Origin of the sequence: Streptomyces sp. NPDC059788 (assembly GCF_042732265.1) — a bacterium.
Lineage (GTDB): Bacteria > Actinomycetota > Actinomycetes > Streptomycetales > Streptomycetaceae > Streptomyces.
The window spans coordinates 56,593-100,259 of sequence record NZ_JBHWHY010000040.1; the positions used below are offsets into that span (position 1 = coordinate 56,593).

General features: G+C 73.2%; 45 protein-coding genes (1 of these 45 running past the window's edge). 28 read left to right on the top strand and 17 right to left on the bottom strand.

Going from position 1 to position 43,667, the window contains the following annotated elements; genetic code table 11:
- The 10 genes from mshB to ACFV57_RS30530 form a co-directional block, all read left to right on the top strand.
- Nucleotides 1-640, top strand: the 3' portion of a protein-coding gene (gene mshB, locus ACFV57_RS30485) for an N-acetyl-1-D-myo-inositol-2-amino-2-deoxy-alpha-D-glucopyranoside deacetylase (protein ID WP_385238800.1). It extends 299 nt beyond the left edge of the window; the window shows 640 of its 939 coding nt (coding positions 300-939); its start codon lies off the left edge, out of view; the stop codon is at nt 638-640.
- Nucleotides 637-1,161: a DUF6113 family protein gene (locus tag ACFV57_RS30490; RefSeq protein ID WP_385238802.1), complete on the top strand. Its 525-nt coding sequence runs from the start codon at nt 637-639 to the stop codon at nt 1,159-1,161. The genes mshB and ACFV57_RS30490 overlap by 4 nt, the downstream gene beginning before the upstream one ends.
- Nucleotides 1,162-1,436: 275 nt before the next feature.
- Nucleotides 1,437-3,533, top strand: coding sequence for a hypothetical protein (locus tag ACFV57_RS30495; protein WP_385238804.1), 2,097 nt, complete (start codon nt 1,437-1,439; stop codon nt 3,531-3,533).
- Nucleotides 3,534-3,730: 197 nt separating this feature from the next.
- Nucleotides 3,731-4,966 (top strand): serine hydrolase domain-containing protein, encoded by a 1,236-nt coding sequence (locus tag ACFV57_RS30500; RefSeq protein ID WP_385238806.1) that lies wholly within the window; start codon nt 3,731-3,733, stop codon nt 4,964-4,966.
- 116 nt (nt 4,967-5,082) lie between these two features.
- Nucleotides 5,083-6,042 (top strand): ABC transporter ATP-binding protein, encoded by a 960-nt coding sequence (locus ACFV57_RS30505; protein ID WP_385238808.1) that lies wholly within the window; start codon nt 5,083-5,085, stop codon nt 6,040-6,042.
- Nucleotides 6,039-6,776: an ABC transporter permease gene (locus ACFV57_RS30510; protein ID WP_385238810.1), complete on the top strand. Its 738-nt coding sequence runs from the start codon at nt 6,039-6,041 to the stop codon at nt 6,774-6,776. Before ACFV57_RS30505 ends, ACFV57_RS30510 begins: the two co-directional genes overlap by 4 nt.
- Nucleotides 6,773-8,011 (top strand): sensor histidine kinase, encoded by a 1,239-nt coding sequence (locus tag ACFV57_RS30515; protein ID WP_385238812.1) that lies wholly within the window; start codon nt 6,773-6,775, stop codon nt 8,009-8,011. The genes ACFV57_RS30510 and ACFV57_RS30515 overlap by 4 nt, the downstream gene beginning before the upstream one ends.
- Before the next feature lie 126 nt (nt 8,012-8,137).
- The gene (locus tag ACFV57_RS30520) at nt 8,138-8,329 is read left to right on the top strand and encodes a hypothetical protein (RefSeq protein ID WP_385238814.1); all 192 of its coding nucleotides are present in this window, start codon (nt 8,138-8,140) and stop codon (nt 8,327-8,329) included.
- 75 nt (nt 8,330-8,404) lie between these two features.
- Nucleotides 8,405-9,043: a response regulator transcription factor gene (locus tag ACFV57_RS30525; RefSeq protein ID WP_385238816.1), complete on the top strand. Its 639-nt coding sequence runs from the start codon at nt 8,405-8,407 to the stop codon at nt 9,041-9,043.
- Between the two features lie 128 nt (nt 9,044-9,171).
- Nucleotides 9,172-10,338: a PP2C family protein-serine/threonine phosphatase gene (locus ACFV57_RS30530; RefSeq protein ID WP_385238818.1), complete on the top strand. Its 1,167-nt coding sequence runs from the start codon at nt 9,172-9,174 to the stop codon at nt 10,336-10,338.
- Here the strand turns inward: ACFV57_RS30530 and ACFV57_RS30535 are convergent.
- A complete protein-coding gene (locus ACFV57_RS30535; protein ID WP_385238820.1) occupies nt 10,305-11,165 on the bottom strand; it encodes a tetratricopeptide repeat protein in 861 nt (286 codons plus the stop codon). The genes ACFV57_RS30530 and ACFV57_RS30535 overlap by 34 nt on opposite strands.
- A gap of 17 nt (nt 11,166-11,182) precedes the next feature.
- Nucleotides 11,183-12,193 (bottom strand): GNAT family N-acetyltransferase, encoded by a 1,011-nt coding sequence (locus ACFV57_RS30540; protein WP_385238822.1) that lies wholly within the window; start codon nt 12,191-12,193, stop codon nt 11,183-11,185.
- Nucleotides 12,194-12,332: 139 nt separating this feature from the next.
- Here ACFV57_RS30540 and fdxA point away from each other — a divergent pair, with 139 nt between their 5' ends.
- Nucleotides 12,333-12,653, top strand: a complete 321-nt coding sequence (gene fdxA / locus ACFV57_RS30545) for a ferredoxin (RefSeq protein ID WP_385238824.1) — start codon at nt 12,333-12,335, stop codon at nt 12,651-12,653.
- Nucleotides 12,654-12,784: 131 nt separating this feature from the next.
- On the top strand, nt 12,785-13,882 hold the full coding sequence (gene dapC, locus ACFV57_RS30550) for a succinyldiaminopimelate transaminase (RefSeq protein ID WP_385238826.1): 1,098 nt from the start codon (nt 12,785-12,787) through the stop codon (nt 13,880-13,882).
- Nucleotides 13,883-13,958: 76 nt separating this feature from the next.
- Here the strand turns inward: dapC and ACFV57_RS30555 are convergent, their stop codons facing one another.
- Nucleotides 13,959-14,528 (bottom strand): ATP-binding protein, encoded by a 570-nt coding sequence (locus tag ACFV57_RS30555; protein WP_385238828.1) that lies wholly within the window; start codon nt 14,526-14,528, stop codon nt 13,959-13,961.
- Nucleotides 14,529-15,072: 544 nt separating this feature from the next.
- Nucleotides 15,073-16,101: a heavy metal transporter gene (locus ACFV57_RS30560; RefSeq protein ID WP_385238830.1), complete on the bottom strand. Its 1,029-nt coding sequence runs from the start codon at nt 16,099-16,101 to the stop codon at nt 15,073-15,075.
- Nucleotides 16,102-16,142: 41 nt separating this feature from the next.
- On the opposite strand from ACFV57_RS30560, the gene dapE reads away from it, so the two are divergent.
- Nucleotides 16,143-17,234, top strand: a complete 1,092-nt coding sequence (dapE, locus tag ACFV57_RS30565) for a succinyl-diaminopimelate desuccinylase (protein ID WP_385238832.1) — start codon at nt 16,143-16,145, stop codon at nt 17,232-17,234.
- Between the two features lie 113 nt (nt 17,235-17,347).
- The gene (locus ACFV57_RS30570) at nt 17,348-18,100 is read left to right on the top strand and encodes a TIGR00730 family Rossman fold protein (RefSeq protein WP_385238834.1); all 753 of its coding nucleotides are present in this window, start codon (nt 17,348-17,350) and stop codon (nt 18,098-18,100) included.
- A gap of 27 nt (nt 18,101-18,127) precedes the next feature.
- On the opposite strand, the gene folP is transcribed toward ACFV57_RS30570, so the two are convergent.
- The gene (gene folP, locus ACFV57_RS30575) at nt 18,128-18,988 is read right to left on the bottom strand and encodes a dihydropteroate synthase (protein WP_385238836.1); all 861 of its coding nucleotides are present in this window, start codon (nt 18,986-18,988) and stop codon (nt 18,128-18,130) included.
- A gap of 90 nt (nt 18,989-19,078) precedes the next feature.
- Here folP and ACFV57_RS30580 point away from each other — a divergent pair, with 90 nt between their 5' ends.
- Together ACFV57_RS30580 and ACFV57_RS30585 are read left to right on the top strand one after the other, a co-directional pair.
- Nucleotides 19,079-19,558, top strand: coding sequence for a DivIVA domain-containing protein (locus ACFV57_RS30580; RefSeq protein ID WP_385238838.1), 480 nt, complete (start codon nt 19,079-19,081; stop codon nt 19,556-19,558).
- Nucleotides 19,555-20,163 (top strand): DNA-3-methyladenine glycosylase I, encoded by a 609-nt coding sequence (locus tag ACFV57_RS30585; RefSeq protein WP_385238840.1) that lies wholly within the window; start codon nt 19,555-19,557, stop codon nt 20,161-20,163. The genes ACFV57_RS30580 and ACFV57_RS30585 overlap by 4 nt, the downstream gene beginning before the upstream one ends.
- 128 nt (nt 20,164-20,291) lie before the next feature.
- Here the strand turns inward: ACFV57_RS30585 and ACFV57_RS30590 are convergent, their stop codons facing one another.
- A complete protein-coding gene (locus tag ACFV57_RS30590; RefSeq protein ID WP_385238842.1) occupies nt 20,292-21,092 on the bottom strand; it encodes an enoyl-CoA hydratase/isomerase family protein in 801 nt (266 codons plus the stop codon).
- Nucleotides 21,093-21,406: 314 nt separating this feature from the next.
- Between ACFV57_RS30590 and ACFV57_RS30595 the strand changes: the two genes are divergently transcribed.
- The gene (locus ACFV57_RS30595) at nt 21,407-21,574 is read left to right on the top strand and encodes a DUF3117 domain-containing protein (RefSeq protein ID WP_003985072.1); all 168 of its coding nucleotides are present in this window, start codon (nt 21,407-21,409) and stop codon (nt 21,572-21,574) included.
- Between the two features lie 195 nt (nt 21,575-21,769).
- Here the strand turns inward: ACFV57_RS30595 and ACFV57_RS30600 are convergent, their stop codons facing one another.
- On the bottom strand, nt 21,770-22,453 hold the full coding sequence (locus tag ACFV57_RS30600; protein ID WP_385238844.1) for an O-methyltransferase: 684 nt from the start codon (nt 22,451-22,453) through the stop codon (nt 21,770-21,772).
- 276 nt (nt 22,454-22,729) lie between these two features.
- On the opposite strand from ACFV57_RS30600, the gene sigE reads away from it, so the two are divergent.
- The 5 genes from sigE to ACFV57_RS30625 all read left to right on the top strand — a co-directional run bounded on the left by sigE (nt 22,730) and on the right by ACFV57_RS30625 (nt 28,200).
- Nucleotides 22,730-23,419, top strand: coding sequence for an RNA polymerase sigma factor SigE (gene sigE / locus ACFV57_RS30605; protein ID WP_385238846.1), 690 nt, complete (start codon nt 22,730-22,732; stop codon nt 23,417-23,419).
- Nucleotides 23,416-24,435 (top strand): anti-sigma factor family protein, encoded by a 1,020-nt coding sequence (locus ACFV57_RS30610; protein WP_385238848.1) that lies wholly within the window; start codon nt 23,416-23,418, stop codon nt 24,433-24,435. The genes sigE and ACFV57_RS30610 overlap by 4 nt, the downstream gene beginning before the upstream one ends.
- Before the next feature lie 127 nt (nt 24,436-24,562).
- Nucleotides 24,563-26,719 (top strand): trypsin-like peptidase domain-containing protein, encoded by a 2,157-nt coding sequence (locus ACFV57_RS30615; protein WP_385238850.1) that lies wholly within the window; start codon nt 24,563-24,565, stop codon nt 26,717-26,719.
- A 148-nt stretch (nt 26,720-26,867) separates the two neighbouring features.
- The gene (locus ACFV57_RS30620; RefSeq protein WP_385238852.1) at nt 26,868-27,377 is read left to right on the top strand and encodes a sec-independent translocase; all 510 of its coding nucleotides are present in this window, start codon (nt 26,868-26,870) and stop codon (nt 27,375-27,377) included.
- 127 nt (nt 27,378-27,504) lie between these two features.
- The gene (locus tag ACFV57_RS30625; RefSeq protein ID WP_385238854.1) at nt 27,505-28,200 is read left to right on the top strand and encodes a hypothetical protein; all 696 of its coding nucleotides are present in this window, start codon (nt 27,505-27,507) and stop codon (nt 28,198-28,200) included.
- Between the two features lie 101 nt (nt 28,201-28,301).
- On the opposite strand, the gene ACFV57_RS30630 is transcribed toward ACFV57_RS30625, so the two are convergent.
- The 3 genes from ACFV57_RS30630 to ACFV57_RS30640 all read right to left on the bottom strand — a co-directional run bounded on the left by ACFV57_RS30630 (nt 28,302) and on the right by ACFV57_RS30640 (nt 31,501).
- Nucleotides 28,302-29,462, bottom strand: coding sequence for an Mrp/NBP35 family ATP-binding protein (locus tag ACFV57_RS30630; protein ID WP_385238856.1), 1,161 nt, complete (start codon nt 29,460-29,462; stop codon nt 28,302-28,304).
- 109 nt (nt 29,463-29,571) lie between these two features.
- Nucleotides 29,572-30,162 carry a DUF1003 domain-containing protein gene (locus ACFV57_RS30635; RefSeq protein ID WP_385238858.1) on the bottom strand — a complete coding sequence of 197 codons (591 nt, stop codon included), beginning with the start codon at nt 30,160-30,162 and terminating at the stop codon, nt 29,572-29,574.
- Nucleotides 30,152-31,501 (bottom strand): magnesium transporter MgtE N-terminal domain-containing protein, encoded by a 1,350-nt coding sequence (locus ACFV57_RS30640; protein ID WP_385238860.1) that lies wholly within the window; start codon nt 31,499-31,501, stop codon nt 30,152-30,154. The genes ACFV57_RS30635 and ACFV57_RS30640 overlap by 11 nt, the downstream gene beginning before the upstream one ends.
- Before the next feature lie 280 nt (nt 31,502-31,781).
- Here ACFV57_RS30640 and ACFV57_RS30645 point away from each other — a divergent pair, with 280 nt between their 5' ends.
- Nucleotides 31,782-32,576, top strand: a complete 795-nt coding sequence (locus ACFV57_RS30645; protein WP_385238862.1) for a hypothetical protein — start codon at nt 31,782-31,784, stop codon at nt 32,574-32,576.
- A 101-nt stretch (nt 32,577-32,677) separates the two neighbouring features.
- Here the strand turns inward: ACFV57_RS30645 and ACFV57_RS30650 are convergent, their stop codons facing one another.
- From ACFV57_RS30650 to ACFV57_RS30665, 4 genes are all read right to left on the bottom strand, one after another.
- Nucleotides 32,678-33,244, bottom strand: coding sequence for a hypothetical protein (locus tag ACFV57_RS30650; protein WP_385238864.1), 567 nt, complete (start codon nt 33,242-33,244; stop codon nt 32,678-32,680).
- Between the two features lie 38 nt (nt 33,245-33,282).
- Complete coding sequence (locus ACFV57_RS30655; RefSeq protein WP_385238866.1) at nt 33,283-33,747, bottom strand: MarR family winged helix-turn-helix transcriptional regulator; 465 nt, start codon at nt 33,745-33,747, stop codon at nt 33,283-33,285.
- A 96-nt stretch (nt 33,748-33,843) separates the two neighbouring features.
- Nucleotides 33,844-34,557 carry a DJ-1/PfpI family protein gene (locus ACFV57_RS30660; RefSeq protein ID WP_385238868.1) on the bottom strand — a complete coding sequence of 238 codons (714 nt, stop codon included), beginning with the start codon at nt 34,555-34,557 and terminating at the stop codon, nt 33,844-33,846.
- 219 nt (nt 34,558-34,776) lie between these two features.
- The gene (locus ACFV57_RS30665; protein WP_385238870.1) at nt 34,777-35,904 is read right to left on the bottom strand and encodes a magnesium and cobalt transport protein CorA; all 1,128 of its coding nucleotides are present in this window, start codon (nt 35,902-35,904) and stop codon (nt 34,777-34,779) included.
- A 508-nt stretch (nt 35,905-36,412) separates the two neighbouring features.
- Here ACFV57_RS30665 and ACFV57_RS30670 point away from each other — a divergent pair.
- Entirely contained in the window at nt 36,413-37,009 is a 597-nt protein-coding gene (locus ACFV57_RS30670; protein WP_385238872.1) for a suppressor of fused domain protein, read from the top strand.
- A gap of 112 nt (nt 37,010-37,121) precedes the next feature.
- On the opposite strand, the gene ACFV57_RS30675 is transcribed toward ACFV57_RS30670, so the two are convergent.
- Nucleotides 37,122-38,387, bottom strand: coding sequence for an MFS transporter (locus ACFV57_RS30675; RefSeq protein ID WP_385238874.1), 1,266 nt, complete (start codon nt 38,385-38,387; stop codon nt 37,122-37,124).
- A 234-nt stretch (nt 38,388-38,621) separates the two neighbouring features.
- Here ACFV57_RS30675 and ACFV57_RS30680 point away from each other — a divergent pair, with 234 nt between their 5' ends.
- From ACFV57_RS30680 to ACFV57_RS30690, 3 genes are all read left to right on the top strand, one after another.
- Nucleotides 38,622-39,260, top strand: coding sequence for a DUF6758 family protein (locus ACFV57_RS30680; RefSeq protein ID WP_385238876.1), 639 nt, complete (start codon nt 38,622-38,624; stop codon nt 39,258-39,260).
- Between the two features lie 179 nt (nt 39,261-39,439).
- Nucleotides 39,440-40,294, top strand: a complete 855-nt coding sequence (locus tag ACFV57_RS30685; protein ID WP_385238878.1) for a PHP domain-containing protein — start codon at nt 39,440-39,442, stop codon at nt 40,292-40,294.
- Between the two features lie 276 nt (nt 40,295-40,570).
- Nucleotides 40,571-41,176 carry a MarC family protein gene (locus tag ACFV57_RS30690; protein WP_385238880.1) on the top strand — a complete coding sequence of 202 codons (606 nt, stop codon included), beginning with the start codon at nt 40,571-40,573 and terminating at the stop codon, nt 41,174-41,176.
- A 121-nt stretch (nt 41,177-41,297) separates the two neighbouring features.
- On the opposite strand, the gene ACFV57_RS30695 is transcribed toward ACFV57_RS30690, so the two are convergent.
- Entirely contained in the window at nt 41,298-41,450 is a 153-nt protein-coding gene (locus ACFV57_RS30695) for a hypothetical protein (protein ID WP_003985759.1), read from the bottom strand.
- Between the two features lie 212 nt (nt 41,451-41,662).
- Between ACFV57_RS30695 and ACFV57_RS30700 the strand changes: the two genes are divergently transcribed.
- Nucleotides 41,663-42,607, top strand: coding sequence for an NYN domain-containing protein (locus tag ACFV57_RS30700; RefSeq protein WP_385238882.1), 945 nt, complete (start codon nt 41,663-41,665; stop codon nt 42,605-42,607).
- Nucleotides 42,608-42,695: 88 nt separating this feature from the next.
- On the opposite strand, the gene ACFV57_RS30705 is transcribed toward ACFV57_RS30700, so the two are convergent.
- On the bottom strand, nt 42,696-43,553 hold the full coding sequence (locus ACFV57_RS30705; RefSeq protein ID WP_385238884.1) for an alpha/beta fold hydrolase: 858 nt from the start codon (nt 43,551-43,553) through the stop codon (nt 42,696-42,698).
- Between the last annotated feature and the right edge of the window lie 114 nt (nt 43,554-43,667).

Here is a 43,667-nt window from a genome sequence, read left to right on the forward strand (position 1 = left end):
GATGGGTGCCCCGCAGAACGAGCGGCCGGGCGCCTTCTGGCGGGCCGACCCGGACGAGGCCGCCGGACACCTGGTCGCCGTCGTCCGCGAGGTGCGGCCGCAGGTGCTGGTCACCTACGACGACAACGGCGGATACGGCCACCCCGACCACATCCAGGCGCACCGCGTCGCCATGCGCGCCGCCGACCTCGCCGCCGACCCGGACTTCCGCCCGGAGCTGGGCGCCCCGCACCGGATCGCGAAGATCTACTGGAACCGCAACCCCCGCTCGGTGGTCGAGGAGGGCTTCGCGCTGCTGCGCGCGGCGGGCCTGTCCTTCCCCGGCGTCGCCGAGGTGGACGACGTGCCCGGGGTCGTGGACGACACCACGGTGACCGCCTCGGTCGCCGGCGGCGAGCGGTACGGGGCCGCGAAGGCGGCGGCGATGCGGGCGCACGGCACGCAGATCGCCGTCGAGGGCCCCTTCTTCGCGCTCTCCAACGACCTCGGCCAGCCCCTGTTCGCGACGGAGCACTACCAGCTCGTACGGGGCAGGTCCGGCGCCGCGGCCGGAGAGCGGGAGGACGACCTCTTCGCGGGCGTGGCGGACGACGGCAGTGACGAGGAGTGCAACGAGGACCAGAAGGAGAAGGCGGTATGAGCGGAGCGAAGAAGCGGACCAGGGCCACGACGGGCGGCAAGGGGCCGAAGGCGGGCGCGACCGCGGCCGCCACGGGCAGCCGGGGCGCGGCGGCGGCCGGGGCCGGAGCCGGGACGCCGGGCACGGCGCCCGCCACCGGCCTCGCCGCACCGCTGAGCCCCGGCCGGGTGGCCGCGTACGTCCTGCTGTTCCTGCTCGGCGCGGTCGTGGCGACCGCGGGCGGGCTCGTCCAGGCGGCGTGGTTCCCCGGCGGACTGCTGCTGGCGCTGGCCGCGGCCGGCGGCCTCTTCTACGGCGGCGCGCTGGCGCTCGGCCGGACCGGCGGCGTGCTCGCGCCGGGCGCGGGCTGGCTGGTGACCGTGATCCTGCTCAGCGACTCCCGGCCCGAGGGCGACTTCCTCTTCGGCGCCGGACTGGGCACGTACGTCTTCCTCGTGGGCGGCATCGTGCTGGCTGTGATCTGTGCCACCGGTTCGCAGATGCGGGCCAACGGTGCGCAAGCGGCCCGACTTGGCAAGTAAGTACCGGCCGCAGTGATCATTTTCAGTACCGCACGGCGGCCCGGGACGGGGGCGTTGCCCGGCGCCTCGGGTGTCCGCCCACGGCGGACAGTATGGTGGTGCGCGCCGCCGAGCCGCCCAAGGACCTTACTGACGAGCGGCGGAGCCAACCGGGAGAACCTGCTTTGAGTCGTGAATCTGACAGTTCGTCCTCCGGTGCCCAGGGGCGCGGCGGTGCCGCGTACCCGTCCGGGACACCGCCGTACGGAACGCCTCGGACCGAGGCGGACGACGCAGTGGCGGCCGACGCCGCGGCGAAGCCGGAGGAACCGAAGACCGAGACCACGCTGACGACGCGGATCAAGATCAATATTCCGGGGTCCCGCCCCATTCCGCCGGTCGTCGTGCGCAAGCCCGTCGGTGAGGAGTCCGGGATGAGCGCATCCACCGGGTCCGGCCCGTCCGGCCCGTCAGGCCAGTCCGGTTCGCCCGGCCCGTCCGGCCAGGGGCGGTCCGGTCCGGGCAAGACCGGCGCGGGGGCCGCCGGTTCCGCTGCGCGTACGGGCAGCACCCGCAAGCCCGACGCGGCGGGCTCCGACGGTGCCAGGAGCGCGCCGGCCGAGAAGACCAGTGACTGGTTCTCGCCCCGCAAGCCGACGGCGGCCTCCGCCGGCTCCCCGGCCGCGCAGTCCGCCACGCCGACGCCCTCGGCGGACACCCCGGCCCCGGGCACGCCCGCGCCGGGCGCCCCGGTTCCGGGCACGTCGCAGGACCTGCCCGGCGGCGGGCAGTCGCGCCCGGACCTGCCGTACTTCTCCGACGGGCCCGCGCAGGGCGGCTCGCCGTTCGACGCGGCCCCGTCGCCGTTCGACGCGCCCGCCGGTCCGTTCGACGCACCCGCGGGGCAGGGGCAGGGCGGGATGAGCCCGTTCGACGCACCCGGCGGCCCCGGTGCCGGCCGCGGCGCCGACGGCACCGGTCCGAGCGGCCCCACGGCCGGCCCGGCCACCGGCGACGCGTCCTTCGACCTGCCCACCGGCTTCCACACCCCGGGCGTCCCGGGCGCGGACGGCGGTCCCGCCATGACCGACGACACGGCGGTGCTCACCCCGCAGCCGCCCGCCCCGCCCGCCGGACCCGGCAGCGGCATCGGCGTCACCGGCGGCATCGCGGGCGGTGTGCCCGGCGGCGGCAACGGCGGTGTGCCCGGCGGCAAGGGCGGCAGCGGCTTCCCGGGCGGCGCGCCCGCCGGCTCCGGCCGCTCCGGCGGCAGCGGCGGCGACCAGCTCTCCAGCGACACCCTGGTCAGCGGCATTCCGACGGTCCCCGCCGACGCCGCGCCGAAGCCCGCGGCGCCCTTCCCGCCCGGCCCCGGCGCGGGCCAGGACACCCCGGCCCCGCCGCGCGCCAAGATCCCCGAGCCGATCAACCAGAAGAAGAAGGGCCGCAACAAGATCGTCCTGCTGGGCGTCGCGGTCGTCGTGCTCGCGGGCGTCGCGTACGGCGCGGGGCTGCTGCTCGACCACGCGGACGTGCCCAACGGCACCACCGCGCTGGGCGTGGACATCGGCGGCGACACCAAGGAAGAGGCCGTCAAGAAGCTCGACGCGGCCGTACAGAAGTCCCGTACCGAGCCGCTGAAGCTGACCGTGGACGGCAAGGAGCAGACGCTCGTGCCCGCCAAGGCCGGGCTGAACATCGACACCCAGGCCACGGTCCGCAACGCCTCCGGCCGGGACTACAACCCGGTCTCCGTCATCAGCTCGCTGTTCGGCGGCACGCGGACCGCCAAGCCCGCGATGATCACCGACGACGAGAAGCTGGACATCGCGCTCAAGGCGGTGGCCGGACCGGCGGGCGCCGCCAAGGACGGCAGCATCACCTTCGACAACGGCAAGGCCGTCCCGCACTACGGCACGCCCTACAAGGCGGTCGACGTGAAGGCGTCCAAGAGCAAGATCGAGAAGGCGTACCTGGACCGGGCCGCCTCCGGGCAGAACACCCCGGTGGTGCTGGCCGCCGTCGCGCAGCAGCCGAAGGCGGACAAGGCCGAGGTCGACCGGGCGATGAAGGAGATGGCCGAGCCCGCCGTCTCCGGCTGGGTCTACCTGTCGGCGGGCGGTGTCCAGGTGCCGTTCAGCCAGCGGTCCATCGGCGAGCTGCTGACCTTCACCGCCGCTCCCGACGGCAAGCTCCAGCCGGTCATAGACCTGGCCAAGCTGGAGGAGAAGTACGGCCACGCCTTCGACAACGTCACGATCGACGGCGGCGCCGGCAAGGTCAAGATGACCCCGCAGCACGCCGCCGCCGCGCTGCAGCAGGCGCTCAGGAAGCCCGCGCCGCCCGCGCCGCAGAAGCGCGTCGCCAAGGTCGAGGGCGCGGCCACGGGCTGATCCGCCCCGCTCCGTATCCGGCACGTCGAGCCGGTCCCGTACCGTCGTACGGGACCGGCTCGACGTCGTACGGGGCCGTACCCGGCACGGAACGCCCCTGGAAGGCGACGCCTCGGACAACGACCCCCCGAAGGTAGGGAGACGGTCCTTACTTTCGTCGATACCGGGCGGCTCCCGGCGGCCATAGTGTCCCGGTCATGTCATCCGGAACCGACCGCCTGAGCGGTACCACCGAGCCCGCCGCCCCCTCCCGCGTCACCACGGTCCGCAGGTCCGCCTCCCGCGCCACCGCCCTCGCCCTCGCGCTGACGGCCGTCCTGGCCACCGGCCCCGCCGCCGGCGCCGCGTCCCCGGCCCCCCGTCCGGACGGCCACCAGGCGACGCGGGACGCGCTGCGGACCGTGGTCGAGGACGCCGGCCTCCCCGGCGTCGCCGCCGAGACCAGGGACGGCCGCGGCCGCTGGTTCGGCGCCGCCGGCCAGGCGGACACCACCACGCACCGGGAGCGGAGCAGTGCCGACCACTTCCGCGCCGCCAGCGTCACGAAAACCTTCCTCGCCACGGTCCTCCTCCAGCTGGCGGAGGAGGGCAGGCTCGACCTGGACGACACCGTCGACACCTGGCTGCCGGGGGTCGTGCACGGCAACGGCAACGACGGCGGGGCCATCCGCCTGCGCCAGCTGCTGAACCACACCAGCGGCCTCAACAACTACTCCGACGACGCCGAGTTCGCCCGCCGCTCCTCCGGCCCCGGATTCCCCGCCCACCGCTACGACACCTACCGCCCCGCCGAGCTGGTGGCCCTCGCCATGAAGCGGCCCCCGCACCACGCGCCGGGCACCGTCGCCCGGTACAGCAACACCAACTACGTACTCGTCGGAATGATCATCGAGAAGGTGACCGGCCACAGCTACGCCCACGAGGTCCAACGGCGCATCCTGACCCCGCTGAAGCTGCGCGGGACGTCCTTCCCCGGCCTGGACCCCCGGATGCCGCGGCCGCACCCGACCGCGTACTCCCGGCTGCACCGGACGGAGCCCGACGCGCCGGTCGTCGACGCCACCGAACAGAACATGTCCTGGCTCGGCGCGGCGGGCGAGATCATCTCCACCACCGGCGACCTCAACACCTTCTTCCGGGCCCTGTCCCGGGGACAGCTGCTGAACCCGGCGGCCACCCGCGAGATGTTCACCACCGTCCCCGCGGAGGCCGGAGGCTACCGCTACGGGCTCGGCATCGAGTCCGTCACCCTGTCCTGCGGGGTGACCGTGGTCGGCAAGACGGGCCGCGCCAACGGCTCCGTCACCGGGGTCGTCGGCACCAGGGACGGCGGCCATCAGCTGACGTTCAACATCAACGGTGACTGGCTGGGCGACGGCTCCTCGTACGAGGGGGTCGTCGAAGCCGAGTTCTGCGGCCCGCGCAAGCGATAGGAGGAAGCGCCGGAGCCGGGGGAGCCCTTAGGGGCTCCCCCCATGACATCTGTCATCCCGTAGTTGCGACACCCGACACTGCCGCAGGTCAGGGCCCCGCTGTGAAGCTGGGAAACATGACGAGCACAGCCACCACCACAGACCGGGCCGCCGGGCGCCGGGCGGGACCCGGGCCCGTGGTCAGCTTCCGGAAGGTCAGCAAGAGCTACGGCACCGTACGGGCGGTGGCCGACCTGGACCTGGAGCTGTACCCGGGCGAGACCGTCGCTCTCCTCGGCCCCAACGGCGCCGGCAAGTCCTCCGCCCTCGACCTGCTCCTGGGCCTGCGCAACGCCGACGCCGGCTCCGTGTCGCTCTTCGGCACGAGCCCGCAGCAGGCCATCGAGCAGGGCCGGGTCGGCGCCATGCTGCAAAGCGGCGGCCTGATGACCGGCGTGAAGGTCCGCGAGCTGGTCCGGCTCGCCAGTGACCTGCACCCCGGCGGCTACCCGGTCGAGCAGATCATGGCGGCCGCCGGGATCACCGAGATCGCCGACCGGATGGTCGACAAGCTCTCCGGCGGCCAGGAGCAGCGGGTGCGCTTCGCGCTCGCCACGGCCGGCGCCAACGACCTGATCGTGCTGGACGAGCCGACCACCGGCATGGACGTCACCTCGCGGCAGACCTTCTGGGGCACCATGCGGGCCCAGGCCCGGCAGGGCCGTACGGTGCTGTTCGCCACCCACTACCTCGAAGAGGCGGACGAGATCGCGGACCGCGTGATCGTGCTGCACCGCGGCCGGGTGCTGGCCGACGGCACCGCCGCCGAGATCAAGGCGCGGGCCGGCGCCCGCCGTATCGCCTTCGACCTGGAGGGGCCGATCGACCACGAGGCCCTGCGCGGCCTGCCGTTCCTGACCTCGCTGGAGGTCTCCGGACGCACCGTGCGCATCCAGTCGGCGGACGCCGACGCGACCACCCACGCCGTCTACGGGCTGGGCCTGTACCCGTACAACCTGGAAGTGGCCGGACTCGGCCTGGAGCAGGCGTTCATCGCCATCACCGACGCGGCGACCGCCGAGGAGGCGGCACGATGACCACTCTGATCAAGCTGGAGATCGTCCGCGCCCTGCGGAACAAGAAGTTCATGTTCTTCTCGGTGATCTACCCGCCGGTGCTCTACCTGATCATCGCGGGCGGCGCCGACGACAAGCCGGTACTGGGCATGTCCCAGAGCATGCCCCTGTACTTCATGGTCGCCATGGCCGCGTTCGGCGCGATGACCGCCGTACTGATCGGCAACAGCGAGGCGATCGCCAAGGAGCGCGAGAAGGGCTGGGTACGGCAGCTGCGGCTGACCGCGCTGCCCGGCCGCGGCTACGTCGCCGCGAAGATGGGCTCCGCCGCGACGGTCAGCCTGCCGTCCATCCTCCTGGTCATGCTCGTCGCCGCGACGGTCAAGGGCGTACGGCTGGAGGCCTGGCAGTGGATCGCCATCCTCGTCGCGACCTGGCTCGGCAGCTTCGTCTTCGCCGCGCTCGGTGTCGCCATCGGCTACCTGGCCAGCGGTGACGCGGTGCGCCCCATCGCGATGATGATCTACTTCGTGCTGGCGTTCCTCGGCGGGCTGTGGATGCCGCTGACGCTCCTGCCACAGTGGGTGCAGAACATCGCCGAGTGGCTGCCGACCCACGCGTACGCCGCGCTCGGCGTGGCCATCGAAGGCGGCCACGCCCCGGACACCAAGGACCTGGCCATCCTCGTCGGCTACCTGATCGTCTTCGCCGGCGGCGCGGGCTGGCTCTACCGGAAGGACACGCGTACGGCATGAAGGAAGCGGAGACCGAGCCCAGCCCGGTGATGATCGGAACGCCGCCCCGCAACCGGCGGCAGGCGCTGGTCAAGAGCGTCTGGATCATCATCTGGTTCCTGTACCTGACGGGCCCGATCGGGGACCTGGTCGACGGGGACATGTCCCCGTCGCACGAGGTGCTGGGCTGCGCCGGTCTCCTGCTGTTCGTCGGCGTCTACTTCGCCCTGCTCTTCCGGCACATGGTGCACCGGTCCTGGACGGACTGGGCGGTACGGGCCGCCGTGACCTTCATCGCGGCGATCGCCATCCTGCTGTCCAGCGTCCTGGGGCCGAACTGGCTGGTGCTCTTCACGTTCGTGTGCGTCGCGGTGGCCGTCTCCCGGCCCTTCGCCACCGCGCGGTGGGCCATCCCCGCGCTGACCGCCACCCTCGTACTGGTCGGCCTGCGCTACGGCGAAGTACGCATCTACCTCTTCGCCTACGCCCTGCCCTGCCTGCTCAGCGGGTTCGCGATGGTCGGCGTGCAGCATCTGATCCGTACGACGAAGGAGCTGCGCGAGGCGCGCGAGGAGGTCGCGCGGCTCGCCGCCAACGAGGAGCGGCTGCGGCTCGCCCGTGACCTGCACGACCTCCTGGGCCACTCGCTCTCCCTGATCACGCTCAAGAGCGAACTGGCCGGGCGGATGCTGCCCGCCGAACCGGACGGCGCCGCCAAGCAGGTCGCCGACATCGAACGGGTCAGCCGCCAGGCGCTGGTGGACGTCCGCGAGGCCGTCACCGGCTACCGGCGCCCCCGTCTGGTCGTCGAACTGGCCGGGGTACGCGCCGCGCTGCGTACCGCGGCGATCACGGCGGACCTCGACCCGGCCCTGGAACAGGAGCACCGGGGACTCGCGGAGGACGGGGAGGGCGCGCTGGCCTGGGCGCTGCGGGAGGCCGTCACCAACGTCGTACGGCACAGCGCCGCCCGCCGCTGCGAGGTGCTGCTCACCGAGGAGTGGGAGGCGGACGAACGGCGCTTGCTGTGCCTGTCCGTCATCGACGACGGCACCGGGCCACCGCGCGGCGGCGGCCACGACGGGAACGGCCTGAGCGGCCTGCGCGAACGGCTCGCCCTGGCCGACGGCCGTCTGGAGACGGGCGCCGCGCCGCGCGGCCGGGGCTTCGCCCTGCGCGCGTACGTCCCCCTCGGCAGCCTGCCGGTGTCCGGCAGCGCCGCCCGGCCCGCCGAGCACAGCCCGTCCGGGGCGTGAGCCCGGGCGCGCGGCCGCACGCCCCGGCGGCTCCGGCGTACGGGAACACGCGCCCCGGCTCCTCCTATGGAGTGGACCGGCACGGGAACCGGCACCCCGGCACCCCGGGCGGTGCAGGCTGGCGCCATGCCACCCATCGACCCGCGGGCCGTCGTCGGTCCCCTCGCCCCGCCCGGCTGCCCCGCCTGCCGCGACCGGCGCCGCCTGTGGAGGGACACCAGCGACTCGGCCCGCGGGCAGGAGACCTGGCACTGGTGGTGCTCCGGCTGCCGGCAGACCTTCGAACCGACCCCGCAGCACAAGCGCTTCTACATCTGACCCGCGGCCGCACCCGGCTGCCCCGGCCCCGCGCCCGCCGACCTGCGGCTTCCCCCGCCTGGCTAGGGTGGCCGCATGACTGACCCGGACGGCGAGCAGCCCGTGAAGAAAGTGCGTCTCCTCCTCGCCGAGGACCAGTCCATGGTCCGCGAGGCACTGGCCGCGCTCCTGGGGCTGGAGCCGGACATGGAGGTCGTGACCCAGGCGGCGCGCGGCGACGAGGTCGTCGGCGCGGTGCGGGAGCACCCCGTGGACGTGGCGCTGCTCGACATCGAGATGCCGGGCAGCAGCGGGCTGGACGCTGCCGCCGAGCTGCGCGCCGAGTTCCCGGCGCTGAAGGTCGTCATCCTCACCACCTTCGGGCGGCCCGGCTACCTGCGCCGCGCGATGGAGTCCGGCGCCGACGCGTTCCTGGTCAAGGACGCCCCCGCCGCGCAACTGGCGGACGCCGTACGCCGGGTGCTGCGCGGCGAGCAGGTCATCGACCCGGCGCTAGCCGCCGCCGCGCTGTCCGGCGGGGCGAACCCCCTCACCGACCGGGAGTGCGAGGTGCTGCGCGCGGCGGCGGACGGCTCCACCAACGCCGAGATCGCCACCGCCCTGCACCTCTCCCACGGCACGGTCCGCAACTACCTGTCCACCGCCATCCAGAAGACGGGCGCCCGCAACCGCGCCGAAGCCGTCCGCACGGCCGGCGACAAGGGCTGGCTGTAGTCCGTACGCCCGGGGCCGGACCGCTGTGCGGAGCCTCCCGGACCGCTGTAAGGAGTCTCACCCGCGCCCCGCCCCCACCAGGACCTTCGACCCTGGGCGCACCCGTACGGGGACCGCAGGCTGGATGGGTGAAGACTTTCCAGCGATCCCCGGCGCGTGACCGCGGTGTGGCGGTGCTGCTGGTCGTCGTGACCCTGGCCATCACGCTGGTGGACGCGATGACCGGCCCACAGCTGCACTTCGCCCTGTTCATGGGCATCGCGCCGCTCATCGCCGCACTGCGCTGCGCCTACCGGTGGACCGCCGCGGTGGCCGCCGTGTACGTCCTGTGCCAGGTGTTCATCCAGGTCCGGCTCGTCCCGGACTGGTCCGTCGCCAGCAAGGTCGTCGGGGTGTTCGGCGCGCTGCTGGTCGGCGTCTTCGCCCTGGTGCTGTGCCGCACCCGGCTGGACCGGGAGGCGCTGTACGCCCGTACGAGCATGGTCGCGGACGCCGTGCAGCGCGAGATGCTGCGCGAGCTGCCGCTGACCGCGGGCCCCCTGGAGGCGTACGGGTTCTATGTCTCCGCCCAGGAGGGCGCCCGGGTCGGCGGAGACATCTACGAAGCCGTGGAGACGCCGCACGGGCTGCGGCTGGTGATCGGCGACGTCCAGGGCAAGGGAATGCCCGCCATCGGCGCCGGGCACGAGGTGCTGGCCTCCTTCCGGGAGGCGGCGTACTACAAGGACAGCCTCGAAGCCGTCGCCGAGCGGATGGAACAGGCACTGTCCCGCTACAACGTCCGCTCCGCCGAGCGCGGCGGGCAGGAACGGTTCGTCACCGCGCTGCTGCTGGAGGTGCGCGGCGCGGACGGCGCCAACGTCCTGTCCTGCGGCCACATCCCGTACTACCTCGTACGCAACGGCCGGATCAGTGAACGCAACGACGGCGAGGGCGGCCTGCCGCTCGGCCTCGGATGGCTGACCGGCGAAGGACGGCAGAGCGCGGCCGTCGAACCGGTGGCGGACGACTGGATCGTCCTGTGCACCGACGGCGTCACCGAAGCGCGCGGCGCGGACGGCGAGTTCTATCCGCTGGCCGACCGCCTGGCCCGCTGGACACATCTGGAGCCGGCCGAGCTGGCCCACACGCTCCGCGCCGACCTGGAACGGTTCACCGGCGGTGACCTGAAGGACGACGCGACCGTACTGATCGTGCGCCGCAGCCCGCACACCGCCCGGCAGGGAGCGGCGGACACCACCGGGTCACAGGTCCCGCAGGATCAGTTGAGCATGGCGCGGGCCGCCGCCGCCTGACGGCGCACCGCCGCCGCGGCCGCCGGATCGACCGCCTCCACCACCTTCGCGTAATCCTCCAGTTCGGCCGCGCCGCCCAGGAAATCGCCGCGCTGGACGAGCAGTTGCGCGCGGTCGTGGCGCAGCCGCGCCGGGTGGCTGGGCAGCAGCAGCGACAGCTCGACCGCCCACAGCTGCACGTCGCTGCGCTCCGGCCGGGCCGCCGCCCACGCCCTGATGTTGTTCAGGATGCGCAGCACGATCTCCAACGGGTCGGCCGGCGCGAGCATCTGCTCCGTCGGCGGCGCCCCGGTGGCGCCCGCGACCAGCACGCCCGCGTCCTCGTCGGTCAGCAGCCGCCCGCCGTCGAACGGGTCGGCGAGGACGTGCGCGCCGTACGGGTCGCCGAAGCCGACCACGAAGTGGCCCGGCAGCGCCACCCCGTACACCGGCGCGCCCGCCCGCCGCGCGACCTCGATCCACACCACCGACAGCAGGATCGGCAGGCCCCGCCGGCGCCGCAGCACCTCGTGCAGCAGCGACGACTCCAGGCGGCGGTAGTCGGCGGGCGTGCCGCGGAAGCCGAGGCGTGTACCGAGCAGTTCGGCGACGTTGCGGGCCCAGGGGCGCGGCCCGCCCGTGGGGGCGTACGGCAGCCGTCCGGCCAGCTCGTCCAGTTCGATCTGCGCCGCGTCCGCGCCCGCCTCGCCCAGCGCGGGGTCCGCCTCCGCCGCGATGAGCAGGCACAGCCGGGCGAGGTCCGGCCGCTCCTCGCGCGCGGCCTCGGCGAACTGCCGGCGCCGCTCGGCGGACGCGTCGCCCCCGTCCGGGTCGGGGTCCGGATGCATACGAGGTTCGTACCCGTTCAGCTCGGGCCTCCCTGGGAGGCGCGCCAGTGGTGGTAGTGGTGGTGGGTGCCGAAGCCCAGCCCGTCGTAGAGCGCGCGGGCACCGTCGTTGTCCGTCTCGACCTGGAGATACGCGGCCGAGGCACCCTCGTCCAGCGCCTTGCGGGCGAGCGCCGCCATCACGGCGGTGGCCAGCCCGCGCCGCCGGTGCTCCGGGCCCACCTCGACGGCCGCGAACCCGGCCCAGCGCCCGTCCACCACACACCGCCCGATCGCGGCGGCCCCGCCCGCCTCGTCCGGCACGCTCGCGAACCACACGGACGGGCCGCCGTGCAGGACCTTGAGCACCTCGGGTCCGGGCTCGGCGGACCGCTGGTAGCGGCGCAGCCACTCCGCGCCGGTCTCCCGCGCGAGCACCACCCGGGAGACGTCCGCGTCCAGGTCGCCGACGGGGGCCAGCGCGGAGGTCCGCGTCTCGGCCGTCACCTCACGCGTCCAGCCGCGGCGGTCGAGTTCGGCGGCCAGCTGCTCCCGGGTGCCCGGGGCACCCGTACTGACCTGGATGTACGCGGGCAGGTCGCGTTCCCCGTACCAGGCGCGGACCCGTTCCAGCGCGGCGTCCAGGGGCAGCCCCGGGTCCCCCAGGGGCGCCACCGAATTGGCCCGCCGGGTGAACCCGGCGCTCGCCCGCAGCTGCCACTCGCCCAGCCACTCGCTCTCCACCGGCGGCCAGCCGCGGGCGGCCACCCGGTCCAGCTCGGTCGCGCTCGTCGCGGGGGAGCGGCGGCGGGCGGGCGCCGGGGGCACCACCTTCCCGGCGACCACCGCGGCCTCGGAAATCCGAATGATCTCCCCACTTCTGCGTGTGATGCTCAGCACACCATTGTCCCAGGATGTGAGAACGCCGACCGTGTCGGTGAACCTCGCAGACCCCTGCCCGGCGCCCGCCAGACGCCGGACAGATACCCTTTTGCCCACGTCAGCACGGGTGATACGGACCTCCAGCCGTCCGCCGGTAGTGAATTCCACTGGTCTTCCCGCCCCTCTTGTTCGTCTCCTGCCCGGGAACGGAGATACTAGGTGCGGGCATCGACGACGCCGCGCTCCCGCGCGCCCCGCGGCGGAACTGCCAATCGGTCCGCCAGCCCTACCGAGGAGGAACGACAGCGTGACCTACGTCATCGCGCAGCCTTGTGTCGACGTCAAGGACAAGGCATGCATCGAGGAGTGCCCCGTCGACTGCATCTACGAGGGCTCCCGGTCCTTGTACATCCACCCGGACGAATGCGTCGACTGCGGCGCGTGCGAGCCGGTCTGCCCGGTCGAGGCGATCTTCTACGAGGACGACACCCCGGAGGAGTGGAAGGACTACTACAAGGCGAACGTCGAGTTCTTCGACGAGCTCGGTTCGCCCGGTGGTGCCAGCAAGCTGGGCCTGATCGAGCGCGACCACCCCTTCATCGCAGCGCTGCCGCCGCAGAACGACTGAGCGGCCGCATGGCGCCGCCCCGGTCCCGTACGGCCGGCCGCCCCGTCTCCTGAGACCGGGTGCCGACGCCGCACGGGGCCGAGGCGTTTCCAGCCCTGTGCGGCCCGAGGAACGTGAGGAAAGAGAGCAACGTGGGCACCGTCTCATCCCGTCTTCCGGTCTTCCCCTGGGACCGGCTGGAGCCGTACAAGACCACGGCGGCCGCGTATGCCGACGGCATCGTGGACCTGTCCGTCGGCACTCCGGTCGACCCCGTGCCCGCGCTGGTCCGAAAAGCCCTCACGGACGCCGCCGACAGCCCCGGCTACCCGACGGTGTGGGGCACCGCCGCCCTGCGCGACGCGATCACCGGCTGGGCCGGGGAGCGCCTGGGCGCCACCGGCCTGGCGCACACGAACGTGCTGCCGGTCGTCGGCTCCAAGGAACTGGTCGCCTGGCTGCCGACCCAGCTCGGCCTGGGTGCCGGCGACCGCGTCGCCTACCCGCGCCTGGCCTACCCCACCTACGAGGTCGGCGCGCGCCTGGCCGGCGCCGAGCCGGTCGTCTACGACGACCCCTGGGGCCTGGACCCGGCAGGCCTGAAGCTGCTCTGGCTGAACTCGCCGTCCAACCCGACCGGCCGCGTGCTGAGCGCCGACGAGCTGCGCCGCACGGTCGCCTGGGCGCGCGAGCACGGCGTGCTGCTCTTCAGCGACGAGTGCTACATCGAGCTGGGCTGGGAGGCCGACCCGGTCTCCGTCCTGCACCCGGACGTCTGCGGCGGCTCGTACGACGGCATCGTGGCCGTCCACTCGCTGTCCAAGCGCTCCAACCTGGCCGGCTACCGCGCCGCCTTCCTCGTGGGCGACGCCGCCGTCCTCGGCGAGCTGCTGCAGATCCGCAAGCACGGCGGCATGATGATCCCCGCGCCGGTGCAGGCCGCGACGGTCGCGGCGCTCGGCGACACCGAGCACGTCGGCGAGCAGCGCGAGCGCTACGCCCGCCGCCGTACGGCGCTGCGCGAGGCCCTGGAGGCGGCCGGTTTCCGCGTCGAGCACAGCGAGGCGTCGCTGTACCTGTGGGCGACGCGCGACGAGTCGTGCTGGGACACCGTCGCCGACCTCGCCAAGCGCGGCGTCCTGGTCGCGCCGGGCGACTTCTACGGGAGCGCGGGGGAGCGGTTCGTACGGGTCGCCTTCACCGCCACCGACGAGCGGGTGGACGAGGCGGTACGGCGGCTGGCGCAGTAGCGGCCGCACACGCAGGAGCCCGGAGGAAACGCCTGGGATACGGCGTCTTCTCCGGGCTTCGTCGTGCGGCGCTCCGTCAGCCGATCGGCAGCCCGTTCGTCGGCAGCAGGTCCGAGGCCAGACCGCTGCCGCCGATCGCCTGGGCCAGGCCGTCGGTGGACAGCGAGTCGGTCAGGCCGTCGGTGGACAGCCCGTCGCCCGGCAGCGAGTCGGTCAGGCCGTCGGTCGGCAGGCCGTCCTCGGTGGCGGTGTGGAGGGTGTCGGTGAGGATGTCCCCCGCGCTGCTGGCGGTGTCGCCGGCGGCGTTGCCCGCGGCCTGCTTCGCGGCCGGAGCGGTCTCCTTGAGCGTCTTGCCCGCGGTCTTGCCGGCCGTCCTGCTCAGGGCCGGGACGGCCTTGCGGACGACCTTGCCGCCGGCCTCGGCGGCGTTCGCGCCGGTCTCACCGGCGAGGTCGCCGGCACCCTGCACCGCGCCGTCGGCGGTGTCGGCGAGGCTCGCGGTGTCCACTGCGGTCAGTCCGCCCAGGCCGGAGGACTTCGGCAGATCAACGGCGCTCGCGGAGCCTGCCGCACCGACCACGGGGGCTGCGCCGGCTGCGACCAGCAGCGCGGCTCGGGCGATCCGACGCGAGAGGGGGAGGGACATGGTGCTCCTTTTACGGAGAGGGACTGGTTCTTCTGACAGACGTGCCGTGTCCGCCGGGCGGGGCGCGGAGGCTGCCGGGCGCACGACGTGACTACCGCGTCAGGCCCGGGAAGGTTGCGGCGCCGCCGGTAAAGAATCAGTGGGGGGTCACATAATCTGCTCCGGAGGAAACCGGGCAAACTGCGCCGTGCGCAGTACGGTGCAAAAACGTCACGCCTCAGTCTCCGGGCGGCTTCCGTGCCATTCGGGTGACCCCGCCGACGGTGATGTGATGCCGCCGCCCCGGGTTGACGACGTTAACTCGGCCGAGGGACCCGCCGGACGGCTGCGCGGTGACCGCGAGGCTGACGGCGTGACGGCCGTACGGGTTACGGAGTGACGGCCGTACGGGTTACGGCGCGGTGCCCCGCGGAGCCCCCGGAGGCGGCCCGGCGACCGCGTTCCCGGACCCGGCGAGACGGCCCGCACCACCCCGCCGCGAAGCCCTCGGCGGGGCCCGCAGTAGGGCCCTCGGCGAAGCCCGCCGCGGGGCCCGCTCCGGGGCTCACTTCGCGGTGACGATCCGTACGTCCGCGCCGGACGCCCGCGCCGCCGCGCCGGTCGCCTTCTGCCAGCCCTTCCCGGAATCGGCGGCCGACCACATCTTCCCGGCGTAGGAAATCTGCTCGATGCCCAGTTCACCGGAGTGGGCCATCGCCCAGGTGGCCAGCTCCCAGCCGCGCCGCTGCGCCTCGGAGCCGTCACCGGCCGCGCCGCCGGCCTGACCGGTGCCAGGGGACCGGCCCGCCACCGCGTCCTCGTCCCCGGCGTGCACCGGCCGCGCGGGAACCGTCAGCACCCGGCCGCCGTCCCCGCCGTCCTCCTTGCCGCCGTTCCCGCCGCCGGGCGCGGCCCCGTTCGTGTGCGGCAGCACGTCGGGCCCGAACTCGCGCACCAGCTTCTTGCGCACCCCGGCCGTATCGCCCTGGTGCTTCTGGTCGGCGGGCCGGTTCGGCGAACACGTCATCGCGGCACCGTCGCGCCCGGTGAGGGCGCCGGTCAGCAGCGCGGCGTTCGGCTCGTGCTTGGCGTACGCCTGCGGATAGCCGCTGCGCTGCACCTTCTGCGCCGCGACCGTCAGCGGCAGCCGCGAGTAGCCCGGCACCTTGGCCAGGTGGGTGTAGAACTCCCCGGCGGAGTAGACCGGGTCCATGATCTGTTTCACGGTGCCCCAGTCCTGCGACGGCCGCTGCTGGAAGAGACCGACCGAATCCCGGTCGCCGAAGCCGATGTTGCGCAGCCCGGACTCCTGCATGGCGGTCGCCAGCGCGATCGTCACGGCCCGCTCCGGCAGCCCGCGCGAGGAGCCGACGGCCGAGATGGTCGCGGCGTTCGCGGCCTGCTCCGGCGAGATCTCGTACGGCTCGCCGCCGTCCGCCGTCCGCACCGCACAGCGTGGCGCACCCGGCCCGCCGGTCACGTACTGCACGACGAGGTAGGCGGCCAGCCCGAGGAGCACGGCGAGGGCCGCGCCGATACGCAGGAGGCGCTTGCTGCGGGAGCCGCGGGCGGGAGCGGTGGGCTGGGGGGACACGCGGCCAACGGTACTGGAGGGGCGCCGGTAGGGTCGGGCCCATGGAGACCGCTACGCAGACCCCCGCACTGGACCTCTCCCTCGACGCGGCCGGGCTGACCGCCCAGCTCGTCGACATCCCCTCCGTCAGCCGGGACGAGAAGGCCATCGCGGACGCCGTCGAGAACGCGCTGCGCGCTCTCCCGCACCTGACGGTGGAGCGGGACGGCAACTGCATCGTCGCGCGCACGGACCAGGGACACGCCGAGCGGGTCGTGCTGGCCGGCCACCTGGACACCGTGCCGATCGCGGACAACGTGCCCTCGCGTCTCGACGAGAACGGCGTCCTGTGGGGCTGCGGCACCACCGACATGAAGTCCGGCGTCGCGGTCCAGCTGCGCATCGCCGCCACCGTCCCCGCTCCCAACCGCGATCTGACCTTCATCTTCTACGACATGGAGGAGATCGCCGCCGAGTTCAACGGCCTCGGCCGGCTGGCCGAGCAGCACCCGGACTGGCTGGCGGGCGACTTCGCCATCCTGCTGGAGTCGTCGAACACCGAGGTCGAGGGCGGCTGCCAGGGCACCCTGCGGGTGCTGCTGCACACCGAGGGCGAGCGGTCCCACTCGGCCCGCAGCTGGATGGGCAGCAACGCCATCCACGCGGCGGCGCCGATCCTCGCGAGCCTGGCCTCCTACGAGCCCCGGCGGCCCGTCATCGACGGCCTCGAATACCGCGAGGGCCTGAACGCCGTACGGATCGAGGGCGGCGTGGCGGGCAACGTCATCCCCGACGCCTGCACGGTCACCGTCAACTTCCGCTACGCGCCCGACCGCAGCCCGGAAGAGGCCCTCGCCCACGTCCGCGAGGTCTTCGCGGACTGCGGCGTTGCGGAGATGACCGTCGACGACCACTCGCCGGGCGCGCTGCCGGGCCTGTCGCACCCCGCGGCCGCCGCCTTCATGAAGGCGGTCGGCGGCGTCGCGAAGCCCAAGTTCGGCTGGACCGACGTCTCGCGCTTCAGCGCGCTGGGCGTGCCCGCCGTCAACTACGGCCCCGGCGACCCCCTGCTGGCGCACAAGAAGGACGAACGGGTCGCCACCGAGCGCATCCTGCACTGCGAGGAGCGCCTGCGGTCCTGGCTCACCGCGTAGGCCGCACCCGGCGCCCGCGCCCCGGTGGTGTCCCGGCAGCCGGAATCGCCCTGCCCGCCACCTGCGCCGATCTACCCTTGCCGGACACCGACCGGCAGCGGAGGGAGCACGATATGGCCAGCCCCGAGGAAGAGCGGGCGTGGGAGGAACAGCGCCTGGGACCCGTGGTGCGCCGACGCGAGCAGGTGCAGAAGGGCACCACGGACCAGCGGCTGCTGGACACCGCCGAGGGCGACACGGACTGGGTGCACACCGACCCCTGGCGGGTCATGCGCATCCAGTCGGAGTTCGTGGAGGGCTTCGGCGCGCTGGCCGAACTGCCGAGCGCCATCAGCGTCTTCGGCTCGGCCCGTACGCCCGCCGGCTCGCCCGAGTACGAGACGGGCGTCGCGCTCGGCCGGGCGCTGGTGGAGGCCGGCTTCGCGGTGATCACCGGCGGCGGGCCCGGCGCGATGGAGGCCGCGAACCGGGGCGCCCGGGAGGCCAAGGGCGTCTCCGTCGGCCTGGGCATCGAGCTGCCCTTCGAACAGGGCATGAACCCGCACGTCGACATCGGCGTCAACTTCCGGTACTTCTTTGTCCGGAAAACGATGTTTGTGAAATATGCCCAAGGGTTCGTCGTGCTGCCCGGCGGCATGGGCACCCTCGACGAGCTGTTCGAGGCGCTGACCCTCGTACAGACGCGGAAGGTGACCCGCTTCCCGATCGTGCTCTTCGGTACGCAGTACTGGGGCGGCCTGGTCGACTGGCTGCGCGACACGGTCGTCGCGCAGGGCAAGGCGTCCGAGCACGACCTGCTGCTCTTCCACGTCACCGACGACGTGGACGAGGCGGTCGCGCTGGTCTCCAAGGAGACCGGGAAGTAGCTCCCGGCAGAAGCCGGGAGACCGGACCTACGCGAGTCCCCGGCGGGCCACCGCCGGGGGCCGGTGGCCCGCGATCGAGGCCACCATCTCCAGCACCTGCCGGGTCTCGGCGACCTCGTGGACCCGGTAGACCTGCGCGCCCAGCCACGCCGAGACCGCGGTCGTCGCCAGCGTCCCGAGCAGCCGCTCCTTGACCGGCCGGTCCAGCGTCTCGCCGACGAAGTCCTTGTTGGACAGCGAGACCAGCACCGGCCAGCCGGTGTCCGCCATCTCGCCGAGGCGGCGCGTCGCCTCCAGGCTGTGCCGGGTGTTCTTCCCGAAGTCGTGCCCCGGGTCGATCATGATCGCGTCCCGCCGTACGCCCAGCTCCGCCGCGCGCTCGGCCAGGCCCAGCGTCACCCGCAGGATGTCCGCCATCACATCCTCGTACGCCACCCGGTGCGGGCGGGTACGCGGCTCGACGCCGCCCGCGTGGGTGCAGACCAGGCCGGCGCCGTAGCGGGCCGCGACCTCGGCCAGCTTCGGGTCCACCCCGCCCCACGCGTCGTTGAGCACGTCGGCCCCGGCCTCGCAGACCGCCTCGCCCACGTCGTGCCGCCAGGTGTCCACGCTGATGACCACGTCCGGGTACCGTTTGCGCACCTCGGCGACGAAGCCGACCGTGCGCCGGGCCTCCTCCTCGGCGCTGACCTCCTCGCCCGGACCCGCCTTGACACCGCCGATGTCGATGATCGCGGCGCCCTCGGCCACCGCTTGCTCCACCCGGGCGAGCGCGGGCTCGTCGGTGAAGGTGGCCCCTTGGTCGTAGAAGGAGTCCGGGGTCCTGTTCACGATGGCCATGATCACCGGCTCGTGCGCAGTGAACTCTCGATTCCCCAGCCGCAGCATTGCTTCTCCCTCTTCCTGGTCCGCCAGCGACCCTAACGGTCACACCCGCATGGCACGATCAGTGCCAACGCATAGCTCGGGGAGATGGTCGTGTTCTGGTTCCTGCTGATCGCGATGGTCGTGGTGGTCGCCGCGGTCACGCTCGCCGTGGTCGGCGGCGGCGACGAGGGTGGGCTCGGCGAGGCCGCGCCCGACCGGCTGTACGAACCGCTGCCCGCCGACCGGCCCGCCTCCCGCGCCGACGTCGAGGCGGTGCGCCTGCCGGTGAGTGTGCGCGGCTACCGCATGAACGACGTCGACGACGTCCTGGACCGGCTCGGCGCCGAGCTCGCCGAACGGGACGCGCGGATCGCCGAGCTGGAGGCGGCCCTCGCGGGCGCGCACGCCGCGGCGATGGGCCCGCCCGGCCTGATCAAGCGGGTCCCGGAGGACGGGGCCGGTGCCGGTTCCGAGGACGGTTCCGGTTCCGGCGACGGGCCCGGCGAGCGGCCCGCGCAGCGGCCGGCCGGACCGGCCGGCGAGGAGCCCCCGGCAGCCGGGGGCGAGGAAGAGGGGAAGACCGCTTCATGACGGGAGTGTCCACGGCTCCGGACGGGGTGCCGCGCTGCCCCTGGGGCATGGAGTCGGAGAAAATGGCCGACTATCGCACCTATCACGACACCGAGTGGGGCCTGCCGGTCCACGGCGACGACGCCCTGTTCGAGCGGATGTGCCTGGAGGCGTTCCAGTCCGGGCTGTCCTGGATCACGATCCTGCGCCGCCGCGAGGGCTTCCGGGCCGCGTTCGCCGGCTTCCGGATCGAGGCGGTCGCCCGGTTCACCGACGCGGACGCCGAGCGGCTGCTCACCGACGCCCGGATCATCCGCAACCGCGCGAAGATCAGCGCGACGATCAACAACGCCCGGGTCGCGGCCGAGCTGGCCCCGGGCGAGCTGGACCGGCTGATCTGGTCGTACGCGCCCGAGCGCGCCGCCCGGCGGGCGCCGCGCACCCTGGCCGACGTGGCGCCCGTCACCCCGGAGTCCACGGCGCTGGCCAAGGATCTCAAGAAGCGCGGCTTCCGCTTCGTCGGCCCCACGACGGCGTACGCGGCGATGCAGGCGTGCGGCCTGGTCAACGACCACCTGGCGGACTGCCATGTGCGGGACGCGGTGGAGGCGGCGGCCGAGGACTGAGGGGCGTCCGGGCGGGCCGCCGGTTTTCCGCGGCCCGGCCGGACGCGCCGGTTTCGGCGGCCGTGTCGTTTCCCGTGACCCGGCCGGGCGTGCCGTTTCCCGCGGCCGGGCCCGGCGCCCTGTCCTGCCTAGCGCCCCAGGAACTTCGGCTTCTCCTTCTTCACGAACGCCTCGACCGCGATCCGGTGGTCCTCCGAGGCGCCCGCCAGCGTCTGGAGCTCCTCCTCCTTGGCGAGCGTCTCGATGAGCGAGTGCCCGGCCCCGTACGCGAGGGATTCCTTGATCGCGGCGTATGCGGCGGTCGGTCCCTCGGCCAGCGCGCGCGCCACCGCGGCGGCCTCGGACGCCAGTTCCGCCGCCGGTACGACCTTGTTGGCGATGCCCAGGTCGTACGCCTCCTGGGCGGTGATGCTGCGCGGGAAGAGCAGCAGGTCGGCGGCGCGGCCGTGGCCGATGAGGCGGGGCAGCGTCCAGGAGATGCCGGAGTCGGCGGTGAGCGCGACGCCGGCGAAGGAGGTGTTGAAGGAGGCGGTGTCGGCGACGACCCGGTGGTCCGCGGCCAGCGCGAAGCCGGCGCCCGCGCCCGCCGCGACCCCGTTGACCCCCGCGACCACCGGCTTGGGCATGCCGGCGAGCGCCGTGACGATGGGGTTGTAGTGCTCGCGCACCGTGCTCATGGTCCGCCCGGAGCCGGTCTCCCGGTCCTCGGCGAGCAGCCCGATGTGCTCCTTGAGGTCCTGCCCCACGCAGAAGGCGCGTCCGGTGGCGGTGAGCAGGACGGCCCGTACGGCCGGATCGGCGGCGGCGTCGCGCAGGGTGTCCCGCAGGGCGGCCTTGGTCTCCGTGTTCATCGCGTTCATCGCGTCGGGGCGGTTGAGCGTGATCGTCCCGACGCCGTCGGTCACGTCGTAGAGCACGGTGTCGGCCATGGTGAGGGGTCCCTCCGTCGCGGCTCGGGCTGTCCGGCTGTGGCAGCCGTCGCTCAGGATGCCGGAGATCATTGGCGCCCGTCATGTGACGTACGTCAAACGACCGGCGAGGACCGGACGCCGGACGATGGCGAAGTATCGCAGCCCACTCCCCGAATTGGGTGGTTTTGCGAGAGCGCGTTGCCGAAGGGATGCTCCCCGATGTTGGTCATCGGGTCGTGCGATGCGGGATAATGGCCTGGAAGCAATGTGTTCGATGCCGGTGACACCTGGGTTGTCGGCTGCGTGAGCTGGTTTCAGGAAGGGGAACGAGCATGGCGGCCATGAAGCCGCGGACGGGCGACGGCCCGCTCGAGGTGACCAAGGAGGGGCGGGGCATCGTCATGCGCGTTCCGCTCGAAGGCGGCGGTCGACTCGTCGTCGAGCTGACTCCCGACGAAGCCAAGGCCCTGGGCGAGGCCCTGGAGAAGGTCACCGTCTGACAGGGCAGCCGCCCTGATGCTGCGGTTTCCCGGGGCTGACCCCTGGACCCCAGCCGAATACCCGGGCCCCGGTGGGTGCCACGTGAACGCGTGGCGCCCACCGGGGCCGCGTTCGTTGCCGGGCGACTGGTCCGCGGGTGCGGTGGTTTTGCCGTACGGTCCGACGGGGGCCGCCGTACGCACCCCGGCCCGCGGTCAACCACGCTTGACGGCGCACAGCAGGCCGTCGCCCACCGGCAGCAGGGACGAGATCACCACGTCGCTCTCGCGCAGCGTCCGCAGCAACTCCCGCAGGCGCAGTACCTCGGCGGGCTGCGCGGCCGAGTCGACCGTGCGGCCGTCGGCGAAGACGCCCTCGAAGCACACCAGGCCGCCGGGGCGTAGCAGCCGCAACGATTCAGCGAGATAGTCCAGGCACTCCATGCGGTCGCCGTCGCAGAAGACGAGGTCGTAGCCGCCGTCGGCGAGCCGGGGCAGGACGTCCAGGGCGCGGCCGGGGATGAAGCGCGCGCGGTTGCCGGCGAAGCCCGCCTCCCGGAACGCCTGCTTCGCGAACTGCTGCCGCTCCGGTTCCAGGTCGACCGTCGTCAGGACGCCGTCCGGCCGCATACCGTGCAGGAGGTAGATGCCCGACACTCCCGTGCCGGTGCCGATCTCGGCGACCGCCTTGGCGTCCGCCGTGGCGGCGAGCAGCCGCAGCGCGGTGCCGGTGCCCGTGGAGACCGCCCGGATGCCCGCTTCCCGCGCCCGGTCGCGGGACCAGTGCAGGGCGGCGTCGGCCTGGTCGTCGACGGTTCCGGCGCCGTACGCCTCGGCGAATGCCAAGCTCGTCTGCCGGTTGCCGGTAATGGCCCTCTCCTGTCCCCGTAGTTGACGCAACCGTGACTGTATCCGCTGCGTGCGGGAACCCGCAGATGGGACCGGGCGTTGAAGCACTGCAGGGGGGATGCATCGGTGAAGACCCAGCGAGATGTGCGGCATGACGCGAGGCCAGACCAAAAGCAGGTCAAATATGCTTATCCGGAGCTAACGGGCGAGGTGGATATGGTAGGGGCTCTACTGGACACCACCAGAGCCACCAGGGGAGGTGCGGCTGCGGCGGGTGACCGATGGGCGCGCAGGCGCTTCAGGCGGTCGGTCGTCGAGCCGAAATCCGTGACAGACACCGCTGACCGTTCCCGCTCCCACGGCCTCAAGGGTAGGGGAGGGGCCTTCGACACCGCTACGACAGCGACGTTCGCCGCCGACGCGGATGCGCAGGCCTGGACCCCGCCCAGCTGGGAGGAGATCGTCAGCACCCACAGCACGCGGGTCTACCGTCTCGCCTACCGCCTCACGGGCAACCAGCACGACGCCGAGGATCTGACGCAGGAGGTGTTCGTCCGCGTCTTCCGCTCGCTGTCGACGTACACCCCCGGCACCTTCGAGGGCTGGCTGCACCGCATCACGACCAACCTCTTCCTGGACATGGTCCGCCGCCGCCAGCGCATCCGCTTCGACGCACTCGGTGACGACGCGGCCGAGCGGCTCCCCAGCCGCGAGCCCTCCCCGCAGCAGCATTTCAACGACACCCACTTCGACGCCGACGTGCAGCAGGCGCTGGACACCCTCGCGCCCGAGTTCCGCGCCGCCGTGGTGCTCTGCGACATCGAGGGCCTGTCGTACGAGGAGATCGCCGCCACCCTCGGCGTCAAGCTGGGCACGGTCCGCAGCCGCATCCACCGTGGCCGTTCCCACCTGCGCAAGGCGCTCAAGCACCGCTCCCCGGCGGCGCGCGCCGAGGAGCGCGAGCGCGAGCAGCGGACGCTCACTTCGGTCACTACAGGGGAGGTCGGAATCGCGTGAGCGGTACAGGCGGTCCGTCCCCCGCCGAGCATCATCTCGGCGACCGCCTCGCGGCTCTGGTCGACGGGGAGTTGGGGCATGACGCGCGCGAGCGGGTGCTCGCGCATCTCGCTACGTGTGGAAAGTGCAAGGCGGAGGCCGACGACCAGCGCCGGCTGAAGAGTGTTTTCGCGGCGACGGCACCCCCCGGCCCGTCCGAGGGGCTGCTGGCGCGCCTTCAGCAGCTGCCCGGAGGTGATGCCGACGGCTCCGGAAGTCGGCTGGGCGGCGGCAGCTTCGGCAGCGGCGCCTTCGGTGGTGACTTCGCCGAGGGCGGTGAGTTCGAGGCGGGCGGCGGTTCGTTCCGGTATGTCCCGTCCGGCAGTCATGCGGTCGCCGGAGTGCCCCAGCAGCCGCGTTCGCGCGGCTTCCGTATCCACGAGCCGGCCCGGCCCGCGCCGCAGCGCCGCCGGTTCGCCTTCGCCGCGGCGGGCGCGGTCTCCCTGGCGGCGTTCGCGCTCGGCGGCGCGCTGCCCCTGGAGGCCGCGGTCGACACCCCGAGCGGCCGCGCCGACGGCACGGGCAGCCAGATGACGCCGCTCAGCGCCACCCCCGGCCCGGTCGGCCCGCCAGGCCCGCCCGGTATGACCCGCGGCGAGGCCCTGCTGTACGCGACCAGCCACCCCTGGTCGGGGTCGTTGCCCGGCGCGGGCCCCACCCTGGAGCCGGCCCCGAGTTCGCTGGGCCTGACGGGCCCGTCGGCGGCCGCCGCCCGCCCCTCGCCGTCGCTGCCCGTATCCCAGGCCGCCCTCCTGTCCGACGGCCAATCGGGCCTGCCCGCGCTGACGCTCCAGACCGGCCGGCTCATGCCGTACCACCCCGCCCAGGGCACCGCCCCCGACCCGCTCTCCGACGCCCGCGCCGTGGGCCCGTACCCGCCGTCCGCGGATGCCGGACGCTCCCTGGCCGGGACCGCGGCGCCGGCCGGCCCCGCCTCCCGGGAGGCGATGACCGCCCACGGTCCCGCCGAGCGCTGACCGGGCCCTGCGCGAGGCCGCGCGGACCTGGTTGAATCGCTGTCCGGGCGGCGTTCCCTTGCCGGGGCGCGCCGTTGGCGAGGTGGCGCTGTCCGCGTGACACAGCGGGCGTACTGGTGGGGAGAACATGGACGAGGGGACGGCCGCCGGGCCGAAGCGGAACTGGTGGAGCCGGCCGGGGCAGCGGCCCGCGGAGCCGGCGGCGGAGCCGTCCGCCCCGCCCGAGCCCGCGGCGCCCGGAACCGAACGGTTCGCCGCGACACGAGAGTTCGCGGCCCCGGGCGCCGGTGCGGGCGGTGCCGCGCCCGCCGGGCCGGAGGAGGCCGCCGCGGCCGGTCAGCGAGCCGGTCAGCAGACGGGCCGGCAGTCCGGGCCGTCCGGAGGGCCGGTCGATGCTTCCGGCAGCGCGCCCGGCGCCCCCACGGGCACCGCGCCCGGCGTGGGCTCCGGCGCACCACAGCTCCCCGCGCCGCCCGCCGTCCCGCCGCGGCAGCAGCCGCTGCACGCCCAGGACCCGTACGGCACGCCTCCGTACGGCGACCCCGGGCCGTGGGCCCCCGCGCCGCCGGTACAACACCCGACGGCCACCCCGGCGCACGGCGCTGGGCTCCCGCCGCAGAACCCGGGCGCCGCCCCGCAGGGCGCCATGCCGCCCGCCGACCAGCAGTACGGCACCGGCGCGCCCGTACCGCCGCCCCAGCAGCCGTACCCGGCCCCACACCCGTACCCGTCCCAGCCGCAGCCCCCTGCGGCCCCGGGGCAGCCGCACGAGACCTCCGCCCGTACGCCGATGCCACAGGCCGAGCCGCCGTCCGCCCCCGCACAGCCGGGGCACGCCCTGCCCGCGCCGCAGGCCCCGGCCGGGGCGGCCCCGCCGTCCGGCACGGACACCGTCCTGCTGGCTCCCGGCGACGGCGCCCGGCTGCCCGCCGTGTCGCACGAGACGTCCGGCGGCACCCCGCTCCCGCCCGAGGCGCACGGCGGGCCACACCCGGGAGCGCCCCACCCGCAGCCCGTACCGCCCGGCCCGGAGCCGCAGCCGGGCGCAGCCGCGGGCCACCAGCAGGCCGAGGCGCCGGGCCACTGGCAGCAGTACGACCCCTGGCACGCCCCGCAGCACGGCGCGGCGATGCCCCTGGGCACGCCGCCCCCGCCCCCGACGGACGCCCGGCGCAGCCGCCGCGGCGCGCTCACCGCCGGCGCGGTGGCCCTGGCACTGGTGGCCGGCGGTATCGGCGGCGGCGTCGGCGCGTACATCGAGCGCAACGGCGGCCTCACCGCCATCGAGCTGCCGCAGGACACCGGCGACAAGGGCGGCCGCAAGCCGGACAGCGTCGCCGGCATCGCGCAGGCGGCCCTGCCGAGCGTGGTCACCCTGCACGTGCGCGGCAACTCCGAGCAGGGCACCGGCACCGGCTTCGTCCTCGACAAGCAGGGCCACATCCTCACCAACAACCATGTCGTCGAGCCGGCCGGCACCGGCGGCGAGATATCGGTCTCCTTCAGCGGCGGCGAGACGGCCAAGGCCAAGGTCATCGGCCGGGACGGCGGCTACGACCTGGCCGTCGTGCAGGTCCAGGGCGTCTCCGGGCTGCGCCCGCTGGCGCTCGGCGACTCCGACTCCGTACGGGTCGGCGACCCCGTCGTGGCCATCGGCGCCCCGTACGACCTCGCCAACACCGTCACCGCCGGCATCATCAGCGCCAAGCAGCGGCCCATCACCGCGGGCGGCAAGAAGGGCGACGGCAGCGACGTCTCGTACGTGGACGCCCTGCAGACCGACGCCCCGATCAACCCGGGCAACTCCGGCGGCCCGCTGGTCGACTCCCGGGCGCGGGTGATCGGCATCAACAGCGCCATCCGCGCGGCCGACAACTCGGGCGGCGGCCTGGAGGGCGGCGGCCAGGGCGGCAGCATCGGCCTGGGCTTCGCCATCCCGATCAACCAGGGCAAGTGGGTGGCCGAGGAGCTGATCAACAAGGGCAAGGTCATGCACCCGGTGATCGGCGTCACACTGGAGATGGAGTACGCGGGCGACGGCGCGCGGGTCAGCTCCAGGAGCAAGGACGGCGGCGCGCCCGTCACCCCCGGCGGCCCGGGCGCCAAGGCGGGCATCAAGCCGCAGGACGTGATCACCAAGGTCGACGGGCAGCCCGTGCACAGCGGCGAGGAGCTGATCATCAAGATCCGCAGCCACCGGCCGGGGGACCGGCTGAACCTGACCCTGCGGCGGGCCGGCAAGGAGCAGACCGCGCAGCTCACCCTGGGCGCCGCCGCCCAGTGACGAGCGTTTGCACGGTGTTGGGGCGGGCGACTCCCGTCGGACGCCCCGGGCCAGGTACCGTGATAGGCGGCCTGGCCCATAGGCCCGACACGTCCCCCTAGGTCCCCCTGGGACCCGGTAGGCCACGGATTACCCAAGGAGCTGCAAGGTGTTCTTCGACATAGGACCCCTAGAGCTGGTCGCGCTCGTCATCCTTGCGGTACTGATCTTCGGGCCGGACAAGTTGCCCAAGGTGATCTCGGATGTCATGAGCTTCGTGCGCAAGGTCCGCGCGTTCTCGGACAACGCCAAGGAGGACATCCGCAGCGAGCTGGGCCCGGAGTTCAAGGACTTCGAGTTCGAGGACCTCAAGCCGAAGAACTTCGTGCGCAAGCACGTGCTGGAGAACGACCAGTACGGCCTTCAGGAGATCCGTAACGGCTTCGACCTGAAGAAGGAGATGGCCGAGGTCACGGACGCGGTGCACGGCACCGACAGCGCCGCGGCGCACGGCACCGACAGCGCCCCTTCCGCCGACCGGGGGTCCGCGTCCCGGGTGAGCTTCGCCAAGGACACCCCGGCGGGTTCGAACGGCGGGTCCGCCGCGCCGGACATGTTCAAGAAGGGCGCGAAGCCCTCGGGGACCGAGCGCCCGCCGTTCGATCCCGATGCCACCTGACTCGTCTTATGCAAGCCTTATGCCCGCTGGTGTTGACCGGGTTGACTATGCTCCCCGTGTCCGGGGTGAGGACGCCTGAGGGGGGCGGGCCGCCCACGACGCAGGGCAACTAGGAGGCTCCGCGCAGATGGAGACGACGAGTCGGGCAGGAGTTCAGGCGGTCACCGCCGACGCCGGACGGAAGGTCGACGGCTATCTGTCGGCCGCTTTCCCGTGGTACGGACTCGACGACGCGTTCACCGGCCCCCGCTGGCTGCTGCAGGTCGGCGCGGCCGCGGACGGCACGGTCGAGCACGGTGCGACCGGCCACGGCCAGGAGCCCACGATAAAGGTGGAGACCACACCGGAGTCGGAGCGGTTCGCGGTCGTGGTGACCGTCGCCAGCCGGCCCGTGCGGCGCAGCGCCGACGGTACGGGCGTCCTGGACGCCACCTCCACCGCCACGGCGGCCTGGCTCGCCGGGTCCGGCCTGCTGTCGCGCACCTGGCCGACGCAGATGGACCGCACCCTCCGCCAGGACTGGCTCGACCAGCAGACGATGCTCGCCTGGGAGCTGGCGGACGACCTCGGCGGCGAGGGCTGGAGCGCCCTGACGCTGCCGGTGGACGGCGTACCGACGCCGTTTCGCTACCGCGAGTCGGAGTACGGCTGGGTGCTGGCCGGCTCGGCGGGCGACGGCCCCGGCGGCGTGCACATCGGCGCGTACGGGCGCGGCATGAGCGCGTACGGCCTGGGCTTCGCGGTGGTCAAGGACATCGCCGCGTACGAGAGCGGCGGGAGCCGCACGCGGCCGGCGCGGCCGGAGGGCGTGACGGCGGACTGAGCGCCGCCTGCCGCGCGGCGTGAGCGGGCGTACGACGAAGGGGCGAGCCCACCGGGCCCGCCCCTCCGCACGTTCCGGACGCGCGGCGCGTCCGGTGCGTCTCAGAACTTGTTGCGCGGCGTGATCCCCAGCGACATGCCCGACAGGCCGCGCTGCCGGCCGCCCAGCTTGCCCGCGATGGCGCGGATCGCCGCGCCGGCCGGGGACTCCGGGTCGGTCAGCACGACCGGCCTGCCCTCGTCGCCGCCCTCGCGCAGCCGTACGTCGATCGGGATCGCGCCCAGCACCGGCACCTGCGTGCCGGTCGTCTTCGTCAGGCCCTCGGCGACCCGCTCGCCACCGCCGGTGCCGAACACGTCCACCATCTCGTCGCAGTGCGGGCAGGGCAGCCCGGACATGTTCTCCACCACGCCGACGATCTTCTGGTGGGTCTGTACGGCGATGGAGCCGGCCCGCTCGGCGACCTCGGCGGCGGCCTGCTGCGGGGTCGTGACGACCAGGATCTCCGCGTTCGGGACCAGCTGCGCCACCGAGATGGCGATGTCGCCGGTGCCCGGGGGCAGGTCGAGCAGCAGGACGTCCAGGTCGCCCCAGTACACGTCGGCCAGGAACTGCTGGAGCGCGCGGTGCAGCATCGGGCCGCGCCAGACCACCGGGGCGTTGCCCGGGGTGAACATGCCGATGGAGATCACCTTCACGCCGTTGGCCGACGGCGGCATGATCATGTTCTCGACCTGGGTGGGACGGCCGTCCGCGCCCAGCATCCGGGGCACCGAGTGGCCGTAGATGTCGGCGTCCACCACACCGACCTTCAGACCGTCGGCCGCCATCGCCGCGGCCAGGTTCACCGTCACCGACGACTTGCCGACGCCGCCCTTGCCGGAGGCGACCGCGTACACCCGGGTCAGCGAGCCCGGCTTGGCGAACGGCACCTCGCGCTCGGCGGTGCCGCCGCGCAGCGAGGACGCCAGCTCCTTGCGCTGCTCGTCGCTCATCACGTCCAGCTCGACCGCGACCCCGGTCACGCCCTCGACGCGCGACACGGCGTCCCGCACGTTCGAGGTGATCGTCTCGCGCATCGGGCAGCCGGCGACCGTCAGGTAGACCGCCACCGCGACCGCGCCGTCCGCCGCGATCTCCACCGATTTGACCATGCCCAGTTCGGTGATGGGGCGGTGGATCTCGGGGTCGTTCACCGTGGCGAGCGCGGCGCGGACCGCGTCCTCGCTGGGCGCTGCGCTTCGGGGGGTGTCGGTAGCCATGCTCCAAGACTACGGCGCCGAAGGGGGCCTCCGGAAAGGCCGGTGGGCGGTCGTGTTCGTCACTCCCGGTACCGCCCGCGCGGCCGGTCCGGCCCTCGCTCCGTCCGCGCTACTCCCGGCCGCGGCTCTCCTGCTCGCTCTCCGCGTCCACCATCTGACGCAGCTCCAGCTCCTTCATCATGTCCTGGAGTTCGGAGCGGATCCAGTCGCGGGTGGCCACCTCGCCCAGGCCCAGCCGGAGCGCCGCCACCTCCCGGGTCAGATACTCGGTGTCGGCGATGGCCCGCTCGTTCTGCTTGCGGTCCTGCTCGCGGGTGACCCGGTCCCGGTCGTCCTGCCGGTTCTGCGCGAGGAGGATCAGCGGGGCCGCGTAGGACGCCTGCAGCGAGAGCATCAGCGTCAGGAAGATGAACGGGTACTTGTCGAAGCGCAGATGATCGGGCGCGGCGATGTTCCAGATGATCCACAGCACGATGATCACCGTCATCCAGACGATGAACCGGCCGGTCCCCAGAAAACGGGCGATCTTCTCCGACAGCCGCCCGAACGCCTCCGGATCGTACTCCGGCAGCAGCCCCCGGCGCCGCGCGCGCGGCTGGTCCAGGCGCACCCGGGGGCGCCCGCCGCCCAGGCCGGGCCCGGACGCCGTGCTCAGCGCCCGCGCACGCTCCTTCACACCGTCCCGTTCCTCAGCGCCCATCGTCCGGCTCTCCCTCCCGGTCCGCCGCCGCGCCCGGCGGGCCGTGCATCTCCGCCTCACGCCAGTCGTCGGGCAGCAGGTGGTCCAGTACGTCGTCCACGGTCACCGCGCCCAGCAGGGAGCCGCTCTCGTCCACGACCGGCGCCGCCACCATGTTGTAGGTCGCCAGGTAGCTGGTCACCTCGTTGAGCGGGGTACCCGGCGGCAGCGGCGGCAGATCGGTGTCCGCGACGGAACTGACGAGCGTGAACGGCGGATCGCGCAGCAGCCGCTGGAAGTGCACCAGGCCCAGGTACTTGCCGGTCGGCGTCTCGTCCGGCGGCCGGCACACGTACACCTGCGCCGCCAGCGACGGCGACAGGTCCGGGTCGCGCACCCGGGCCAGCGCGTCCGCGATCGTCGCGTCCGGCCGCAGCACGATCGGCTCGGTCGTCATCAGACCGCCCGCGGTGCGCTCCTCGTAGGCCATCAGGCGCCGTACGTCCGCCGCGTCGTCCGGCCGCATCAGGCCGAGCAACCGTTCCTTCTCCTCCTCCGGCAGCTCGGAGAGCAGGTCGGCGGCGTCGTCCGGGTCCATCGCCTCCAGGACGTCGGCGGCCCGCTCCTCCTGGAGCTTGCCCATGATCTCGACCCGGTCGTCCTCCGGCAGCTCCTCCAGGACGTCCGCCAGCCGGTCGTCGTCCAGCGCCGCGGCAACCTCGCCGCGCCGCTTGGGCGTCAGATGGTGCAGGGCGCTGGCCAGGTCCGCCGGGCGCAGCTGCTCGAAGGTGGCGAGCAGGTTCTCCGCGCCCTGTCCGTGCTCCTCCAGCGAGAACCCGGTCACCGCCGACCAGTCCACGGTGAGGACCTCTCCCGCCCGTCGCCCACCACCACCCTTCGCAGGAGGCGCTTCGCGCCGCAGAAATCGATTGCGCAGTGCCCCGCCCTTCCCCTTCCGTACGAAGACCTTGTCGATCTCCCAGTCGCGGCGGGCCGGCAGCTGGATGATGCCGATGTCCAGGACGGTGGCCTCCTCGCCCGTCTCGACCAGGTTCACCCGGCGGTCCAGCAGCTCACCGAGGACCAGGGTCTCCGAGGCGCGCTGTTCGAAGCGCCGCATGTTCACCACGCCGGTGGTGATGACCTGGCCGGACTCCACGCCCGTCACCCGCGTCATCGGCAGGAAGATCCGGCGGCGGCTGATGACCTCGACGACCAGGCCCAGCAGCCGGGGCGGCCGGCCGCCGACCCGCAGCATCGCGACCAGGTCACGGACCCGGCCGACCTGGTCGCCGTTGGGGTCGAAGACGGCGATGCCCGCGAGGTGGGAGACGAACACCCGGGGGGTGACCACCGCCATGCCGAGTGCCTCCGCTTCCGTTGCGCCGCGCCGTGGCGGGCCACCGCGGTTCCGGGCGGCCGCGCCCACTGGTTCCTGGCGTTGCGTGTTGCCGCTTTCGCGCAGGTAAAGCCCCCCGCGGAAGCCTGATCCGGAATCAGGCTAACGTGCGCCGTCCGGCGCCGCCCCGGCGGGAAGGGCCGTACGGTGTCCACCGCGCACTCCGCCGTACGACGTGCACGGGCCCGGGTACGCTGCCGTACTGCCGTCGAGGTCGTCCGCATCAGGAGGCAGAACCGTCGTGACCGCATTCCCCTCGGCAGGCCCCGCCGGGACCTGCTCCCGCCGCCCGGACGTACCCCGGCGCAGGCGCGGCCCGGCGCTGACGGCGGCGGTGTGCGCGGTGCTCGCCGGGGCGCTGGCGGGATGCGCCGCGGAGGACCCGGACGCCGGCACCAACGGGGTGGGCAAGCTGCCCGCCGACAAGATCCAGGCCAAGGCCCGGGCGGCCGCCCGCGCCGCCGGAACGGTACGGCTCTCCGGCAACCTCGTCAGCCAGGGCCGCACCTACAAGCTGGACATGCGGCTCGGGCCGCAGGGCGCCCGGGGCGAGCTCGCCACCAAGGCGGCCACCTTCCAGCTGCTGCGCGTCGGCGGCGCGCTCTACCTCAAGGCGGACGCCGGGTTCTGGGCCCGCGAGAAGAGCGCCAACCCTGCACCGAACGACGAGGCGTCCGCCGCCAAGCTGGTCGGCAAGTACGTGAAGGTGCCGTCCACCGACCCCGTCTACAAACGCTTCAGCGGCTTCACCGACAAGGGCGTCCTGCTCGACAGCCTCCTCGGCCTGCACGGCAAACTCGCCACCGGCGAACGCGGCACCCTCGACGGCACCCGCACCATCCGCATCGCCGCGGGCCAGGGCGCGGGCGGCACCCTCGACGTCTCCCTGGAGGGCGAGCCCTACCCCCTGCGCCTGCGCCGCGCGGGCGACGCGGGCGAGGTACGGCTCGGTGACTGGGGGCAGCCGGTGGAAATACAGGCGCCCAAGGAGAGCCAGGTCATCGACTACGGCAAGCAGATCACGATCGGCGACTAGACCGGCGAACGGGGCTCGCCGGCCGGGGGAGCGGACAGGGGCGCGCGCCGTCCGGGACCGTTCGGCCGGGTCGCCCCGCTTGCCCGGAACGCCCAGCCCCCTCAGCGGCTCCGCTTGCGGCGCAGGAGTTTGGGGAGGGCCGCCGGAATGGGGCGGCGCGTGGTGGCCGGGCTCGGGAGGGGGCGGGCGGCCCGGGAGGCGTCGTCGAAGGCCGTGTGGGCCGTCGCGTCCGTGACCGGCTCCAGGCGCAGCACGCGGCACTCGCGCGCCCAGCGCCGCGGCATCGTCTCCGCGTCGGGGGCGTTGAGCCGCTTGCCCTTGAGGTCTTCCACGGCGGCCTGCCACGCCTCGCCGTCCGGGGTCAGCTCGGTGACCCGGGCCTGCCAGCCGACCAGCCGGCCGCCCTTGTCCTTGCTGCGTACGGTGACGGTCGCGGTGCTGCCGTCGAGGAGGCCGAGGTCGTGCAGCGGCTGTTCGGCGGCCGGGCCGGCGGACCGCTGCGCACCGTCGGAGCCCGCGCCCACCACGCACGCGGCACCGTCGTGCCAGACGTGCCACAGGGCCCGCGCCGGGCCGGTGGTGCCCTGCACCCAGATGAGGCCGGACTTCTTCGTGGCCTCTTCGATGAGCGCGCGGTCCAGCAGCTTCTGCGACACGGTCTCCGTCATGGGGCCAGCCTAATGGGGGTGCGGCAGGGTCCGGGGACCTACTCGGGCCGCAGGGCGGCCGGGGACCCCAGGGCGGCCGGGGCCCCCAGGGCGCGTCGGCAGGCTTCGTCCAGCGCCGCTTTCCGGTCCGGCCCGGAGTCCGCGAGGAACTCCTCGTCCAGCTCGGACACGATGCCCCGGGCCCGGGAGAGCAGCGCGCGGCCCTCTTCGGTCAGCTCCAGCCGCGCGCGGTGCCCCTGCCCCCGCAGGTTGCGCTCCACCGCCCCCAGTTCCTCCAGCATCAGGACGGTGGCGCGCATGCTCTGGCTCGTGACGCCCACCCGGCGGGCCAGGTCGCTGTACGACAGCTCCGCGTCGCGGGAGATGTGCCCGAGCGCCCCGAACAGCCGCACGGACAGGCCGATGCCGGCGAGCCGCGTTTCCAGCTGCTCGTGCAGGCGCCGTCCGGTGGCGATCACCAGCATGACGGTCGACAGCGCGCTCTCCGGCACCTTGCTGCTCACCTGTGACTCTCCCTACCGATGCCGACGCGTACCGGACGCTCTCGGTATCAGTGTCCCAGGCCGCCGGGCTCCGGTGATCGGGTCCGCGGCGCCCGGTCAGCCCTGCGGCACCGGGACGCCGAGCCGCTCGGCCGCCCGCTCCGAGACCTTCCGGAAGGGAGCCTTCATGCCGGCCGTCATGGCGTCCACCGTCCCGGCCAGCTCGGGGCCGGCCAGCTCCGGTGTGCCGACCCCGAACAGGGGCTTGGGCGCGTACTCCATGTTCAGTTCGGCCAGGCGCGCGGCGTCGGTGCCGCGCAGGTCCTGGATCAGCCGCAGGGCGACCTCGAAGCTGCCGGTGGCCGGGCCGGCGGTGATGCGGTTGCGGTCCTCCACGACACGGTTGGTCGGTACCGGCGTCGCGCCGTAGTAGGGCAGCAGGTCGTACGCGTGGAAGTTGGTCGTGGCCCGGTAGCCGCGGAGCAGACCGGCCGCCCCCAGCAGCAGGCTGCCGGCGCAGATGCCCGCGATCCACTTCGCGCGGGCGCCCCGGTCGGCGAGGAAGGCCAGCGTCTCGGCGTCCTCCAGGATCTCGGGGGGCGTGGCCCCGGCGCACAGGACGTCCAGGTCGGCCGGGCAGTCCTCGAAGGTGGTGGTCGCCCGGGTGGGGAACTGGGGGAAGCCCGGGATCTCGTCCAGGTTCTTCCAGACGAGGTGCACGTTCACCTCGGGCAGGGTGCCCAGGGCCGTGTGGAGGCCGATGATGTCGACCGGCATGTAGCCGGGGCACACCAGGATCGCGATGTCGAGCTTGCGCTGGTCGTCGGTCATGTTCCTTCTTCTCCCTGCCTCGTCGGGACTTGCAGCCAAGCTACAAGCCTGGCTGTAAGTCGGGGATAAGGAGGGCAGGGGGAGGCGGCGCCGGGGTGCGTCGTGTCGCGTCGTGGGCGCGTGAGGGGGTGGGTGGTTGCCGGCTCCGGACCGGCGGCCGTCGGCTCCGGCCCGGGGTGTCAGGTCACGGTCCGGGCGGACCGCCCGGACCGCCCGGTGTCACAGCCAGCCGTTGCGCTTGAAGCCGCGGTGGATGCCGAAGCAGATGCCGACCGTGACGAGCAGGACGAGCGGGTAGCCGTACTTCCACTTCAGCTCGGGCATGTACTCGAAGTTCATGCCGTAGATGCCGGCGATCATCGTCGGTACGGCGAAGATCGCCGCCCACGAGGTGATCTTGCGCATGTCCTCGTTCTGCGCCACCGTCGCCTGCGCCAGATTGGCCTGCAGGATCGAGTTGAGCAGGTCGTCGAAGGAGAGCACCTGCTCGTTGACCCGGGCCAGGTGGTCGGCCACGTCCCGGAAGTACTTCTGGATGTCGGTGTCGACCAGCCGCATCGGCCGCTCGCTGAGCACCTGCATGGGCCGCAGCAGCGGCGACACGGCCCGCTTGAACTCCAGTACCTCGCGCTTGAGTTGGTAGATCCGCCCGGCGTCGCCGCCCTTTGGCGAACCCTTGCCCGCGCCGCCCTTGCCGTCCGATCCGGAGCTGAAGACGTCGATCTCGACCTCGTCGATGTCGTCCTGCATCGCGCCGGCCACCGCGATGTAGCCGTCCACGACCTGGTCGGCGATGGCGTGCAGCACCGCCGACGGACCCTTGCCCAGCAGCTCGGGGTCGTCCTGGAGGCGGTGGCGCAGCGCGCGCAGCGAGCCCTGGCCGCCGTGCCGCACGGTCACGATGAAGTCCCGGCCGGTGAAGCACATGACCTCGCCGGTCTCCACCACCTCGCTGGTGGCGGTCAGCTCCGCGTGCTCGACGTAGTGGACCGTCTTGAAGACGGTGAACAGGGTGTCGTCGTAGCGCTCCAGCTTGGGCCGCTGGTGGGCGTGGACCGCGTCCTCCACGGCCAGCGGGTGCAGCCCGAACTCCCGTGCGATCTCCGCGAATTCCGCCTCGCTGGGCTCGTGCAGCCCGATCCAGGCGAAGCCCCCGTCGCCGCGCACGCCCGCCATCGCCTCGGACGGCGTGACGTGATCGCTGACGCGCCGCCCGTCCCGGTAGACACCGCAGTCCACGATGGCGCTGTTGGTGCGCGCCGCGTTGCGCGGATCGGTCTCGTACGGGGAGTCCTTTCGGCCCCGGGAGGGTCGGACGGCGGCACGCAGGTCGCGGATCATCGACATGGGCAGGCTCCTTCACGGGCCGGCCGCCAGCCGCGGGCGCGCGGCGTAACGCTGCCCGGAACGTGGACGTACGAGTCGGCGCTGGCCGTACGTCCGCAAAGCGGGCGGCGCTCCGTGCGCAGGTCTGACGGCAGTTCGCAGAAAACACGGAAACGAGAGTCGAAGGCGCTCTTCCGTCATCTACTTCCGGCGCAAGGGCACTTCACGGGTTTCACCGCGGACGGCGGGGGTACGGAAGTCCCTGGATCAGATAAGCCACTGGGCGCGCTGGGGGATGACAGGAGAACTGTCGGTACTGCACGGTCGACTTGGATCCACCGCAGCCCCACCTCCTCCGGCCGGTCCCCGCTGGGGGACGACGTCATTCCCTGACCAGACGGCAAGGCTATCAGCCGTCCGAACCGATCCGGCGCGCCTTTGCCCGTTCCATACGAACGGCCGTCGGCCGCGGCCGGGCCCCTCGCCGGGCGGCGTCGGCCGGGCATCGCCCCGGGCCTATGCTCGCGGCATGTCTGACGTTCTTGAGCTGGTCGAAGCCCGTCTGCGCACGACGCTGGGCGAGCCGGACGCGCGCGCCGCCGTCACCTTTCTCGGTACCGACCGTATCGAGGTCCTGCGCTTCACCGGCGGCGGCCCGGACGGCGATCTGGTGCGCTACGTCACCCTCGGAATGTCCGACCGTCCGATGACCGACCCCACGGCGGTGCTGGCCGATCCGCTGCGCGGTCCGCGCGCCGAACTGGTGCTGTCGGTGAAGGCGGGCCGCGCCGACACCGCCAAGGTGCTGCGGCCGCTCGCCGTCCTCGCCGCTTCTCCGCAGGTCGAGGGCGTGATCGTGGCGCCGGGGGCGTCGCTGGACGTGGGGGAGCCGCTGTGGCCGGGCGCGCCGTTCACGTCCGTACTGGTCGCGGAGCCCGGCGGGCTGGTGGCGGACCTGGAGCTGGACGAGCCGCTGGACCCGGTCCGCTTCCTGCCGCTGCTGCCGATGACGCCCAACGAGGCCGCCTGGAAGCGGGTGCACGGGGCCGAGGCGCTGCGGGAGCGGTGGCTCACGAGCGGTACGGACCTGCGCGATCCGCTGCGTACGGGCGTGGCCCTGACGTAGGCGTGACACGCGGGCGGGGGGCGGGGGCGTCGTACCGCCGTGGTCCGCGTACGGGGGTATGGCGGTACGACGCGCCCGTACACGGACGCGCCGTACCGCCCACGGAAACCCGTCAGTTGGCGAAGGCGGACACGCCGTCCTCGGTGGCGTGCCGCGGCTCCAGCTCGGTGGCCCGCAGGGTGAGCGCCCGACGGCGTACGGCCACGATGCCCGCGCCGGCGAGCGCCGCCAGGGCCGCGACCACGAACGGGATGTGGATGTCCGTCCACTCCTCGATCTTCGGCGCCAGGAACGGCGCCGCCGCCGCGGCGAACCAGCGCACGAAGTTGTAGCCCGCGCTCGCCACCGGCCGGGGCGCGTCGGAGACGCCGAGCGCCAGCTCCGTGAAGACGGTGTTGTTCAGGCCGATGAAGGCGCCGGACAGGATCGTGCAGACGACGGCGGTCGTGTGGCCGCCGTACCCGAGGACGAGGAGGTCCGCGGCGAGCAGCACCAGCGAGCCGCCCAGGACCTTCAGCGACCCGAAGCGCTCCTGGAGGCGCGGCGCCACCAGCACGGAGAAGACGGCGAGCAGCACGCCCCAGGCGAAGAAGACCCCGCCGGACTTGTACGGGCTCATGTTCAGCACGAAGGGCGTGAAGGCCAGCACCGTGAAGAACGCGTAGTTGTAGAAGAACGCAGAGACGGCGGCGGAGGCCAGCCCGCCGTGGCCGAGAGCCTTGATCGGGTCCAGCAGAGAGGTCTTGCGGGCCGGCCGGGGCTGTTCCTTGAGGAAGACCGTGATGGCGATGAAGCCGATGGCCATCAGGACGGCGGTGCCGAAGAACGGGTAGCGCCACTTCATGTCGCCGAGGACCGCGCCGAGCAGCGGCCCGCAGGCCATGCCGAGGCCGAGCGCCGACTCGTACAGCAGGATCGCGGCGGCGCTTCCGCCGGCCGCGGCGCCGACGATCACGGCGAGCGAGGTGGAGACGAACAGGGCGTTGCCGAGGCCCCAGCCGGCCCGGAAGCCGACCAGTTCGCCCACCGAGGAGGACGTGCCGGACAGGGCCGCGAAGACCACCACGAGCGCCAGCCCGGCGAGCAGCGTCTTACGGCCGCCGATCCGGCTGGAGACGAAGCCGGTGACCAGCATCGCGACCGCGGTGATCAGGAAGTAGGAGGTGAACAGCAGGGAGACCTGGCTGTTCGAGGCGTGCAGGCCCTTGGCTATGGAGGGCAGGATCGGGTCGACGAGGCCGATGCCCATGAAGGCGACGACCGAGGCGCCCGCGGTGGCCCAGACGGCCATCGGCTGGCGCAGGATGCTGGTGCCGCCCTCGTCGAACGGATCGTCTCCGGCGCCGCCGCTGTGGCCGCTCTTGCCGTGTGCCGACATGCCGTAGTCCCCTTTCTCCGGTTCCCGCGCCGGATTCCCGCTCCGGTCGCGGGCGGCGTGACCGCGCGTCCGCCGTGCCGGGTGCGTCCGCTGAAACGTTGCTGTTTGCACATAATAAGTTAGCCGCGCTAAAGAATGCAAGCTACAACTACATCGGGCGGGAAGGCCGGACCGGGGCGCCGGATGGGTGATCGTCCTTGACGCGGCGCCCGGCCGGGAGGACCGTAAAGGTCTATGAGGGGCGAACCCAGTTGCCCGAAGTGCGGTGGCCGGGTGCGGGCGCCCGGTCTCTTTGCCGACTCCTGGCAGTGCGGCGTGCACGGCACCGTGCATCCTCTGCAACCGGTCGTCCCACCCAGCGTCGAAGCGCTGGCCGTGGTCGTACGCCGCGCCCGGGTGCCGGTGTGGATGCCGTGGCCGCTGCCCGTCGGCTGGCTGTTCACGGGCGTGGCCTGCGCCGGGGACGACCGCAGCGGCGGGCGGGCCACCGCTGTGGCCTGCTCGGGACCCGGCCCGCTCGGCGGTCCCGGCGAACTGCTGCTGATCGCGGAGGAGCTGGGGGTCGGCCTCGGCGCGCGGTACGCGGGCATCGACGGCCCCGACCCGGGCCCGCACATGTGCGTCAACAAGCCGCCGCACGTGAAGGTGCTCGCCGCTGGACGCCCGACGCCGCTCTGGCACGTCGAAGGGGCGCCCGAGGACCGCGCGGTCTTCGCCGGGGAGGCGCGCGGGCTGTGGCTGTGGGCGGTGGTCTGGCCCGCCGAGTCGGGACTGCTGCTCTACGACGAACTGGTGCTGACCGACCTGCGGGACGCGGGTGCCGAGGTCGATCTGCTGCCTTGCGGGGCGCTGTCGCCGCGGTTGCTCACGTAGGACGGGCCGGGGCGTACGGGCGGGGCCGGGGCGGGTCCGCCGTGGGCGGCGGTCGGGCGGCCGGCGGTCGGCCGGATGTGACGGGAGCCGCGCGGCTGTGTGTTCGAGGGGCCGGTGGGCGGCCGGTATCCTTCTGATGTCCCCCTGGCCGGCCCCGCAGCAGTCTGGAGTTCAGCGTCGTGCGCATCGATCTGCACACCCACTCCACTGCTTCCGACGGTACGGACACCCCCGCCGAGCTGGTGCGCAACGCCGCGGCCGCCGGGCTGGACGTCGTCGCGCTGACCGACCACGACTCCGTGGGCGGCCATGCCGAGGCGCGGGCCGCGCTGCCGGCGGGACTCACCCTGGTCACCGGCGCCGAGCTGTCCTGCCGCGTCGGCGGCGTGGGGATGCACATGCTGGCGTACCTCTTCGACCCCGACGAGCCCGAGCTGCACCGCGAACGCGAACTGGTCCGCGACGACCGGGTGCCGCGCGCCCGGGGCATGGTCGACAAGCTCCGGGAACTGGGCGTCCCGGTCACCTGGGAGCAGGTGGCGCGGATCGCCGGGGACGGCGCGGTGGGCCGGCCGCACGTCGCCGCCGCGATGGTGGAACTGGGCGTCGTCGAGACCGTCTCCGACGCCTTCACGCCGCAGTGGCTCGCCAATGACGGCCGCGCCTACGTCGACAAGCACGAACTGGACCCGTTCGACGCGATCCGGCTGGTCAAGGCCGCGGGCGGAGTGACCGTCTTCGCCCACCCGCTGGCGGTCAAGCGCGGACAGGTGGTCCCCGAGAGCGTCGTGGCCGAGCTGGCCGCGGCCGGGCTGGACGGCATCGAGGTGGACCACATGGACCACGACGACGCCACGCGGGCCCGGCTGCGCGGCCTCGCCGCCGACCTCGGCCTGCTGACCACCGGCTCCAGCGACTACCACGGCAGCCGCAAGACCGTCGCGCTCGGCGAGTACACCACCGACCCCGAGATATACGGCGAGATCGTGCGCCGCGCGACCGGTGCCTTCCCCGTTCCCGGCGCGGGCGGCTGACCCGTACCGCGCTCCGGCCGGCGGGCGGGTCCCGCTCCGGCCGGGTGGGTGCCGGATGCCGGGTGCCGGACGGGCGTGACCGCGCTCCGGTCGGCGGCCGTCCGTTCCGCCGCGCCCGGCCCGGTCCGTAAGCGCCCGCTCGCACGCCCGCGCTCGTACGCGCCTGCGCACCAGCCTGTTCCCTACGCGCTCCCCGCGCCCCCACGCACTCCCCGTACGCACTCTCTCCCCGTAGTTCTTCTGCTCTCTCGTACCACCTCCCGCAAGGCCATCACTGTGTTCGACTTCGCTGTCTTCAGCACCCTCTTCGTCACCCTGTTCGTGATCATGGACCCACCCGGGATCATCCCGATCTTCCTCGCGCTCAGTTCCGGCCGTCCCGCCAAGGTGCAGCGGCGGATGGCCTGGCAGGCGGCCACCGTCGCCTTCTGCGTCATCGCCGTCTTCGGTCTGTTCGGCGAGCAGATTCTCGGCCGGCTGCACATCACCCCGCCCGCGCTGATGATCGCGGGCGGGCTGCTGCTCCTGCTCGTCGCGCTCAGCCTGCTGACCGGCAAGTCGGAGCAGCCGACCCAGACCAAGGACGTCAACGTGGCGCTGGTGCCGCTCGGGATGCCGCTGCTGGCGGGGCCGGGCGCGATCGTCTCGGTGATCCTCGCGGTGCAGCACGCGGACGGGATCAAGGGGGAGCTGTCGGTGTGGGCGGCGATCGCCGCCATCCATGTCGTGCTCTACCTCGTGATGCGCTTCTCGCTGGTGATCATCCGGGTGATCAAGGACGGCGGAGTGGTGCTGGTGACCCGGCTGGCCGGAATGATGCTCTCCGCGCTCGCGGTCCAGCAGATCATCAACGGAGTCATGCAGGTGGTGCACGGCGCCTGACCGGGAAGCAGGCCCGGCCGGCCCCGGACACGCGAAGCGCCCCGCGCGAAGGGATTCGTGCGGGGCGCTCCGTGCGCCGGACATGACGCGCGTTATGCGTGCATGAGTGACGCGGCGTGAGTCATCGGGCGGCGGTGTCGGCTGGGCGGATGTAGATGCGCTGGCCGACTGCGGCGGCCTGCTGCACGATCCGGTTGACGGAGGCGGCGTCCACGACGGTGCTGTCCACGGCGGTGCCGTCGACATCGTCCAGGCGCATGATCTCGAAGCGCATAACGGCTTCTCCCTTCGTCTGATCCTCCTGCGGAGAACTTTGCTGTTGTACGGGGGGCACGCGGGGCGACGGTGCCCTGCGTTCCCAGTGGGTACAACGACATGCTGCCTGCAATCATTCCCTACGCTAAAGAAAATTTTCGGCCGTCTAAATACTGGCGGGTAGTGAGAGCGGTTGTGCGCGCTGAGTGACCGGCCGGACAATGGGCCCGTATGAACGACGACCTCCGGTCCACCGGCACCCCGCCCGACCTCGCCGCCGTGCTCGCGGGCATCGAGCGCACCAACGAGCTGCTCACGCGGGTGCTCGCCGAGGTCGCCACCACCCCGTCCACGCACGCGGCCTTCGTCGACGCCGGCTATGTCTACGCGGCCGCCGGACGGCTGGTCGCCGGCACCGAGGACCGCAAGGCCTTCGAGCTGGACGCCGAGGGCCTCATCGAGGCGTTCATCGACAGGGCGCGCATGATCTTCCCGGACAGCCGGCTGCTGCGTGTGTACTGGTACGACGGCGCCCGGCGCCGCATCCACACCACGGAACAGCAGCGCGTCGCCGAGCTGCCCGACGTCAAGGTCCGGCTCGGCAACCTGAACGCCAACAACCAGCAGAAGGGCGTCGACTCGCTGATCCGCTCCGACCTGGAGTCGCTCGCCCGGCACCGCGCCATCAGCGACGCGGTCCTCGTCGGGGGCGACGAGGACCTGGTCTCGGCGGTGGAGGCCGCGCAGGGCTACGGCGCCCGGGTCCACCTGTGGGGCATCGAGGCGGTCGGCGGGCGCAACCAGGCCGAGCCGCTGCTGTGGGAGGTCGACAGCCAGCGCACCTTCGACCTGGAGTTCTGCAAGCCGTACGTGACCCGGCGGGCCGTCGTCCACGACCACGGGGACCCGGCGGCCGACGGCAACGGCGGCGGCAGCGCACCCACGCGCGACGAGGTCCGCTTCATCGGCGCACGGGTCGCCGCGCGCTGGCTGGCCGAACGCGGCGTCCCCTGGGTCACCGAGCTGCTGCCCGGCCACCCGTATCTGCCCGGCGCCGTCGACCAGGAACTGCTCACGGCCGCCGAGGCGCTGCTGCACCACTCGCTGCGCGGGCACGCGGACCTGCGGCGGGCGCTGCGGGACGGCTTCTGGGATCACGTGCAGGCGCAGTGCTAGCCGCGTGGGCGCACGGAAGGCCGGGCGGGCGCGCCGACGGCTTCTGTGGCGTACGGGAGCGGTGGGCGCCCGCTCGCACGCCCCGGGCTCAGCCGGTGCTGTGCCAGAACTCCGCGAGCGCCGCCGCCGTCTCGGCCGGCCGTTCGGCGTTGGGGGAGTGTTCCGTGCCCGCGACGACCGTACGGCGCGCGCCCAGCCGTCCGGCCATCGAATCCATCTCCGACACCGGCCAGACGTAGTCGACGGTGCCCGACACGACGTGCTTGGGCAGCGGCACGGCGGCCAGCTCCGCCACCCGGTCCGGCTCCGTCAGCATCTGCCGCCCGGTGGCCGTCAGCTGCTGCGGGACGGTGTTCATCCAGCGCCGGTGGAGGAACGCGCCGATCTCCGGCGGGGTGGCCGCGTCCTCGGCCTCCGGCGGGTCGAGTTCGCGCATGGCCAGCCACACCGCCTGCATGTCCAGCGTCCCGAGGGCGTCGATGAGCATCCGTACGCGGGCCTGCTGGGCCGCGCAGATGGCGGCCGGACCCGAACTCATGACGGTCAGGGAACGGAAGAGCGCGGGGGCGCGCAGCACGGCGGCGCGGGCGACCAGGCCACCGAAGGAGTGCCCCAGCAGGTGCACCGGACCGGCGTCCAGGGCACGGGCCTGGGCGAGTACGTCCTCGGCCAACTCGCCCTTGGCGTAGGCGGATTCATCGCGCGGGCCGGGGGTCTCGTGCTGGCCGCGGCTGTCCAGGGCCACCACCCGGAACCCCGCGGCGGCCAGTGGCTCCAGGAGGGCGATGAAGTCCTCCTTGCTGCCGGTGAAGCCCGGTACGAGCAGCGCGGTCCCGGCCGGTGGCCCGTCGGGGCGGGCGTCGTGGGCGGCGAACTCGCCGCGCTCGGTGACGAGTCGGCGCGCGCGGGCGCACGGGGGCAAGGTGAGGGTCGGCGGCTTGCTCATGAGATGAGGCTATCCGGGGGCGCGGACGGCTGACCCGCGCGGGCGCACACGCCGACGGCCCGGCCCCCGCACACGCGGGAACCGCGCCGTCGGCGCGGTCGGGATCAACCCTCG

Bases quoted from the DNA above. Each gene is read 5' to 3' on its own strand.
- ACFV57_RS30625 (WP_385238854.1), top strand. From the start codon at position 27,505: ATGGAGACGACGAGTCGGGCAGGAGTTCAGGCGGTCACCGCCGACGCC.
- ACFV57_RS30555 (WP_385238828.1), bottom strand. From the start codon at position 14,528: ATGTCCCTCCCCCTCTCGCGTCGGATCGCCCGAGCCGCGCTGCTGGTC.
- ACFV57_RS30595 (WP_003985072.1), top strand. From the start codon at position 21,407: ATGGCGGCCATGAAGCCGCGGACGGGCGACGGCCCGCTCGAGGTGACC.
- dapE (WP_385238832.1), top strand. From the start codon at position 16,143: ATGGAGACCGCTACGCAGACCCCCGCACTGGACCTCTCCCTCGACGCG.
- ACFV57_RS30535 (WP_385238820.1), bottom strand. From the start codon at position 11,165: ATGCATCCGGACCCCGACCCGGACGGGGGCGACGCGTCCGCCGAGCGG.
- ACFV57_RS30585 (WP_385238840.1), top strand. From the start codon at position 19,555: ATGACGGGAGTGTCCACGGCTCCGGACGGGGTGCCGCGCTGCCCCTGG.
- ACFV57_RS30635 (WP_385238858.1), bottom strand. From the start codon at position 30,162: ATGGGCGCTGAGGAACGGGACGGTGTGAAGGAGCGTGCGCGGGCGCTG.
- ACFV57_RS30640 (WP_385238860.1), bottom strand. From the start codon at position 31,501: ATGGCGGTGGTCACCCCCCGGGTGTTCGTCTCCCACCTCGCGGGCATC.
- ACFV57_RS30660 (WP_385238868.1), bottom strand. From the start codon at position 34,557: ATGACCGACGACCAGCGCAAGCTCGACATCGCGATCCTGGTGTGCCCC.
- ACFV57_RS30570 (WP_385238834.1), top strand. From the start codon at position 17,348: ATGGCCAGCCCCGAGGAAGAGCGGGCGTGGGAGGAACAGCGCCTGGGA.
- ACFV57_RS30665 (WP_385238870.1), bottom strand. From the start codon at position 35,904: ATGTCGATGATCCGCGACCTGCGTGCCGCCGTCCGACCCTCCCGGGGC.
- ACFV57_RS30675 (WP_385238874.1), bottom strand. From the start codon at position 38,387: ATGTCGGCACACGGCAAGAGCGGCCACAGCGGCGGCGCCGGAGACGAT.
- ACFV57_RS30590 (WP_385238842.1), bottom strand. From the start codon at position 21,092: ATGGCCGACACCGTGCTCTACGACGTGACCGACGGCGTCGGGACGATC.
- ACFV57_RS30525 (WP_385238816.1), top strand. From the start codon at position 8,405: ATGACTGACCCGGACGGCGAGCAGCCCGTGAAGAAAGTGCGTCTCCTC.
- ACFV57_RS30520 (WP_385238814.1), top strand. From the start codon at position 8,138: ATGCCACCCATCGACCCGCGGGCCGTCGTCGGTCCCCTCGCCCCGCCC.
- ACFV57_RS30705 (WP_385238884.1), bottom strand. From the start codon at position 43,553: ATGAGCAAGCCGCCGACCCTCACCTTGCCCCCGTGCGCCCGCGCGCGC.
- ACFV57_RS30500 (WP_385238806.1), top strand. From the start codon at position 3,731: ATGTCATCCGGAACCGACCGCCTGAGCGGTACCACCGAGCCCGCCGCC.
- ACFV57_RS30630 (WP_385238856.1), bottom strand. From the start codon at position 29,462: ATGGCTACCGACACCCCCCGAAGCGCAGCGCCCAGCGAGGACGCGGTC.
- ACFV57_RS30510 (WP_385238810.1), top strand. From the start codon at position 6,039: ATGACCACTCTGATCAAGCTGGAGATCGTCCGCGCCCTGCGGAACAAG.
- ACFV57_RS30515 (WP_385238812.1), top strand. From the start codon at position 6,773: ATGAAGGAAGCGGAGACCGAGCCCAGCCCGGTGATGATCGGAACGCCG.
- ACFV57_RS30615 (WP_385238850.1), top strand. From the start codon at position 24,563: ATGGACGAGGGGACGGCCGCCGGGCCGAAGCGGAACTGGTGGAGCCGG.
- ACFV57_RS30650 (WP_385238864.1), bottom strand. From the start codon at position 33,244: ATGACGGAGACCGTGTCGCAGAAGCTGCTGGACCGCGCGCTCATCGAA.
- ACFV57_RS30680 (WP_385238876.1), top strand. From the start codon at position 38,622: ATGAGGGGCGAACCCAGTTGCCCGAAGTGCGGTGGCCGGGTGCGGGCG.
- ACFV57_RS30505 (WP_385238808.1), top strand. From the start codon at position 5,083: ATGACGAGCACAGCCACCACCACAGACCGGGCCGCCGGGCGCCGGGCG.
- ACFV57_RS30490 (WP_385238802.1), top strand. From the start codon at position 637: ATGAGCGGAGCGAAGAAGCGGACCAGGGCCACGACGGGCGGCAAGGGG.
- ACFV57_RS30695 (WP_003985759.1), bottom strand. From the start codon at position 41,450: ATGCGCTTCGAGATCATGCGCCTGGACGATGTCGACGGCACCGCCGTG.
- ACFV57_RS30700 (WP_385238882.1), top strand. From the start codon at position 41,663: ATGAACGACGACCTCCGGTCCACCGGCACCCCGCCCGACCTCGCCGCC.
- folP (WP_385238836.1), bottom strand. From the start codon at position 18,988: ATGCTGCGGCTGGGGAATCGAGAGTTCACTGCGCACGAGCCGGTGATC.
- ACFV57_RS30670 (WP_385238872.1), top strand. From the start codon at position 36,413: ATGTCTGACGTTCTTGAGCTGGTCGAAGCCCGTCTGCGCACGACGCTG.